Source organism: Shewanella sp. ECSMB14102, from assembly GCF_000813075.1.
Classification (GTDB): domain Bacteria; phylum Pseudomonadota; class Gammaproteobacteria; order Enterobacterales; family Shewanellaceae; genus Shewanella; species Shewanella indica.
Genome location: NZ_JWGX01000054.1, coordinates 1 through 45,897 on the forward strand (window position 1 = coordinate 1; position 45,897 = coordinate 45,897).

Genomic DNA, 45,897 nt, shown 5'->3' on the forward strand with positions numbered 1-45,897 from the left:
TTTTGGGTGTATATTACTCAAATGACACAGATTTATGAACACTACCGCCTTGGCAGCGTCAGTTACCGCTTTTTTACCTGCTTTTTCAGCTTCACTATTGGCAGTCTTAGTTTCACTTGCACTACCTGAAAGTTCAGCGGCCATAGAAGCCGTTTGGTTACGTACCACATCACCAAACATAGTGAACGCACCGATAGCCGCAATGGCAATTAGAGCAACAATTACGATGTATTCAGTCATACCCTGACCGCGAATTTTACGTTGGAAAATAGTTTCACTCCTTGAAGAAATTGATAGTAATTTCGCGGTTATTATTAGAGTAATCCATCTATGACTCAATTACTCCGGAGGATAAAAATTGCTCAGGCATTACACCTTAAAGGATTAATTAATTAGTATGATGACATTAATTGAATTCGCCCTTTAAGGTTGTTTTTTCTGTAAATATTTGGAGATGCATTTTCACAGTGTTTAGCGAAATATTCAGCGCATTTGCGATTTCCTGATTGCTTATTCCTTTAAAAATACAATCCACTATTTGCCGTTCTTTCAGGGTGACATCAAGAGCCGTTCTTTCAGAACTGACCACCTTGTTTTTAAATGATGTTTTAAGAACATATTGCGAAAGTGCTTTTCGTGAAAAGTACATCTCCTCTTTAACAAGGAAATCGATAACAGTTAGCTGCAACACTAAAGAACTATTTCTTATCAATTGGCCGTGAAACCCTGTCCGCAGTAATTCGACTTCGATTTGAGTATCGAGGTTATTGACTATCACTATATAGGCTGTAGAGGGCTTTCGCGTCGAAGATACGCAGGGCTCTGGCTTTTGTGTTCAATCTACAAAAACCACGCTATTGATATGCTGTTCATCCGTGTATGATAATGCTTTGCGTAAACACCGACCATTCGCAAGGTAAAACTGCTTTAACTCAGGCAGTAAGTCAAAAACCTCTCCCTCCAGGCGTATACTGGTGCGAGTTCGTATATCCATTTCGTATATTCATATAGTTCTCGGGTAATATTCAGCTGAAACAAATACGAAGGCTGACACTTTAATTGTTTTATCGTATCATCCTACTCTCTTAATTAATACGCTAAAGTAAGATTCGCCCGCTGAAAAGGATTTTTTTATGGGACAAAATACTTTATTGAGTGCAGTATTTTTGGTTGTTACTGCCTTCAGTGCCTCTGCCAGTACGCTTTTCGGCACTTTCCCTGATGCCAAATATCCCGCAGAAAAACGCATTCATTTTACGCCATTTGATCTCATTACTGCCGTTGATGGAGACAAGCTCTCCGTTTTGCCTGTGTCAGGAAAACTGACTCAACACAGCTTCGAGCTCCCAGACAGCTATACGCTGGAGCTTGTTATCAATAACTATTTGGCACAACTTAAAAAAATAAATGCTGAGATAGTGTTTCAATGCCAGCAGGAAGCCTGTGGTGATCCCTATGTCCTAAGGGACCAGTTGGCACCTAGGATAACCGTAGATACCAGTTATCTCGGCGCATACGTGGCGGCAAAACTAACAGGTTCCAGCGGGGATGTTTACAGCGTCATCTATGCTTTTCACCGTGAGGACCGTTACACCAAGGTACAGCTTGTGACCCTTGAGAGTATTCCCGAGCCACTGGATCTGATTGAGGCAAACCCGGCGTTTTTACAGCAGGCTCCACAAGAGGTGGAGATAAAAGATAGACGCAGTGAAGATAGTCAGGACTCGGCAGATCATCCGCTGCTTGGCCGCATGCCCGGCAGTTTCATTAGTCGCTACAAGCAAACCAATTTTACCCAAGTCCCTGTGATTGTCGGCATATCTGCAGCCGGTTATCAGACCCAGCCACTCAATGCCAAACTCACCGAGATACGTTATCGGATGCCAGAGGAATACTCGCTGTTTGAAATCAGCAGTAACTACGCCGCCGCAGCCAACAAGCTGGCCGCTGAGTCCGTATTCCATTGCGAGGGTAAAGCCTGTGGTGACGATGCCGAATTGATAAAGTCCATGGGGTTACATCAGGATGTTAACACCGATGAATGGCAGGACTATCAGCTATTTAAACTGAGCCGCCCTGGTGGTGATGTGTATTTCGATATCTATGCCCAGGGCCGCTACGATGGCACGCCGGCAGACACCACTGTGCGAGTGATGGAGCTTTCGGCACTGAAAGATGACAGGGTTGTCATTGACCTCGATGCTCTCACCAAGGCCATTACCCAATCCGGCAAGGCTACTCTGGAAGGCCTGCTGTTCGATTACGACAGTGACCAGATGCTGTCAGAGTCCAAGCCAGTGCTGGAAGTACTGGCAAGCTACCTTAAGCAGCACCCGAAGCTGGATTTTTACGTGGTCGGCCACACCGACGATAAGGGCGACAACCGCTATAACCAGAGCCTGTCACAGCGCCGAGCGGCGGCAGTGATAAAACAGCTCACCGAGCAATACCTGATCCCCGCCAGCCAATTAGCAGCCCATGGCAATGGCGAGTACAGCCCCGTTGCCAGCAATGCCAACGAAGCAGGCCAGCGGCTGAATCGCCGTGTGGAGCTGGTGCTCCGCTCTGACAAAAAGTAACCCACTGAACCTTCGCAGCCGGTTACATTGTACTGTCATCAACGGTGAGGTTAACCCGTTGGTTACGTAGGGAAATAGACCACATAATTGCAGATGACTTTACTCTGGCTGTTGCTCTGACAGGTCTTTGTACCATAGCTGGCAGACGAAGATATTTATAAGTGGGTGGGTGTTTTAGGTTTGTCGTGAACGTACAGGTTTAAGGTTTCTTAGCTGCGTTTACGTTTATTTTGGCGTTCACCTTGTATATTTGTGGTGTAGCCATAGTCATAAACTAGGCGTAGTGAGCGTGTGCCGTCAGTTCTAAGTGTTCGTTTTTCAATGGAAATTTTCATTTTAGACTCCACTTGGGCCCCAATCAGTGCGAGTAGCATGTCATGGGGCCCAACTGGGGGCTAGATTTGGCAACAAACGGCAAATGACGTACTAATAAAATTAGTGGGTTATCTGCTATCGTTTGCTGTTATTTTCCGTTATTTGCCCGCTTTACTTCCCGATACAGAAGCTGGAAAAAATTCTCCCCAGCAGATCGTCCGAGGTGAATTGGCCGGTGATTTCGGCTAGAGCCTGTTGAGTCATGCGCAGTTCTTCGGCCAGCAGCTCACCTGCCTGATAGACTTCCAGCTGTACTTTGCCTTGCTGTAGATGTTCACCGGCGACTTCCAAGGCTTCCAGGTGACGACGACGGGCAATAAAACCGCCTTCCAGGTTACTCTGATAGCCCATCAAGTTTTTGAGGTGCTGTTTCAGCGCATCGACCCCGAGCCCGGTTTTGGCTGAGATCCTAAAGACGTCATAGCCTTTCTCTTCGCTGGGGCTCAGCGATTCACCGGTCAGATCCGCCTTATTGCGTACCACAGTGACGCCGAGGTTTTCCGGCAGGCGATCAATAAAGTCAGGCCAGATTTCATGAGGATCAACGGCTTGGGTTTCTGTGCCATCTACCATAAACAACACTCTGTCGGCGGTGGCGATTTCGGCCCAAGCTCTTTCTATGCCTATTTGTTCCACTGTGTCAGTGGTGTCGCGCAGGCCGGCGGTGTCTATGACATGCAGCGGCATGCCATCCAAGTGGATATGCTCCCGCAATACATCCCTTGTGGTGCCGGCTATTTCGGTGACAATCGCCGACTCTTTTCCCGCCAGGGCGTTGAGCAGACTGGACTTACCGGCGTTGGGGCGGCCGGCTATCACTACTTTCATCCCTTCGCGGATGATGGCGCCCTGTTTGGCACTGGCTTGTACCAAGTCCAGTTTATCTATGATGCGATAAAGGGCATTGGCAATCTTGCCATCAGAGAGGAAGTCTACCTCTTCATCTGGGAAGTCGATGGCGGCCTCGACATAGAGGCGCAGGTTGGTAACCTGTTCCACCAGCTCATGCACTTCGCGGGAAAACTCGCCCTGAAGTGATTGCAGGGCGCTCTTGGCGGCCTGTTCGCTGGTGGCATCGATAAGATCGGCTATCGCTTCTGCTTGGGTCAGATCCAGCTTGTCATTCATAAAGGCCTGTTCGCTGAATTCCCCCGGGCGTGCCAAGCGGAGTCCTTCGACTTCCAGGACTCTTTTGATCAGCATGTCCATGACGATTTGACCACCATGGCCCTGAAGTTCCAGCACATCTTCACCGGTAAAAGAATTGGGGCCTTTGAAGAACAGGGCTATACCCTGATCCAGCACTTCTCCTTGACTTCCCTTGAAGTCACAGTAATCGGCATATCTTGGCTTGGGCTGATGGCCCAGCAATGCCTGTGCAACGGCTTGGGCCTTGGGCCCTGAAACTCTGACTATGCCTACACCACCGCGGCCTGGAGCGGTGGCCTGCGCCACGATAGTATCTGTTGTCACTGCATTAACCCTTGAAAACGTATTTATAAAAAACAAAAGGCGACCCTTAGGCCGCCCTTGATCATTTGACCCGAAATCGGCTTATTTTAAGCCTTTTTTCTCCAGGCCGGCATAGATAATCTTCTGCTGGATAATGGCAACTATGTTACCCACCAACCAGTAGAGTACCAGACCGGATGGGAACCAGAGGAAGAATACGGTAAAGATGACCGGCATCCATTGCATCATCTTCTGCTGCATAGGATCCATGGTCGGTGCCATTGGCTGCATTTTTTGCATCAGGAACATGGAGACACCCATCAGCAGCGGCAGGATGTAGTAAGGATCCTGTACCGACAGATCGTCAATCCACAGCATGAATGGCGCATGACGCAGTTCCACGCCTTCCATCAGTACCCAGTAAAGGGCAATAAAGATAGGCATTTGCAGCAAGATAGGCAGACAGCCACCCATAGGGTTCACTTTTTCCTTCTTGTACAGCTCCATCATGGCCTGGCCCATCTTCTGGCGATCATCACCGAATCTGTCCTTCAGCTCCTGCAGTTTTGGTTGCAGGTTACGCATCTTGGCCATAGAGGTGTATTGCGCCTTGGTCAGCGGGAATAGAATACCGCGTACCGTCAGGGTGATCAGTATGATGGCCACACCCCAGTTACCCACGATGGATTGGAAGAACATCAGCAGCTTGTAGATAGGCACTGCCAGCCACCAGAGGAAGCCATAATCCACAACCAGGTTAAGGGTGTCAGACAGCTCGGACAGGGCGGCCTGATCCTTTGGACCTACGTAGAAGTCGGCGCTCAGGGTCATTTCAGTGCCTGGGGCAACGGTCTTTTTCTCGCCCATGAAGCCAATGTTGGCGGTACCTGAACTATCTCTGGTAAATATGGTGTTGGTTTCATTCTTTGGTGGAACCCAGGCTGACACAAAGTAGTGTTGCAGCATGGCGGCCCAGCCACCTTCAGTCTTCTTCTCCAGGTTCTTTTCCTGGATATCTTCAAAGTTATACTTTTCGTAGCGGATATCGGCAGTTGAGAAGGCCGCACCACGATAAGTAGGCATCATCATGCTGCTGTCTGAAGGCTTGATGGTCTGTTTTATCTGACCGTACATCTGAACCTGCAGTGGCTCAGATGTGGTGTTGTCAATCTTGTAATCAACGTCTACGGCAAACTGGCCTTTGTGGAAGGTGTAGATCTTGGTGTACTTGGCGCCGTTTGCTGCTGTGTAACTCAATGGAACAGTCAGTGTGTCCTGACCATCGGCAAGAGTAAATTCTTTGGCGCTGGCTGAGTAGGTAGCACGGCCCTTGGTACTGTCTGTACCGCCGCTGCCCATCAGGCCACTCTGGGCTATGTATACAAACCCCGGCTTCTGTTCCAACAGGACGAAGGGCTCGTCTTTGTTCAGCTCCAGTTTATGAGAAACCAGAGCCGCATGAACAATGTCACCGCCGACAGGGTTGATCAGCACATCCAGTTGATCTGTGGTGACTCTGATAAGATCTTTGGACGCCACGGCTGTTTCTTCTGGCATGCCTGATTCGGCAACCGGAACGTCAGCGCTGTGAGTTGTCTCTTGAACGGAAGTGGCAACTGTATTTTCAGTTACAGCGGGTTTGGGTGCTTTATCGGTTTGCCATTGTTGCCACAGCAAGAAGCTGACAAACAGCAAGCCGATAAGCAGTAAATTGCGTTGAGATTCCATAGCCTATTTATTACACCTGTCATTTTTAGGGGGGACGGGATCACTGCCGCCCGGATGTAAAGGGTGACATTTTAATATGCGTTTGATTGCAAACCAACTCCCTTTAATCGTTCCGTGCACTCGCACCGCTTCTATGGCGTAGTGAGAGCAGGTTGGATTAAAGCGACAACGAGGCCCCAGCAGAGGGCTGATAAGGAGTTGGTAGGCTCTGATAGCCTTAATTATCAGCCATTGAAACGGCGACTGAGTTTGCGCCATAACTTTTCTACCAGCTTTCTGAGCTGTTCATTATCCATATCCAGCACACCGCCGCGCACCAGCACTACAATATCCAGTGGTGGCAAATCATGTTGATTGAGGCGGAAGCTATCCCGGATCACCCGCTTGATACGATTGCGTTGATTGGCTCTCTTTACATGGCGTTTGGCCACTGTGAGTCCCAGACGCGGATGTTGCATCTCATTGGGTACAGCAAGCAGGGTTATTTCAGCTGAGGAGGCTTTAATGGGGTTGGTAAATACGGTTTTGAATTGCGCGGGAGTTAGCAAGCGTAACTCCCGCGTAAAGGTGTAACGAGTCACCTAGTTGTCTACTCGCAATTAAGCAGACAGACGAGCGCGACCTTTGGCACGGCGACGAGCCAGTACCTTACGGCCGTTCGCTGTAGCCATACGAGCGCGGAAGCCGTGAGAACGCTTGCGCTTCAGGTTGCTAGGTTGAAAAGTACGTTTACTCATGATGGCAATCCGTCTTTGTTAGTGAATTTACCTTATCTCTGTTTGAGGTAAGGGCAAAAAAGAGGCCGAATTGTAATCACTTTAGTCAAGGCAGTCAACACGTGCAGCCCCTCTCAAGGTAATTTATCTCGGCATTTTCGCGATCTGTTGAGCAGAGGTCACCACAAGATGTGGATAACTCTGTGTACGGACACTACATCTTGTGGATCCATTAATATCTTGGCAGATCGGCGGGTGTTGATTATAGATCAGGGTGGATCGCTTTATAAAGCGGGATTTTAACCGTCTCGCCAAATAGCGGATCCTGGGGGATCGATCTGGATCCGACAGATCTGACTGTTGGGATCTGCCTGGGGATAATTACACTTAAAGGATAGCGATTATTCAGATCTCACTATAGAATACCCTCCTTTCGAGGCGATCTTTTGGGGATAAGTACGTGGCGGTTTCACTTTGGCAGCAATGTATCGGACGACTACAAGATGAGCTTTCTGCTCAACAATTCAGTATGTGGATCAGACCGTTACAAGCCGAAATGGATGGGGATACCCTGGTGCTCTATGCGCCCAACCGGTTCGTGCTTGACTGGGTTAGAGATAAATATCTCAACATTATCAATCAGTTTTTTACTGAGCATTTGGGCAATGATGCACCGAAACTCAGGTTTGATATTGGTAGCCGTCCGTCGGCCAAGCCCCAGGTACAGGCCCCAACTGCGACCAAGGCGTCTGTCAGCGCGCCCAAGAGTGCAGCCGGTAAAGGTGCAACCTTTAACACTGCTGCTGAACCGGCTGTAAACCACAGTTATCGCAGTAATATTAATCCCACTTACCAGTTTGACAACTTTGTTGAAGGTAAGTCTAACCAACTGGGTAAGGCGGCCGCATTGCAGGTGGCAGAAAACCCGGGTGGTGCCTATAACCCTCTGTTTTTGTATGGCGGTACCGGTCTGGGTAAGACTCACCTGTTGCACGCCGTAGGCAACGGCATTATCAAGAATAATCCCAACGCCAAAGTGGTTTATATGCATTCCGAGCGTTTTGTTCAAGACATGGTCAAAGCGCTGCAAAATAATGCCATTGAAGACTTCAAGCGTTACTACCGTAGCGTAGATGCCCTGTTTATTGATGACATTCAGTTCTTTGCCAATAAAGATAGATCCCAGGAAGAGTTTTTCCATACTTTTAATGCCTTGCTTGAGGGCAATCACCAGATCATTTTGACATCGGATCGTTATCCGAAAGAGATCGATGGTGTGGAAGATCGACTCAAGTCGCGCTTTGGCTGGGGTCTTACCGTGGCCATTGAGCCGCCGGAGCTGGAAACCCGGGTCGCCATTTTGATGCGCAAGGCGCAGGAGAGCGGGATCAACTTGCCGGATGAAGTGGCCTTCTTCATTGCCAAGCGTTTACGTTCCAACGTGCGTGAATTGGAAGGGGCATTGAACCGGGTTATCGCCAATGCCAACTTTACCGGTCGGCCAATAACCATTGATTTTGTGCGCGAAGCCTTGCGTGACCTCTTGGCTCTGCAGGAAAAATTAGTCACTATAGACAACATTCAGAAAACAGTGGCTGAATACTACAAGATCAAGATGGCCGATATGCTGTCCAAGCGCCGTTCCCGCAGTGTGGCGAGACCGAGGCAGATGGCCATGGCATTGTCTAAAGAATTAACCAATCAGAGCTTACCTGAGATAGGTGATGCCTTTGGTGGCCGTGACCATACAACTGTGCTGCATGCTTGCCGCAAGATTGCGCAGCTGCGGGAAGAGAGTCACGACATTAAAGAAGATTATGCCAACTTGATTAGAACCTTATCTTCTTAATCAGGGAACAGGACCATGAAATTTTCGATCGATAGGGATGCCCTATTAAAGCCGCTCCAGTTGGTCAGTGGCGCGGTGGAAAGACGCCATAACTTGCCCATTCTGGCAAACCTCCTGGTGGAAGTAAGCAATCACTCACTCAAGATGACGGGTACAGATCTTGAGGTGGAACTGGTCGGCAGTGCCGAGGTGAGTGGCGAAGTGCAGGAAGGTCGCACCACAGTGCCGGCCAAGAAACTGCTCGATATCGTCAAGTCTCTGCCTGAGCAGAGCGAAATCAAAATCGAACAGCAGGAAAACAAGTGGCTGCTTCGCAGCGGTCGCAGCCGTTTCTCATTGGCGACGCTACCGGCAGAAGAATACCCCAATGTCGAGAGTTTCCAGCCTGCCATCGAATTTAGCCTCAAGCAGGGCACACTCAAGTCACTGATAGATGCTACTCAGTTTTCCATGGCCAACCAGGATGTGCGTTACTACCTCAACGGCTTGCTGCTGGAAACCGAGGGTAATGTACTGCGCGCCATTGCAACAGACGGCCACCGCTTGGCTCTGAGCCACAGAGAGATAGCAGCCTCTTTGCCGGAAAATCAGGTGATCGTGCCTCGTAAAGGGGTGATGGAGCTGGCTCGCCTGCTGGACAGTGAAGATCAGGATATCCATATTGCCATTGGTGATAACGCCATTCGTGCTACCACCGCCAGCGCAGTGTTCACCAGTAAGCTGGTGGACGGCCGCTTCCCGGATTATCGTCGGGTATTGCCCAAGGGTGGTGACAAGATAGTGCTGGCCAGTCGCAATCAGCTTAAGCAAGCACTATTGCGGGCATCTATCCTGTCCAATGAGAAATTCCGCGGTGTCAGGGTACAGCTGGAAAATGCGCTACTCAAGATTACCGCCAATAACCCGGAGCAGGAAGAAGCCGAAGAGATCATCGATGTGGATTATGCCGGTCAGCCGCTTGAAATTGGCTTCAACGTCTCTTATCTGCTGGATGTGCTCAATGGCCTCAAGGCCGACGAAGTCAGGATTACCCTCAGTGACGGTAACTCCAGTGCCTTGATTGAAAACCACGTCGAGGAAGACTCCATGTACGTGGTGATGCCGATGCGCCTCTAGGGGCGACTTTGGGCCTTAAATGAGTCTAACTCGTCTCAATATCCAAGCTTTTCGTAATATCGATTCAGCCCAACTGCTTCCCGGCACTGGGCTGAATCTTATTTACGGCCAAAATGGCAGTGGCAAAACCAGTGTCCTGGAGGCGATTTACTTTCTGGGGATGGGACGTTCATTTCGCAGTCATCTGTCTCAGAGGGTGATCAATAACCAACAGGATCAGTTGACCCTGTTTGCCAATTTGAACCTGCCCTCCGGTGACAGTAAGTTGGGACTGCGACGGTTTCGCAGCGGCGAAACCGAGGTCAGAATGGATGGCGAGAAGATAAAGCGCCTGTCTGTGCTGGCCGACACTCTTCCGATCCAGGTGATAACTCCAGAGAGCTTTTCGCTGCTGTTTGAAGGCCCTAAGGCCAGGCGTCAGTTTATCGACTGGGGCGCCTTTCATTGTGATCCGCAGTTTTATCAGGCTTGGGTTAATGTAAGAAGAATCCTTAAACAGCGTAATCAGTTACTTAAGGATGGTGCTGCCTATCAGCAAATCGCATTCTGGGACCGGGATTTTGTCCGTTACTCCGAGTTGGTCACTGAGATACGAAAGGCATATGTAGACTCGTTAAATGAACTACTTAAGGGTATAATCGGGGAGTTTCTACCACAGGTTGATATCAAGGTTTCTTTTACCCGTGGTTGGGATAGTAAAACTGAGTTTGCGGCCCTGTTGCAGGCGTCTTATTCCCGGGATCTATCCATGGGGCACACTGTCAGTGGCCCCCATAAAGCTGATTTGAGACTCAGAGTGGGTAATTTGCCTGCTCAGGATGCTTTGTCTCGTGGTCAGCTGAAGTTGTTGGTGTGTGCATTACGAATAGCACAGGGAAAGTTACTTAAACAACAAATAGATAAGAATAGTATCTATCTGGTCGACGATCTGCCGTCAGAGCTGGATGCGAAACACAGGAAGTTATTGCTGCGGCAGTTGAGCGAAACCGGGGCGCAAGTGTTTGTCACTGCGATTGACCCGGCGGCAATATCAGATTCATTAAGCACGCCCCCCAGCCGAATTTTTCAGGTGGAACAGGGGCGGGTAACGGTCATTGAATAACCGATGAGAGAATAATATGTCAGAGAACAGTTACGATTCTTCGAGTATTAAGGTCCTTAAGGGCCTTGATGCGGTACGTAAAAGACCTGGGATGTATATTGGTGATACCGACGATGGCACGGGTCTGCATCACATGGTATTCGAAGTCGTCGATAACTCTATCGATGAAGCTTTGGCGGGCCACTGCAGTGACATAGTGATCACCATTCATGTTGATGGTTCTGTCTCTGTAAAAGATGATGGTCGTGGTATTCCGGTTGCCATTCACCCTGAAGAAGGAGTATCGGCAGCTCAGGTTATTATGACAGTGCTGCACGCCGGCGGTAAGTTCGATGACAACTCCTATAAAGTTTCCGGTGGTCTGCACGGTGTAGGTGTATCCGTGGTTAACGCACTGTCGGAAAAACTGCAACTGACTATTCGCCGCGATGGCAAGGTTTATGAGCAGTTTTACAAACATGGTGAGCCGCAAGAGCCTATCAAGGAAATCGGTGAAGCGACTAAGACAGGTACTGAAATTCGTTTCTGGCCCAGCCATGAAACCTTTACAGATACCGAGTTTCATTATGAGCTGCTGGCCAAGCGTATTCGCGAACTGTCATTCCTGAACTCCGGCGTGGGTATTCGTCTGGTTGACGAGCGCGACAACAAAGATGAGTTATTCCATTATGAGGGCGGTATCAAGGCCTTCGTAGAATACCTGAACCGCAACAAGACTCCGGTGAATAAGGATGTTTTCCATTTTTCTCAAGAGCGGGAAGATGGCATTACTGTCGAAGTGGCAATGCAGTGGAACGACGGTTTTCAGGAAAGCATTTTCTGTTTTACCAACAACATTCCCCAGCGTGATGGTGGTACTCACTTGGCAGGTTTCCGGGCGGCATTGACCCGTAACCTGAACAACTACATGGAGAAGGAAGGCTTCAACAAGAAGGGCAAGACCAACGCCACAGGTGACGATGCCCGTGAAGGTCTGACCGCGGTGGTATCTGTGAAGGTTCCGGATCCTAAGTTCAGCTCCCAGACCAAAGACAAGCTGGTTTCCAGTGAGGTCAAAGGCGCCGTGGAACAGACCATGGGTGAGAAGCTGAATGACTATCTGCTGGAAAACCCAGCCGATGCCAAGATGATTGTTGGCAAGATTATCGATGCTGCCCGCGCCCGTGAAGCGGCCCGAAAAGCGCGCGAGATGACCCGCCGTAAAGGTGCTTTGGATTTAGGTGGTTTGCCGGGTAAATTGGCAGACTGTCAGGAAAAAGACCCAGGTCTTTCTGAAATCTACATAGTGGAGGGTGATTCGGCCGGCGGTAGTGCCAAACAGGGCCGAAACAGAAAGAACCAGGCTATTTTGCCACTCAAGGGTAAAATTCTTAACGTAGAGAAGGCTCGCTTCGACAAGATGCTGTCTTCTCAGGAAGTGGCCACTCTTATCACCGCCCTTGGCTGTGGTATCGGCCGTGATGAATATGATCCGGACAAGACCCGTTACCACTACATCATCATCATGACGGATGCTGACGTCGACGGCTCGCACATTCGTACGCTGCTGTTGACCTTCTTTTTCCGTCAGATGCCAGAGCTGATCGAACGTGGCTTTGTTTATATTGCTCAACCTCCTTTGTTCAAAGTGAAAAAAGGCAAGCAGGAGCAATATCTGAAAGATGAACCGGCATTGACTGAATACTTGACCACTCAGGCTTTGGATGGCGGCAGCATCTATCCATCCAAGGATGCACCGGCTATGTCTGGTGAAGGCCTGGAGCGTCTGGTTTACCAATATCGTGAAGTGGAAGCCATCATTGAGCGCTTGGAAAAACGTTATCCAACCAATGTGACCAACCGCATGCTGTATCGTCCACGGGTGACAGCCGAAATGTTGGCCGACGAAGCCGCTATGACCAATTGGTGCAACGGGCTGCTGCAGGATCTTGAAGATGAAGAGAACGGCGGCGTGATCTACAAGATGGAAACTGTGCTGGATCCTGAGCGTAAGGTGTATCTGCCGCAGCTCATTGTGCGCAAACACGGCATAGATACCCATTATCTGTTTGGTTATGACTTCTTCCATTCCAGCGATTATGAGCGCATTGCCAAGCTGGGTGAGCAGATCTGTGATCTGATTGAAGACGGTGGCTATGTTAAACGCGGTGAGAGGGTTAAAGAGGTCAGCAGTTTTGTTGAAGCTCTTGACTGGCTGATAGCCGAGTCCAAGCGCGGTCTCTATATCCAGCGTTATAAAGGACTGGGTGAAATGAACCCTGAGCAGCTATGGGAAACCACCATGGATCCAGAGAGCCGTCGCATGTTGCAGGTTACCATTGAAGATGCGATTGCCGCTGATCAGCTGTTTACCACTCTGATGGGCGATCAGGTTGAGCCAAGACGCGACTTTATTGAGGCCAACGCCCTCAACGTGGCTAACCTCGACATTTAATCAAACTGCTTATTATCTTTAAAAGGAAGGCTTCAGGCCTTCCTTTTTTATTGGATGTTCGCCGCGTTTACTTTGTTAAATAGCGATTATACTGAACCATCTTGGGGGGAATAATTGCGCAGGAAATCAATTGATAAGACTCTTCAGGAAACTGTTTAATCTCAGGGAAAAGGTTGAAGTAGAGCGACCGAAAAGCTTCAACGAAGCACCGCCCAATATCAAGCATGAGCGGAAAACCTTGAGCCGCTCCCGGGAGACAGCCACCGAGAGCGATGAGTTGGTGACCTCCGTTGATGCTACGGCGCTATTTTACAGTTTACTGTTCTCCGTCAGCAGTCAAAATAGCGGTGGCGTAGCCAATAAACTCGAAAAGCGGGTCATGAGCGACATTGAGCTGGCTCTGGCCTCACCGCAGCAGATTGCCGATTCTGTATTGCAGATCCCTGGCCGAATGCTGGAGCTGGACAGTAAACTCAGCGATCCTGAATTTGATAATCAGGATATAGTCGCGCTTATTCAACAAGATCCCGTGTTGAGTGCCGAGGTGATCCGCATCTGTAACTCGGCGGCTTTTCGCCGCAGCGAGCGGCAGATAACCAGTCTTCAGCAGGCTTTGGTTCAACTGGGCAGCAACCGGTTGAGACGGATAGTGACCACCTGCATGATGAAAGAGATGATAGATATCAAACCCATCTACTTTCGCCGCTTTGGGGCCCATTTGTGGCGCCATTCACTGCAGGTGGCTTTCCTGGCCGGAGAATTGGAAACCGAAGAACCTGATACTGCTTTTATGGTGGGGCTGCTGCACGATGTTGGCAAGATAGCCATCTTCAAACTACTGCTCGATGCCTTTATTCAAGCCGAGCCTGGTGAGCAGCCCAAGTCCTGGCTGTTCCGTCAGGTGATGACGGCGCGCTCTTTGTCATTGAGTAGTCTGCTGGTGAGTTGTTGGCAGTTGCCCAAGGCTTTTGAGACTGTACTGCAACCTTTGGCCAATGTCGGTGTCAAGCCGGAAAATCGTTTAAGCCAGCTGATTTGGCAAGCCAATCTGCTCAGTGAATGTTCTATGCTGGTGGAAGAGGATAAGTTGCCTCCGGAATTGCTGGACGCCTTGTTGAAAGAAGCCAATATCAGCCGGGGAATGTTTGAACAATGGCACCAGCAACTGCTTGAAATAAAATGAAAAAAACGCGCTTTTCGGCGCGTTTTTTATCGGTTTGCCATTACAGCAACAGCCATCACTGCAACAGTGATATGTCGGCCACCCGCAGGAACTGATTTCGCAGTTGATTCAGCAGTGCCAGACGATTACGACGCAGCGCTTCATCGTCGGCCATTACCATCACATCTTCAAAGAAGGTATCTACCGGCTCTTTCAGCGTCGACAGCAGGGTCAATCCCTGTTGATACTCCCCTTTGGCAAATAAGGGGTCAAGTTGTGGCTGAAGTGAGCTCAGAACTTGATTCAGGGCTTTCTCGGCATCTTCCTGCAGCAGAGTCATATCGACTTCGCTTGGCAATTCACCTTCAACCTTGGCAAGAATGTTGGAAACCCGCTTGTTGGCAGCGGCCAGAGAGGCAGCCTGCTCCAGGCTGCGGAAATGGCTGACGGCCTGGATACGGCTGTCAAAGTCGGCCGGACGAGTTGGTCTACGGGCCAGAACCGCCAGAATCACATCGGTACTGATGCCTTTATCCTGATACCAGGCGCGGAAACGGCCCATCAGGAATTCCAGCACCTCTTCGGCGCAGTTCTGATTGCTGAGGTTGCTGCCGTGGGCCTTGATGGCGTAGGCAATCAGCTCGACCAGATCCAGTGGCAGTTTGTTCTCAACAATGATCCTCAGTACACCTATGGCCGCGCGGCGCAGGGCAAAGGGGTCGGCAGCGCCTTTAGGAGCCTGGCCGATACCGAATATCCCGCTCAGGGTATCCAGCTTCTCTGCCAGTGCAACAGCGCAGGATACCGGCGCTGTGGGCACAGTATCACCGGAGAACTTGGGCTTGTACTGTTCTTCCAATGCCTGGGCAACCGCTTCGGTTTCGCCTTCGAGGCGCGCGTAATGCATGCCCATGGTGCCTTGAGTGTCGGTAAATTCCATGACCATATTGGTCATCAAATCGGCCTTGGACAACAGACCGGCACGCTTGGCATCGGCTTGGTTGGCATCGATTTTGGCCGCAATGGCTTCGGCCACACAGGAGATACGCTCCACTCTGTCTTTAAGGGTGCCCAATTGCTTCTGGAATACCACGGTTTCCAGGCTGGCAATGCGGGACTCGAGTGATTGCTTTTTATCTGTGTTAAAGAAGAATTCGGCATCGGCCAGGCGAGGGCGGACAACTTTCTCATTTCCGGCAATGATTTGCGCCGGATCTTTGGACTCAATATTGGTCACAAAGATGAAGTTGGGCATCAGTTTATTGTTGCCATCAAATACCGGGAAGTATTTCTGATCGCCTTTCATTGTGTAGACCAGGGCTTCAGCGGGTACCTGCAAAAACTTCTCTTCGAAAGCCGCTGTCAGTACCACAGGCCATTCAACCAAGGAGGCGACTTCTTCAAGCAGTTCATCGGCGATATCGGCACGGCCACCCAACTTGGCAGCGGCTTTTTCTGCGTCTGTCTTGATGATATCTATTCTGGCCTGATAGTCGGCAATCACCTTACCGCGCTCTTTCAAGCTGCTGAGATAGTTGTCGGCATGATCCAGCTCGAAGCTGGCTTCACCCATAAAGCGGTGACCTCGAATGGTACGCGCTGAATTGATACCCAGCAGCTCACCGGCTACCAGCTTGTCGCCCAGTAGTATAGTAACTGTGTGCACGGGGCGGATAAATTGAGTCTTGTTGCTGCCCCAGCGCATAGGCTTGGGGATCGGCAGCTTGTCCAGAGCGTGTTGAGCCATGGACGGGATCAGGCTTTCAGTGGTCACACCTTCAACCTTGGCTCGGTGCAGCAGCCATTCACCCTTGTCTGTCACCAGACGCTCGGCTTCGGCAACGCTGATACCATTGCCGCGGGCCCAGCCTTCGGCGGCCTTGGTTGGCTTGCCTTCGGCATCAAAGGCCGAGCTGACCGCTGGGCCTCTTTTCTCAACCACTTTATCCTGTTGTGCCAGAGCCAGTTGCTCTATGTAGAGCGCCAAGCGGCGCGGAGCGGCATACCAGTGTGCCTTGCTATAGCTGAGTTCGGCCTTGTCCAGTTCTTCGCAGAAGTTGTTTACAAAAGATTCTGCCAGAGTGCGTAGGGCTTTTGGTGGCAGCTCTTCTGTACCTATCTCTATGAGTAAGTTGTCAAAATTCATTAGTTCTACCTCACTTGCACATTGGGAAGCCCAGGGCTTCACGCGCCTGGTAATAAGCTTCGGCTACCGCCTTGGCCATGGTGCGCACCCGCAGGATATAGCGCTGACGCTCGGTCACAGAGATGGCGTGACGGGCATCGAGTAGGTTGAAGGCGTGTGAAGCCTTCATAACTTGCTCATAAGCGGGCAGAGGCAGAGGTTTTTCCAGTGAAAGCAGGTGCTGGCAGGTTTTCTCGCACTGATCGAACAGACCGAACAGGAAGTCGACATCGGCATGTTCAAAGTTGTAGGTTGACTGCTCCACTTCGTTTTGGTGGAACACGTCACCATAGGTGATCCTTCCCATTGGGCCGTCGGTCCACACCAGATCATAGACGCTGTCTACGCCTTGAATATACATGGCAAGACGCTCTAGACCATAGGTGATTTCGCCGGTTACCGGGCTACACTCTAGGCCACCAACCTGTTGGAAATAGGTGAACTGGCTGACTTCCATACCGTTGAGCCAAACTTCCCAGCCCAGGCCCCAGGCCCCCAGGGTAGGTGATTCCCAGTTGTCTTCAACGAAACGGATATCATGGATACTTGGGTCTACACCCAGGGCTTGCAGTGAGCCGAGGTATAGCTCCTGAATATTATCCGGTGAAGGTTTCAATACGACCTGAAACTGATAGTAGTGCTGAAGACGGTTGGGGTTTTCACCATAGCGGCCGTCGGTAGGGCGGCGCGATGGTTGGACATACGCGCTGCTCATCGGCTCAGGGCCCAATGAACGCAAAAAGGTTTGTGGATGGAAGGTGCCGGCACCGACCTCCATGTCCAGGGGTTGAACTATGGCGCAACCTTGCTGCGCCCAGTATTCTTGCAGGGTCAAGATAAAACCCTGGAATGTCTTCACGTCGTGTTTCGTCGTCATATCTACTGCTGTCAGCTATTAATAGAAAATGGTTTCGATTATACCTTGTCGATATAGGCTTATGTAGGTTATTTTTTATCGGATTTAGCGATTTAAGGGATTTTGAGTAATGGATATAGTTCGTTGTGGCTGGGTGACTGATGATCCTCTCTATCAGGAATATCACGACAAGGTGTGGGGAAGGCCGGTGTACGATGCCAAAGAACTGTTTGCCAAGCTCTGTCTCGATGGTCAGCAGGCGGGACTGTCTTGGCTGACCATACTCAAAAAGCAGGCTAACTATGAACGTGCCTTTGCCGGGTTTGATCCCCAAGTCATTGCCGGGTTCGACCAAGCCAAAATAGATGAATTGCTGCAAGACCCAGGGATAGTGCGCAACAGAGCCAAGGTGAATTCCATAGTTCGAAACGCCAAGGCATATCTGGCATTTGTGGAACAAGGTAATGATTTTTCAGAATTTATTTGGGGTTTTGTCGGCGGGGTACCCAAAGTGAATCGCTTTGAAACCCTGACTCAGGTTCCGGCTCAAACACCCGAGTCGGAGGCGATGTCCAAGGCGCTGAAAAAACTGGGGTTTAACTTCTGTGGCCCGACGATTTGCTATGCCTTTATGCAGGCTGTTGGCATGGTCAACGATCATTTGTTGGATTGCTGTTGTTATCCCCATGATTAAGTTTTCCCGGCGTCGCCGTTTTTTGCTGGCGCTGTTCAGTTCGGGTCCAGGGCCCGGGCCCTTTGCGACGATAATCTATCTACCATTGTGCATGCTATTATGGATGTTTATCGCATTTGTTTTTGGTCGATTATTGGCGCTTAGTGATGGCGTAAGTGTGTTTATTGGAGCGCTATTTACATTGCCAACTCTGGCGTTGGTGAACTTGTGGGCCGTTCGGGTGGGTGATACTTTACTGAGACTTAGCTTTGGCAAACAAGCCATCATGCCTACACTCATCCGTTTCCTGTTGCCGGCCTTTGTTAGCTATCTACTGTTAGCTTTGGTACTGCTACTGCTTATAAAATAAAAGGATGTTCCACGTGGAACATCCTTCCGTATTTACGTCGGGTTTAATCTTTTTTAAATCTCTTCAAAGAAGAAGGGCTGGCGCTGCTTCTTATCACCATTGAGTTGATTCATGGTTTCGGCATCATAGAGTTTGCCATTGACCATGGTATGAGTGACTCTGTCTGTGACCCTAATGTCCTCTAGTGGGTTACCGTCGATAACAATAAGGTCGGCTAATTTGCCCGGCTTAATTGAACCAAGCTGATGGTCCATAGCGAAGGTCTTGGCGGGATAAAGCGTCGCTGTCTTCAGCACTTCCATATTGCTCATACCGCCCTGGGCAAACATCCACATCTCCCAATGAGCAGCCAAGCCTTCACGCTGACCATGGGCACCAATGTTGGGATGGATCCCCAATTGATTCACCTCATTGGCGACTCTGGCTACATTGAAGTGGTTGTAATGTTCATCCGGTGCGGTAGGCCTTCTCATGGAACGAGCCCGCAACAGATCGGCAGGAACATATTTTGACAATCGTGGATGAGCCCAGACATCTGTCTTATCGTACCAATAGTTTTCACCCGAAATGCCGCCATAGGCCACCACCAGAGTGGGGGTGTAACCTACTTGGGTTTGGCTCCAGAATTGCTTAATATCGTCGTAGATTGCTGCGGCCGGCAGGGAATGTTCCACTGTGGTGTGGCCATCGGCAATCATGGTGAGATTATGCTGCAGCAGGCTTCCTCCCTCTGGAACCACCATCATCTCCAATTCTCTGGCCGCGGCTATGACTTGTTGACGCTGATTGCGCCTGGGTTGGTTATAGCTCTTGACGCTGAAAGCGCCGACTTTTTTAAGTCGTTCGAGGTGGAATTTGGCATCATCCAATGAGTCTATGTGACTGGTGTAGCCTGGTAAGTTGGCTCCATAGAGTATGGTGCCGGTAGAGAATATCCTCGGACCAACAATCTTTCCGGCTTTTTGTTGCTCGCTGGCAGCAAAAATTTCGGTAGTGTCATTGAAGGGATCATGGATGCTGGTAACCCCCAAGGCCAAGCCGGCATATAACTGCCAGTTCTGCTGGGGGATGATTTCGCTTTCACCTTGAGCGCCATGGGCATGGGCATCAAACAGACCCGGCATCAGTGTCTTACCTGAGATATCCACTAGCATAGCATCATCCGGAATAGCCATGCCGGCTTCACCCACGGCTTGGATATGGTTATCTTTCACCAACACCACACCTTTATCTATGACCCTATCATTCTCCATTGTGATGATCTTTCCGCCGACGAAAGCGATTGTTCCACGTGGAACATCCATCTCTGTCTGAAAACCAATCTCAGTAACTTGGACCTTGTCCTTGGCATTCTTCTCTCGATAGTCGTTATCCAGGTTCACTTGATAGAGTTCTGGGCCAAGGGTCCAATAGAGCTGATCGCTGTTGGCGCCCCAACTGATACTCTCACCGGCACGGGTACTGAGCTGTGTTACCGGCAAATTAGTCGCCTTAGGCCCGATATCAACGGTTTCACCATGCTTGGCGAAGGGGGTGACCCAAACCCGGAAACGTTCGGCAAATGCGAGTTGCTTACCATCGGGAGATACCCTGAATTCTGTGGCGTGTTTGCTGGTGTAGTGTACCCGCTTATCGAAACCACTAAGCGCTATTGAGGCTAGTTGCGGCGTTTCACCACTCTCGATAAAGTAGACTCTGTCATTGTCGGCACCAAACTGTGGTTGGAAGCCCTGAGCTGAGAGTTTCTTTAGTCCTTTACCATTGCTGTCAACCAGGTAGAGCCCGGGATCCTGACTCCAGGTTTTTGGAGTAATATAGCCACCGGCAATTTTACGAAACACAACTTGCTTGCCATCGGGAGAGAAGGTGGGCTCAATATATTTCCCCGGCTCTTGGGTCAGTGTTGTGGTTTTTCCTCCTCGGGCACTGATGGTTCTAACGCTGCCTTGTTGCTGATCATTCCATGTGGTAAACACCACTCGCTTACCGTCACGGGACCATTGAGGGAATAACTCATCCACCCGGTCATCCAAACGGGTCAGGCGCTTCGGTTTGCCGTCCGGCAGCTGCTTTATCCAGATTTTTCCCAGAGCTTCATAGATGACTTTGGTTCCATCTGGCGATACCTGAGCCATGCGCAGCATTTTGACATCCAGTTGCTGCTGATCTATGTCCTGCTTAAAGCGCACCGCCGGTTGCACAGCAAGCTCTGTGGTGACATTGAATGGGATCTCTGCCGTTTGTTTGGATGCCAATTCGAGTCTGTGGATTTTGCCTTTTGCCCAGAAATAGATCTCTGCACTATCTGGACTCCAGGCCATAGTGGGATAAACACCATGTATCGCCCAGGTTTCCTGCATGTCTCTGTCAAGGTCGCCATAGAGCTTTTGCTCTTTACCGGAAGCCAGATCCAACAGGTATAAGGTTGACTGAAAACCGTCGCGTTTGATGTAGGCCAACTGTTTGCCATCCGGGCTCGGAGTAGGTCTGATGGCGCCACCAGTGCCCTCGACAAGCACTTCGATATCCCCGGTTTGAGTATCGTAGCGTTTTATCTTGTATATGCCTTTGACCGAGTCTTTGGAGTAGTGAAAGGTCTTGCCTGGGGTGGCATCTTGGCTGAAGTAGATATATCGGCCGTCCGGGGAATAGGCGGGTTCACCCAAGTCTTTCTGATCATTTGGCCGCTCGGTGAGTTTAACTCCTTCGCCACCGGCAATATGATAAAGCCAGACTTCCCCGGCTCCTAGACTGCGACTGGCTGTGAAGTGCTTTCGCGCCACCAGATATTGGGAATCAGGGCTCCAGGCCGGGCTGTTGAGCAGGCGGAATGTTTCATTGGTTACCGGACGCGGATTACTGCCGTCAGCATTCATTACCCAGATGTTGTCGCCGCCATCTTGATCCGATGTAAAGGCAATGTATTTGCCATCTGGGCTGTAGACGGGCTGCATCTGCCAGGCTATGCCTTGTGCTAAAGGTTCGGCTTCGCCGCCCTGTGCGGGAATTCTGTAGATGTCACCCAGCAGATCAAACACCAGGTATTTGCCATCCGGGCTCAGGCTTAGGTTCATCCAGGTACCTTCAGAGACCTGAATTTTGGCTTGTTCTAGGGGAGCATTCTGTGGGGCATTGACGTCCCACTTGGTTGCGTGATCGTCACTGAATGCCGAAGCTGAAAAGAGCAATGAAACAGCTGTGTACAGAGGGGTTAGTTTAGGTCTCAACATGACAGCGGCCTTATTTTAGTTATCGGTTACCGACTGTCTGTTATCTCACAAATTTGTTAACAGTAAAACCTCAATACTGTATCAATTAGTTTTCCATTTTTTATAAGTCTAAGTTGCGATTTGGCCAGCTATCGAGTAACTGAACCGGGTCCAGAGGCTTGATGTTTCCAGGATTTATCACTTTGGCAGTACAGCCACCACGCCAACCAGGCGTTAATGCTGCTTCCAACCCTGGGTATGCTCGCTCCATTTTGCCGCAGGGGTCAGTTTCTCCGGTAAGTTCAAGCACCAGTTGTTCACCAATCCTCAGGTATTTACCCACCAACTCAGGTGCAAACTCCAGACCATCCAGCAGCAAGTTGGCTCTGCGGCACGTCCAGGGTAGCTCTGTCTGTAATTGAGTACAGGCTTGTTGCCACTGTTGTTGAGATAACAGCGTTACCTGACGCTTTCCTGGTTTACCAAAAACATCGCCCTCTACACCTTGAGCCAAACTGACTTCGGCCTGGGGCAACAAATCCATCGGCGCGTTTCTTTGCTTTTTATGGGCGATAGCGAGCAGGGTAATCATAGGTTCCTTCCTGGTGAGAGGGTTAGGTTAGAGACCTTTTTTAATTAAATATTGATAAGGCAAGTCATCCGTTTGACTGGCTACCAAGGTGTGGTCCATAAACTGGCAAAAGCTGGGAATATCTCTTGTGGTAGCTGGATCATCGGCGATAATGAGCAGAGTTTCGCCCTCGGCCATATGACGGACTTTTTTACGAACCATCATGACAGGTTCCGGACACCTCAAACCTAAAGCATCCAGTTGATGTTGGGCACTGGCAAAGACCTGACTCATATAACCTCTTACAACGAGAACAACAGAAGTGGCTAATATTACTCCAAGGCAGCGGTCAAACCAAGTTGATAGCTATTTTTTGTGCTCTATCGCATTGTTCCACGTGGAACATGGTTCAACTTGTTATTCAGTACTTGGTTCTAGCTTCACATTTAATCAAAGCGCTTTATTGTCAGCGAGCTGACCTTGTCTTTGTGGACATCAGGTTAATTAAAGGATTATCTCTGTGATGGGGACAAACAGCTTTACATAAAAAAACCGCTTAAGGAATAAGCGGTTTTTCATTGAGAAGGGCAGCTTCTCTATGATGCTCTCTGTGTTGGTGATATTTACTCAGACACGCTCAAATACAGTGGCAATACCTTGGCCGAGACCAATACACATGGTTGCCAGACCCAAAGTCGCGTCTTTACTCTCCATCAGATTGATCAATGTGGTGGAGATACGGGCACCCGAGCAACCCAGAGGGTGACCCAAAGCGATGGCACCACCGTTGAGGTTAACCTTTTCATCGACCAGCTCCATAAGACCTAGATCTTTCACGCAAGGCAGAGACTGCGCGGCAAAGGCTTCGTTCAGCTCAACCAGATCGATATCCGCTATGCTAAGGCCTGCGCGAGTCAGTGCTTTTTGTGTAGCTGGAACCGGGCCATAGCCCATGATTGATGGGTCACAACCGGCAACCGCCATCGACTTGATGCGAGCTCGGATAGGCAGTCCCAGCGCCTTGGCTTTTTCTTCTTCCATCACTAGCATGGCCGATGCGCCATCTGACAGGGCCGAAGAGGTACCAGCGGTAACAGTGCCGTTGGCCGGGTCAAACACGGGACGCAGGCCTGCCAGTGATTCCATACTGGTTTCAGGGCGGATCACTTCGTCATAATCGATTTTGATCAAGGCACCACTGGCATCATGGCCTTCGATAGCCTGGATCTCTCTGGCAAAACGGCCTTCAACTGTGGCTGCATGCGCACGTTTGTGCGAGCGCACGGCAAACTCATCCTGCATTTCACGGCTAATACCGTGCATGCGACCGAGCATTTCCGCCGTCAGTCCCATCATGCCGGCAGCCTTGGCAACCCGGGTTGCCAAGCCAGGGTGGAAGTCGACCCCATGACTCATGGGAACATGACCCATATGTTCAACACCACCAATGATGAAGGTGTCTCCCATGCCTGTCATGATGGCCCTGGCTGCCTGGTGAATGGCTTCCATGGAGGAGCCACATAGACGGTTTACAGTAACCGCACCAACTTGCTTGGGGATACCCGCGAGCAGAGAGGCATTACGGGCGATATTAAAACCTTGCTCCAGAGTCTGCTGCACACAGCCCCAGATAACGTCTTCTATGGTGCCGGGATCCAACTGGGGATTACGTACCAGCAGGGCTTTCATCAACTCGGCAGAGAGTGTCTCTGCACGAACATTTCTAAATACACCAGCCTTGGAACGGCCCATGGGTGTACGAATGCAATCTACGATAACTGCTTGTTTCATGGTTAAAATCCTTTCCGCAAATTAGGCCTGATAGTAAGAAGCGTTGTTGGCTGCCAGTTCACGCATGCCATCGGTCACTTGGTAGAGTCCCCCCAGGTGGGCGTATTTGTCAGCCAGGGCGACAAAGTTGGCAACGCCCATGGTATCCAGATAGCGGAACACACCGCCTCTGAATGGTGGGAAGCCAAGACCATATACCAGACCCATGTCGGCTTCAGCCGGGGTGGCTACTATGCCTTCTTCCAGGCAGCGTACGGTTTCAATAATCATGGGGATCATGGTGCGGGCGATGATTTCATCGCTGCTGAACTCCTTGAGTTCACCGAATTCGGCCTGCAGTAATTCGTAGCTGACAGGATCCTTGTCTTTCTTCGGCTTACCACGCTTATCCACAGAATACTGATAGAAACCTTTACCGTTTTTCTGCCCCAGGCGCTCATGGTTAAACATGATATCTATGGCATCTTTGCCTGTTTTGCCCATACGGTCCGGGAAGCCTTCGGCCATGACAGCCTGGGCGTGATGGCCGGTATCCAAACCGACTACATCCAGCAGATAAGCCGGGCCCATAGGCCAACCAAACTGTTTCTCCATCACCTTGTCGACGGCGATAAAGTCTGCACCATCAGCCAGTAGGCCATTAAAGCCGGCGAAATAGGGGAAGAGTACCCGGTTAACAAAGAAGCCGGGGCAGTCGTTGACCACAATCGGCGTCTTGCCCATCTTGCTGGCATAGGCCACTACAGAGGAGATGGTTTCTTCCGAGCTGTGTTCGCCACGGATCACTTCCACCAGTGGCATCTTGTGCACAGGGTTGAAGAAATGCATGCCGCAGAAGCGGGAAGGATCTTTCAGACTCTTGGCAAGCAGGTTAATAGAGATGGTTGAGGTGTTGGACGCTATGATGGCATCGGCAGCTAGCTGCTGCTCGACTTCGGCCAGCACAGTCGCCTTAACCTTGGGATGTTCTACTACCGCTTCGACCACTATGTTGGCGTCTTTGACGGCGCTGTAGTCGAGTGATGGGGTGATGTTGTTGAGTACTTTGGCCATCTTGGCCGGGGTGGAGCGACCACGCTCTACCTGTGCCGTCAGTAGCTTGGCCGCTTCGTTAAGGCCGAGATCCAGCGCCTTCTGCGCTATGTCTTTCATAACAATCGGCGTACCCTTGCTGGCGCTTTGGTAGGCGATACCGCCGCCCATAATGCCTGCGCCCAATACCGCGGCTTGTTCTATATTTTTGGCTTGTTTGGCGGCCTTCTTGGCTTTGCCTTTGACCAGTTGGTCATTGAGGAAGATGCCGATCAGCGCCTTGGCCACATCTGTTTTGGCCAGTTGAATAAAGGCTTGATGTTCTACCAATAAAGCCTCTTCACGCCCCAGACCGGCTGCCTTTTCCACTACGTTAACCGCCGCCATTGGCGCCGGATAATGCTTGCCGGCAACAGAGAACACCATACCCTTGGCTGTGGTGAACGACATCATGGCTTCCAGCTTGGGCAGTGTCAGTGGCGATTGTTTACGTTGACGGCGACTCTGCCAGTCGAGTTTGCCCGCCAGCGCGTCCTGTAGCATCTGTAGTGCTGCGGCCTGGAGTTGCTCTGGAGCCACGACGGCATCTACTGCGCCGACTTTGAGAGCGGCTTCCGGGCGTTGGTCTTTGCCTGTGGTGATCCACTCCAATGCATTATCTGCACCTATCACTCTGGGCAGGCGCACTGTGCCACCGAATCCAGGGATGATCCCCAGCTTGGTTTCCGGCAGGCCGATTCGGGCATTGATGTCGGCAATGCGGAAGTCTGTGGCCAATATGGTTTCGCAACCACCGCCCAAGGCAAAACCATTGATGGCAGAAGCGGTTGGGAAAGGCATGTCTTCCAGCTTGTTGAATACCGCATTGGCTTGCTGCAACCATGACAAGAGTACTTCATCTTCCTGAGCGAACAACCCAAGGAACTCAGTAATGTCGGCGCCGACAATAAAGGCAGCTTTGGCCGATGTCAGCAGCAGTGCCTTAACGCTGGATTCTGCTTTGATGGCGTCCAGCGCCTCATCCAGAGAGGTCAGGGTGGCGCGGTCGAATTTGTTTACCGATCCTTCGGCATTGAAGCAAAGGCGGGCGATATTATTCTCGAGTAACTCAACTTGAATCATCGAATTTTGGTAGATCATTGCTTGCATCCTTATTGCTTAGGAGTAGGGCAGCTCAGGCCATCATTTGACCAGTTGTTGCTCAGTGTGCTTCGAAAAAAGGAAAAATACAACACCCAATTTAAACGATCGTTTAATTGCTTGTCGGTTAGCTGCAAATTTCAGCTTTGTGATACACTGCACATTGGCTTTTGTTGTAACTGTGAACAGCGTCCAATGGCAAGGGGAACCTTGATTTCAGATAACAGGAACGGCTTATTATGCAACTGGCTCAGCATTATCAATCACATATAAACACTCTTAATCAAAGGGTTGCCGAGATTTGTGCTCGTGAGGGACTGTCTGGTTTGGCAATTCATTCGGGTCAACCCCACAGGCAGTTTCTGGACGATATCGATTACCCCTTCAAGGTGAACCCCCATTTCAAGGCCTGGGTGCCTTTACTGGAAACGCCTCATTGTTGGCTGCTGGTCAATGGTCGCGACAAGCCTGTGCTGATCTTTTACCGTCCCGAAGACTTCTGGCACAAGGTGACAGATCTGCCGCAAAGCTTCTGGTGTGACAGCTTTGATATCCGTATTTTGACCAAGGCCGATAAGGTGGCAGAGCTCCTGCCTGTGGCCGAAGGTCACTGGGCCTATATAGGTGAACACCTGGAAGTGGCTTCTGTGCTCGGGTTTAATAACTGTAACCCTGAAGCTGTAATGAGCTACCTGCACTTTTATCGTGCCTGTAAGACAGATTACGAGTTGGAATGTATGCGTCAGGCCAATCGTATTGCGGTCAAGGGCCATCGCGCGGCCAAGAACGCCTTCTACAGTGGTGCCAGTGAGTTTGAAATCCAGCAGCAATACTTGAGTGCCATAGCACAAGGGGAGAATCAGATTCCCTATGGCAATATTATAGCCCTCAACCAAAACGCCGCTATTTTGCATTACACTGCGTTGGAGCATGAAAGCCCACAGCAGAGGTTGTCTTTTCTGATCGATGCCGGAGCCTCTTTCCACGGCTATGCTGCCGATATCAGCCGTACCTATGCTTTTGAAAAAAATCGATTCCACGATCTTATCCAGGCGATGAATCAACTGCAGCTTCAACTGATTGAACACTTGCGACCCGGCAAACGTTATACTGAGCTGCATCTGCTGGCTCATCAACAGCTGGCGACTCTGTTACTTGAAGTCGGCCTGGCCAGAGGCTCGAAAGAGATGCTGCTGGAGCAGGGTATTACCCGGGCTTTTTTCCCTCACGGGCTGGGGCATATGTTGGGATTGCAGGTGCATGATGTCGGTGGTTTCTTCAATGACGAACGCGGCACCCATGTGGCCCCTCCTGAGGAGCATCCGTTTCTGCGCTGCACCAGGACTATGGCGCCCGGGCATGTAGTAACCATAGAACCAGGACTTTACTTCATCGATAGCCTGTTGGCGCCACTCAGGCAAGATGGCCGCAAGGCGTTGGTGGATTGGGATCTGGTAGCCAGTTTACACCCGTTTGGTGGGATCCGTATTGAAGACAATGTCATAATCCACGCCCATAGTAACGAAAATATGACTCGAGAGTCAGGTCTCATTGATTGAAAGTTATCCCATTGCGGCAGAAGAGCTGGAATATGAAGAGGAGATAAAGCATAGCCGCTTTATCTCTTTGGTATTTCCCTGCCATTCGCCGGAAGAGTTTAAACAGCAACTACAACAGATAAAGCAGCGTTATCCCGGTGCCAGTCATTATTGCCAGGCATTTATTTGTGGTGCACCCAAGGGGCTGTCGGCCATGGGGTCGAGTGATGACGGCGAGCCGGGTGGTAGTGCCGGTCGCCCTATGTTGGCGGTCTTGCAGGGTGCTGGCATAGGTGAGATTGGCGCCGTTGTAGTGCGTTACTATGGCGGCACCAAGTTGGGTGTGGGTGGGCTGGTTCGTGCCTACAGTAGTGGGCTCAAGCAGATGATGCCTCGGCTGGCGACCAAGACCAAAATGCTCAGGGAAAAAGGCAGTTTGGTTTGCCGTTACGACCAACTGCCCGATGTCGAACATCTGTTGCAGAGGCTCGATGTGTTGATAGAAGAGCGGGAGTTTACTGACAATATTCGCCTGACACTGGCCGTGCCCCTATCTGTTACCGAGAGTATCAATAAAGAGTTGGCTCCCATGAGCCAAGGACAACTAAAGATAGATTTTTCACAGTGAACACTCTGATAACTTGTGCGACAATGCTGAGTTTTTATTGGCTAATGGACTGATTGAAAAGCGGCATGCATTACCGAACGATTACCCGTATTACCGGGTTACTGATAGGGCTTTTCTCCATCACTATGCTGCCCCCGGCATTGGTGGCCCTTATCTATGAAGACGGCGGTGGTACAGCCTTTATCAAAGCCTTCTTTATCAGTCTATTTATCGGTTTCTGGCTCTGGTATCCCAATCGCCACCATAAGGCAGAACTCAAGACCCGAGAGGGTTTTTTGATCGTGGTGCTGTTCTGGACCGTACTTGGTGCCATAGGTACCTTGCCCTTTTTACTATCGAAACAGCCGGATTTGTCGTTAGCCGACAGTATTTTTGAGTCTTTTTCAGCGCTGACTACCACAGGAGCCACTGTGATAGTCGGCCTGGATAACCTGCCAAAGGCGATACTCTTTTATCGTCACCTCCTGCAATGGCTCGGTGGCATGGGGATCATTGTGTTGGCGGTAGCTATTCTGCCGGTGTTGGGGATTGGGGGGATGCAGCTTTACCGGGCTGAGATCCCCGGGCCCGTCAAAGACTCCAAGATGACCCCCAGGATTGCCGAAACCGCCAAGACGCTCTGGTATATCTATCTGATGTTGACCTTGGCCTGTGCCGGCGCCTATTGGCTCGCCGGTATGAGTGCCTTCGATGCCATCAGTCACTCATTTTCTACTATCGCTATTGGTGGGTTCTCCACCCATGATGCCAGCATGGGCTATTTTCAAAGCCCGACCATCAATTTGATTTGCGTGGTATTTTTACTGATTGCGGCAGTGAACTTCAGCCTGCACTTCGCAGCGTTTTCCCGCCGGGGGATCAACTTCAAGGTTTATTTTCGTGATGCTGAATTCAAGGCGCTTATCGCTATTCAGTTACTGCTGACTGCCATCTGTTTCGCCACTTTGTATCACTCGGGTATCTATGATTCACCGGAACAAACTCTGGATCATGCGCTGTTTCAGGCGGTATCCATTTCCACCACAGCCGGTTTTGGCACCGAGAGCTTCCATGTTTGGCCGCTGTTTCTGCCTATTCTGTTGATGTTTTCCAGCTTTATCGGCGGCAGCGGTGGTTCTACAGCCGGCGGTATCAAGGTTATCCGCGTGGTGTTACTGCTGTTGCAGGGCTCGCGCGAGCTTAAGCGTCTAATTCATCCCAGGGCCATGTTCTCCATTCGTATCGGTTCCAAGGCGTTGCCGGATAGGGTAATAGATGCTGTTTGGGGGTTCTTCTCCGCCTATGCGCTGGTATTTGTCATCTGTATGCTGATCCTGATGGCCATGGGAATGGATGCGATAACGGCCTTCAGCGCCACCGCAGCTTGCCTTAACAACCTGGGGCCTGGCCTAGGTGAAGTTGCCAGCAATTACGCCAGCATAGGTGATGGCGCCAAGTATGTGCTTGTGGTTGCCATGTTGTTTGGGCGCTTGGAAATTTTTACCTTATTGGTGTTGTTTACCCCGACTTTCTGGAAGAACTGATGAGCAAAACTCTGATTATTTATTCGACCGTTGATGGCCAGACCAAGGCGATATGCCAGATGATGGCCGATGAATTGAGCAAAGTGGGTGAGACAGTTTCTATGGTATCGTTGGCTGAGGCGGAAGCTGAGCCTTTGCAGACTTTCGATAAAATCCTTGTGGGTGCCAGCATACGTTATGGTAAGCATAGGCCGGAGCTGTACCGTTTCGTCAACCACCACCATGCGCTGCTGAATGCCAAGAAGAATGCCTTCTTTACCGTCAATGTAGTCGCTCGTAAGCCGGAAAAGAATACCCCGGAAACCAACCCTTATATGCAGAAGTTTTTGCAGTTATCCCTGTGGCAGCCACAGTTGCAAGGCGTGTTTGCCGGCAAGATAGCCTATCCTAACTACGGCTTATTTGACCGTAGCATGATTCGGCTGATCATGTGGATAACCAAGGGGCCAACTGATATCAGCGGTACTTATGAATTTACCGATTGGCAGCGGGTGAAAGCGTTTGCTGCCGAGTTTGCCGAGCTTTGAGACCTAAGGGCGTGGCTTACAGGCCTGCCTGCTGTGTTGTGCTTCTTGCAAAGGACTAGGGCCATTTGCTGCGAACCATGCCTTGCATCCAGGCCCGTAAGCCGACGCAGAGCACACATGGGACTTGTTCGCACCTTCCCTAAGCGCAGTACTTACGGTGCAGAATAGAAATGACCTCGGTGACCTGTTGATTCTTGAGCGAGTAGTAAACAACCTGCGAACTCTTGCGGGTTGCCACCAGATCTTCGGCGCGCAGTACTGCCAGATGTTGTGACAGCGCAGATTGGCTCAGCGGAACCGTTTCATTCAATTGAGTAACGCTCAGCTCCTGATCCAACAGTAGGCAGAGGATCATCAGGCGATAAGGGTTGGCGATGGCCTTGAGCCATTTGGCAGCATTTTCCGCATTGGAAAGCATGGCTGCGATATCAATATCTTTTTGCATCAGCTTGGAACCTCTTCGCCTTTTGATTAGGTTATTCTAATTGAATAGGGGGATGAGTACAATCATCAGTCTTTTATCTGGATCGCAATTCTAGCCTGAAAACTACCGATTCAGCGCGATTTGCGGCAATATTCTTAAGAGTTGAAGCCGATTATGTGATCTCTCAACTTGTTCTATCTGGGCGACAAGCCACACAATTTAAGTTACAGACACTCAATAGGCGAACTTATGAAATCCATTCTTGTGCTCTACTTTTCCCGTGGTGGCCACACTGCCAAGATCAGTCGCTGTATAGCTGAAAGACTACAGCAGTTGGGTCATGAGTGTGACAGCATGGATTTGGCTGCGGCCGAGGCGGAAAACATCGACTGGCAAAAATATGATGCCGTGGTACTCGGTGCTTGTGTGCTTTATGGCACCTACGACAAGAGTGTGTTCGCTTTTTGCAGCAAACACCAACAGGTGTTGACAGAAAAAGGGCTCAGCTTTTTCTCTGTTAATGTGGTGGCCCGCAAACCGGAGAAACGAATACCGGAAAACAACAAGTATCTGCAGAAGTTTATTGCTCTGTCGGATTGGAAACCCAAGGATGTGAAGATTATCGCTGGTAAGGTGGACTACCCCTCTTGGGGCTGGCTGGATAGCTTTATGATCCGGTTGATCATGAAGATGACCGGCGGCCCAACCGATCCCAAGACGGTTATCGACTACACGGACTGGGAAGATGTAAAGCGCTATGCCGAGTATTTGAGTGATTTGGCATCCTGATAGAGCCGATGTTTTCCAAGCGCAGTCATGGTACTGCGCTTTTTTGTATGTGTGGAAAAGACTGCAAGGCAAGCTTTGTTTGCCTGTTGCCCGTTTAATATGGGTGGCTTTATTGTATGACTTTTAGGAGGTGTCATGAATGACGGTGAGATTCGCCTGCGGGCGCTGGAAAGAACAGACCTGAGATTTATTCATCAGTTAAATAACAATCGCATTATTATGGCTTATTGGTTTGAAGAGCCCTATGAGTCGTTTGATGAGCTTGAAGAGCTCTACAACAAGCATATCCATGACAAGACGGAGCGACGCTTTATCGCAGAAAATGCTCAGCAGCAGACTATAGGCCTGGTTGAGTTGGTGGAGATCAATGACATTCATCGTAACGCCGAGTTTCAGATCATTATAGCGCCGGAGTTTCAGGGGCGAGGTTATGCCAGACCTATGGTCAACAAGGCGCTCAATTACGCCTTTACCATACTTAACCTATACAAGGTTTATCTGCATGTGGCACTGGAGAATGACAAGGCGTTGCAGCTCTATCAAAAGTGCGGTTTTAAAGAGGAAGGCCATTTGGTACAGGAGATCTTTATCAACGGCCAATACTCGGATGTCAAACGTATGTATGTCTTACAAGCCGATTATCTACAGTTGAATAATATTCACCTATAGAGGGGTTTTCAGTACTTCCAGAAACTGGGGTGGAACAATACGGCAACGGTAAGGATCTCCAAGCGGCCCAGTAACATGCCTATCGACAGCGCCCATTTGGCCAAGTCCGGCAAGCTGGAAAAGTTGCCTGCAGGGCCAATAACCGGGCCGAGTCCTGGGCCGACATTGGTCACTGCCGTGACTGCGCCGGAAAGGCTGGTGATAGGATCCAGACCACAAAGCACCAACACCAGTGTCAGCATCACGATAACCAGCATAAACAGCAGCGCAAAGGTCACCAGGGAGCGCACAATTTCTTCGTTGATAGGTCGGTTGTTGTAGCGCTCGCGGAAAATACCGTTGGGATGAAACTGCTGCTTCAATTGTTCACGCATGATGGCGCCGGCTATCTGGAAGCGGAATATCTTGATACCGCCGGAGGTTGAACCTGAGCAGCTGCCGACAAACATCAGGAATAGAAAGGCGATATTTGCCAGTGCCCCCCAACTGCCGTAGTCAGTCAGACCATAGCCTGTGGTTGTGACCACGGAAACTACGTTAAAACTCGAGAGCCGCAGGGCATCAATAAAAGCTATTTCCCGCGAGCTGTAGAGCCAATAGGCCAGAGAGAAAGACACCAGCAGCAGAAAAAGAATAAAGCCTTTTACTTGGGCATCATTCCACACCTTGATACTACGTTGCTGCAGGCTTTGGACAAACATCAGCAGCGGCAGGCCGCCGGCAGCCATGAATACCACCCCGACCCAGTGCGCTGCTTCGGGAAAGGCCGCCATGGAACTGTCCGAAGTCGAGTAGCCTCCAGTGGAGAGTGTGGTCATGGCATGATTCAGCGCCTGAAACCAGTTCATCCCTGCCAGGTGATAAGCCAAACCGCAGCATACTGTCAGTCCCAGATAAACCAGAAACAGGTATTTGGCCAAGCTCTGGGTGCGAGGGATGGCCTTCTCGGACCAATCTGAGGATTCAGTTCTAAATAGCCGCATTCCCCCCACGTTGAGAAACGGCAGAATGGCCACCGCCATCACGATAAAGCCTATGCCACCGAGCCACTGCAACAGCGAACGCCAGACGAGAATGCTGTGATCCATGCTATCCAGGCCGGATAATACTGTGGATCCTGTCGTGGTGATCCCCGACATGGTTTCAAAGAAGGCATCGGTATAGCCAATACCGTGATACAGGGTAAAAGGCATGGCGGCGAATAGGCTGACGATAAACCAGGTGAGACTGGTCAGCAGGAACATGTCGCGGATATTCAGATTGAGTTTTTGTCCCTGGCCCCTATGCATACAAAGGCTGGAGATTGTGCCTGTGACCAGTGCCGATGCCATGAAGGCTGCCACTGTTTCTTCACCGTAAAACAGAGCGAAGAAGAGTGGAATAAACATAAAGGCCGTCAGCATGGATAAAAACAGGCCTAGGATGAATAGCAGTGGGCGAAAATTCAGCATGGCCAGAGCCTTAGAAGAAAAACGCGCTCGGCTGGAACAGTTTTTCCACTTCACCGATAAACTTCTTGTTCACCAGAAAGAGAATGACATGGTCTCCCTGTTCGATAACTGTTTTATCGTGGGCCATTAAGACTTCATCATCGCGGACTATGGCACCTATGGTAGTGCCAGGCGGCAGCTTGATTTCGCCTATCTGTTTACCTACGACTTTACTGGTGCTGGAGTCACCGTGGGCTATGGCTTCAATCGCTTCGGCGGCACCCCGACGCAGTGAGTATACGTTACAGATATCCCCTTGACGGATATGGGTTAGCAAGGCCGAGATAGTGGCTTGCTGCGGCGAAATGGCGATATCGATATTGGCTTCCTGAACGATATCGACATAAGCTTCACGCTGAATAAGCACCATCACTTTCTTGGCGCCCATGCGCTTGGCCAATAGCGCTGACATGATATTGGCCTCGTCGTCGTTGGTGACGGCGATAAACACATCGGTTTGATCTATATGCTCTTCCATCAAGAGTTCCTGATCGGAAGCATCGCCGCAGAATACCGTGGTATTTTCCAGCTTTTCTGACAGTGCTTCGGCTCTGTCCTGACGGTGTTCTATCAGCTTGACCGAGTGATTACGCTGCAGTTTCTTGGCCAGTCCCAAACCTATGTTACCGCCACCGGCGATCATGATATTGCGGTAGCTGTTATCCAGCTTCTGCATCTCACTCATCACTGCCCGTACATGGCGACTGTCAGCGACAAAGAACACTTCATCATCGGCTTCTATGATGGTGGTTCCCCTGGGCATAATCGGCCGTCCCTGACGGAAAATAGCCGCCACCCGGGTATCAATATTCGGCATGTGTTCGCGCAGCGTTGCCAGCGCGTTGCCCACCAAGGGGCCACCATAATAGGCGCGAACAGCCACCAGGCTCAGTTTGCCTTCGGCGAACTCCAGAACCTGTAAAGCCCCAGGATAATCTACCAGGCGTTGTATGTAAGCGGTTACTAACTGCTCGGGAGCTATCAGCTCATCTATGATGAACCCCCCCCGGGTACGAGGCTCATTACTCTTGGTTTCACTGTCGATAAACAGTTTATCCTGCATCCCCAAATACTGCTCTGAGCGAATACGGGCTATCTTGGTTGGTGTGCCAAACAGGGTATAGGCAATTTGACAGGCGGCCATGTTGCATTCGTCGCTGTTTGTTACAGCGATCAGCATATCGGCATCTTCGGCGCCGGCTTCTTTCAAGACGCCGGGATGGGCTCCGTGACCGACAACCACCCGCAAGTCATATTTGTCTTGCAGTGCCCTAAGGCGGTTTCTGTCACTGTCGACTATGGTGATATCGTTGTTTTCACCCACCAGGTTTTCCGCAAGGGTGCCACCGACCTGACCTGCGCCCAAGATGATTATTTTCATGGCCTCGTCTTATCCCTGAAGTTTCGACTTAACGATTCGCGCGTAATAAAACCCGTCCATATTGTCCTGTCCGGGCAAGATTTGCCAGCCTATCGCATCTGGCTGGTCTGCCTGAGTGATAGCTTCCAGCCGGGCATCCGGCGTACGCTCCAGGAAGGCGACAACTTGATCGCGGTTTTCCTGTGGCAGGATAGAGCAGGTGGCGTATAACAGTACACCTCCTGGCTTTAACCACTGCCAGCAATGATCCAATATCTGTTGCTGCACCTTGGCCAACTCCTCAATATCCTGCGGCTTACGCAGCCACATGATATCCGGATGGCGCCGAATAACGCCGGTAGCCGAGCAGGGAGCATCCAGTAATATGCGATCAAACTTGCCACCCTGCCACCATGAAGCAATATTTGCGGCATCGCCGTGCACCAACTTGGCATTCAGTTGCAACCTTTGCAGGTTCTCGGCAACTCTCTGCAGCCGTTTGTTGTCGTTGTCGACCGCCACCAGTTCTATGTCCGGACACAGCTCCAGCAGATGGCAACTCTTGCCTCCCGGAGCGGCGCAGGCATCGAGAATGGTTTCGCCCGCTTGAGGTGCCAGCAGGGCGGCGGCCCATTGAGCAGCACCATCCTGCACAGACACTGAGCCTTCGCTAAAGCCGGGCAGAGTGGTGACATCGCAGGCTTGCTCGAGCAATATACTGTCTTCCCCCTGACCTGGAGTGGCGGCAATTTCGGCTTCAGCCAAGTGTTGCAGATATTGCTCACGGCTTTGGGATAAACGGTTGTTGCGCAGCCACAGTGGTGGCCGTTGGTGACTCTGCTGCACCACTTGTTGCCAGTTTTCCGGATAGGCAGCAGCGAGCGCCTTGAGGATCCAGTTGGGCGTATTGTGTTCCAGCACAGGGTTATCTGTGGCCAGTGGACTATTGTCTCGCTGGATATTGCGTAAAACGCCGTTGACTACCTTGACCAGGTTTTCAAACTTCAGCTGACGACAGGCTTCAGCAGTTTCCGAAATAGCTGCATGGGCCGGTATCCGGGTGAAATACAATTGGTAACAACCCACAAGAAGCAGCTGGTGGACGATACGCTGTTTCCCTTTGAACTGTTTACTGAGGCAGTCGCTGACTCTCTTGTCCAGTTGTGGCAGGGTGCGCATTACGCCATAGCAAAGTTCGGCTAAAAGCGCCTTGTCTTTGCCGCTGTGAAGCTGCTGCTGTTGTTCGGGCAGGGCAACCGAGAGGGACATGCCCCGTTCCAGTACCTGAAAGATGGCCTTGGCGGCAAGGGCTCTGAGATTCTGCCTCATGATGCTTGAGCCAAATTCTTGCCGGGCTGGAACCATTCGCCCCTGGCGTTGAGAATATCGGCAATATCCAGCGGTTTTTTCCCTGGCAGTTGCGCCTTTTTCAACACTAATAAGCCATCGGCAGTGGCAATGGCTAATCCTCGCTTGTCGGCGCGCACCACAGTGCCCGGCGCAAACTGCTCGTCTGATTCTTCCACTTCGGCCTGCCAGACCTTGATATTTTGTCCCTGGCATTCAAAGTAGCTCACCGGCCAAGGATTAAAGGCGCGGATCTCCTGCCACAGGTTGCGGGCAGCTTTATGCCAGTCGAGGCGGGCTTCCTCTTTACTGAGTTTTTCGGCGTAGTTGGCCAGTGATTCATCCTGCGGCTCGGCGGTTAGCTTGCCTTCGGCCAGACCTTGCAGAGCTTGGATCAGTGCTTCCGGTCCCTGTTGGGCCAGTTTTTCATAAAGGGTTGCTGAAGTGTCGTCATCGGCTATCGGCAGCGAGGTCTTGAGCAGCATATCGCCGGTATCCAAACCGACATCCATCTGCATTATGGTGACCCCGGTTTCTTTGTCCCCGGCCCACAATGCCCTTTGGATAGGCGCCGCACCGCGCCAGCGCGGCAGAATGGAGCCGTGAACATTGATGCATCCCAGGCGGGGAGCCTGCAACACTGCCAATGGCAGGATCAGGCCATAGGCGACCACCACCATGATATCGGCTCCCAGAGCGGCCAACTCCTGCTGGGCTTCTTCATTGCGCAGTGATTTGGGCTGATAGACAGGAATATCGTGTTCCAGCGCCAGCGCCTTGACCGGGCTGGGGGTGAGTTTATGGCCTCTTCCGGCGGGTTTGTCCACTCGGGTATAGACGGCGATGACTTGATGCTCTGAGTCCAGCAGCGCCTGCAGGTGGCGCGCTGCAAAGTCCGGAGTACCGGCAAAAATGATCTTCAGTGGTTTCAAAATAGATCCTAATTATTCGGGATTGATTCAGGCTTTCGCTTCCTGACGTGCCGCTTTTTCCAGCTTTTGTCTGATCCGCTGACGTTTCAGTGGTGACAGATAATCAACGAAAAGCTTGCCCTTTAGATGATCCATCTCATGCTGAATACAGATGGCAAATAAACCGTCTGCTTCAATAGTAAATTCATTGCCATCTCGGTCGAGTGCCGTCACGGTAATAAATTCGGCTCTGTCCACCTTGGCATAAATGCCGGGTACAGACAGACAACCTTCTTCATTACAGAAGTCGCCGCTGGCACTGATAATTTGGGGGTTGATAAAGACTTTTGGACGTTCAACGTCATCCTGTAAGTCCATCACTATCAGTTGCTTATGAAAATCGACTTGAGTTGCGGCCAGACCAATACCCTTTTCTTCGTACATGGTCTCGAACATATTATCGATTTGCGTCTGCAGCGCAGAATCAAATTCTGTCACTGGCTGGGCAATCGTGCGTAATCTCTCGTCGGGGAATCGTAATACTTTTAACAGGGTCATAGATAAACTCTTAACAAGTCTGTCAAATCCGTGCCAGTTGGTTATACTGACTTGTGCTATTGCGTTAATTTTAATCCTTAGCGGCTATCAATAACAGCAAAAGCTCTCACTAATGAGCCAGACAACATGGAAGCCCCCATGAAACGGTTAATTTTACTCGCGTTACTGACATTTAATTGCACCTTCGCTGCAGCAGATACCCTGACATTAAAACCCGGTCACCCTGATACTTATGTGGTCAAGAAAGGCGATACCCTTTGGGACATATCGGCACTGTTTCTCAAAGACCCCTGGCGCTGGCCCAAACTTTGGGGCGCCAATCCCCAGATAGCCAATCCACACCTTATTTATCCCGGCGATCGATTGACGCTGGTGTTTATTGATGGTGAACCCAGATTGGTCAATAAACCTCATGTTCGCAAGAGTCCCGCCGGAAGAGCTCAGCCCAAAGGTGGCGCCATTCCCGCGGTGGATTTGGCTTTGATCCAGCCCTATCTGGTGCAGAACCGGGTGGTCGACCCAGAGTGGTTCAAGGAACAACCTATGGTGCTGGGGGGGGAAAGAGATTCCCGTCACCATGTGATGGACGACATTATTTATATCCAGGCCAATCTGCCACAGGGCGATAAAGTCGGGATGTATCAGCCCGGGCGCGAATTTACCAATAAGGAAAGCGGCGAGTTGCTGGGTCAGGAAGTGATCCTCAGTGCCAGCGGCCGAGTGGTGGAATCGGGTGAAATTTCCAAGGTGAAGTTGCTCAATAATTTCCGCGAAACCAAAGCCGGTTTCAGAGTGTTGGCGATAGAGGATGACTCCTTATTGTCAGCCTACTTTATTCCCAAGGCCAGTGATTTAGAGGGCGCCAAGGTGTTGGCATCTGAACGTAAAATTCGCGCCATGGGTAAACTGGATGTGTTTTATCTGGACCGGGGCAACCGTGAAGGTGTTGAGCCCGGCGATGTGTTCTCTATCTATAAGGACGGTGCCGAGGTGGTGATCAACGGCGAGGGTATCCCGGTACCGCCGACCGAACGCTCCGCTTACGATAACTTGATGGCCAAGATGGGCTCAGACAATGCCGTTAAGCTGCCGGATCTCTATCGCGGTCAGGTAATGGTGTTCAAGGTATTCGACAAGACAGCTCTCGGGCTCATCATGGTGAATGAAAGCCCTGTCAGGGTAGATGACCTTTTGGTCAGGCCTGACACATTATTGAAAGGTGAATGACGCATAATAGTCTGGTTGATTGGCTGGTTGTCGCTGCGGTATCTGGACTGGGACCCCTCCGGATAAGGCAATTACTCTTGCACATGGATGTGGCTGAGTTGAGACAGAGGCTGGAACATGAACCCCAGTCTTTGCCAATAAACCAGACACAGCTCCAACGCTTGGAGTTGGCTCCTGAAAAAGTTGACCAAGCCTTGCAATGGCAGCAGGGTGCCGAGGGTAGATATCTAATCTGTCCTGACGATCCTTTTTATCCGCCTCTCTTGAAACATATTCCTGACTTTCCTCCGATTTTGTTCGTCAAAGGACAGGTTGAAACCCTGCTGCAACCCGCGCTGGCCATGGTCGGCAGCCGAGATGCCAGCCGCGCCGGTTTGTCGCTTGCCTGGCAGTGGGGCGCCGAACTGGATGCCTTGAACATCAGCGTATGCAGTGGTATGGCTGCCGGCATAGATGGCGCAGCTCACCGGGGAGCCTTATCGGCAACCGGCAAAACCATTGCGGTACTAGGTACCGGAATTGACGAAATTTACCCTCGAAGGCATAGGGTTCTTTATGATGATATTCAAGTACATGGTGCAGTTATCAGTGAACTTTGGCCCTCCGTCGGTGTATTTCCCGGGAATTTTCCCAAACGAAACCGTATAATCAGCGGCCTTGCAATGGGAACCTTGGTGGTAGAAGCTCGTCGGCGCAGTGGTTCACTGATCAGTGCTCGCCTGGCATCAGAGCAAGGTCGAGAGGTTTTTGCAGTTCCAGGTTCAGTTATGGGCGATGAACACCAGGGATGCCACGATTTAATTCGTAATGGGGCAAAACTTGTGGAGTCGGTGGCCGATATAGTGGAAGAGTTGGCGCCTTTATGTAGCTGCCACCTTGAAGACTTGCGCAAGAGTCACCATATAAAACCAAGTGAGAACTCTGAGTTGCCATTTAAAACGCTGTTAGCTAGTGTAGATTATGAGACCACACCTTTGGATGTGGTGGTTGAGCATAGTGGAATAACGTTGGATCTGGTGTTGGAACAATTGCTTGAACTTGAGTTGCAAGGTTGGGTTGCCGCAGTACCCGGTGGTTACGTTAGACTTAAGAGGAAATAGCCATGTTTGATATCCTCATGTATCTGTTTGAAAACTATGTTCATAGTGAAGTTGAAATGTTGGTCGACGAAGATGAGTTGACCAAAGAACTCACCCGTGCCGGTTTCCATCAGTCCGAAATCATCAAGGCGCTTTCCTGGCTTGAGCGGTTGGCCGAACTGCAGGAGAGCGATACTCCCTACCTTAGAGGGCATACTCAACATTCCTTCCGCATCTACACCAAAGATGAAATGGAGAAACTGGACGTCGAGTGTCGTGGTTTCCTATTGTTCCTGGAGCAGATTCGGGTATTGAATGTGCAAACCCGGGAAATGGTTATCGATAGGGTGATGGAATTGGACGAGCCAGCTATGGTGTTGGAAGACCTCAAGTGGGTGATTCTGATGGTATTGTTTAATGCGCCCGGTAATGAGTCTGCCTATGAGCAGATGGAAGATCTTATCTTCGAGCAACCAGAAGAAGGTCGATTACACTCCTGAACGGCAGTTTACATTCGACAATCTCAGCACGAATAGTATGGCTAATGTGAAGTGGTTTTATATCGCTCTGGCACCAAACGAGATGTGCTGAGATTCTTGAGCAAAAAGAGCAGCTGCAAGATATATGTGCTGTTATTGCCTGTCTTGGCCGGTATCAATTCAATTCGCTTTCAGGATATTCTCAGAAAGTTGGGCAATCTTTTTGGCTGCAGTTATCTTCATTTCCCCATTGTCTGAATACTTCAATTTTTATCATTCCGCAAAAGAGAGCGATAAGCCTTTCTGAAAAAGACCACGACAGTTTCCAACCTATGTAACTTTTTCCTGAAGTGAAGGCTATTTCACTATCTGTTCTTGCCGGCTGAGTCTTTCAGTGAGTGTGGTCATCAACTCGACTCCCTTTATCCGTGTGGCGCTGGTAAAATGTTCGCCTAACTCTTTTAACAGCGAGATGTGTCATGGCCAAGATAGACCAGCAGTTGTTTAATGCTCGGGCGCACGCGCTCGAAAAAGAATATGAACTTTGTCCCAAGTGCGGCAGTGAGCTCTCCGTGCGCCACAGTAAGCATGGTGGTTTCATTGGCTGTAATAATTATCCAGCGTGCGATTACACCCGGCCTTTGGTGCAGCACGAATCCATCGACTCCCAGCCTATTCCCGGCTCCGAGTGTCCCCAGTGTGGTCACGAGTTGGCGGTCAAGTCGGGGCGCTTTGGTATTTTTATTGGTTGTACCCAGTATCCGCAATGCACCCATATCGAGCGACACGATCAGCAGGAAGAGGCTGAAAAAGTGCCTTGTCCTCAGTGTAATAGCGGAGTGCTTGAGCATAGAACCAGTAAGTTCGGCAAGAGCTTCTATGCCTGCAGCAACTACCCCAAGTGCAAGTTTCTGGTGAATTTTCCTCCTCGGGCAGAGGCTTGTCCTGAATGCGGTTTCGGTATTCTGGTAGAACGTAAGGGCGCTGCCGGCGATAGACTGGAATGTCCCCGTAAGGAATGTAAGTACAAGCGAACTCTGTGATCCGGCTCAATATGTGACTATAATCACCTCCGCTGTCGCCGAGGGCGCTCAGCCGTCTTTGTCTCTATAAAAGGTACTCTCAATGCTGCACTTGCTCGCCGCCAGGAGTAAGCAACTGCTTCTGGATGGAGGGGTCATAGCGTATCCCACCGAAGCTGTTTATGGTTTGGGATGCGATCCCGATAATGAAGCCGCCGTTTCCCGAATTCTCGACATTAAACAGCGTCCCTGGCACAAGGGGCTTATCATGGTTGCCAGTGACTATCGGCAGTTGCAACCCTATCTGGACGAGTCTCAACTGAGTGATGAACAACTGCAGCAGGCGTTTGCCAAATGGCCCGGACCTTTTACCTTTGTTATGCCGGTGCGTCAGGGAATGAGCCAACTGCTTTGTGGTCATTTTGATTCTATTGCCGTCAGGGTGTCGGCCCATCCGGTTGTTCGGGAGTTGTGTGATACCTTGGGCAAGCCGCTGGTATCCACCAGTGCCAACTTGGCGGGTGAGTCGCCGGCTCTGACAGTGAATGATATTGAAACAACGTTTGCCGGGCAGATAGATGCCCTTATCGAAGGAGAGTTGGGGCAGCAGCGCCAACCTTCCACCATCATAGATATTCGCAGCGGCCAGATCCTGCGTAATGGCTAATAATTCCAAGCAAGAAGGAGCGAGCATGACGGCACCTGATTCTCACCAGGTAAAAGCATTCTTGATGCAACTGCAACAACAGATTTGTGAAGGACTGGAACGACTGGACGGCAAAGCTGAGTTTACTACCGATGCCTGGAAACGGGCCGAGGGCGGTGGCGGTATCAGTAAGGTACTTAACGGCGGTGACGTGTTTGAACAGGCCGGGGTGAACTTCTCCCATGTAGAAGGCGCGGCCATGCCTGCCTCGGCAACGGCACACAGGCCTGAGTTGGCCGGACGAAGTTTTGAAGCTATGGGGGTTTCACTGGTTATCCATCCGCGTAATCCCTATATTCCTACTACCCATGCCAATGTGCGCTTCTTTATTGCCCGCAAAGAAGGTGCCGATCCCGTCTGGTGGTTTGGTGGTGGCTTCGACCTGACCCCCTATTACCCCTTCCTTGAGGACGTACGCGAATGGCATCAGCAAGCCAAAGCGATTTGCGAGCCTTTCGGCGAAGCGGTATACCCCAAGTACAAAAAATGGTGCGATGAGTATTTCTTCCTGCCACACAGAAACGAAACTCGCGGTGTCGGTGGCCTCTTCTTCGATGACCTCAATGAAGGTGGCTTTGAGCAGTGCTTTGCTTTCATGCAAGCTGTCGGAAACGGTTTCTTACCTGCCTATGCCCCCATTGTTGAGCGGCGTAAGGATACCGAATATGGCGAGCGTGAACGTGAGTTCCAACTGTATCGCCGTGGTCGCTATGTAGAGTTCAATCTGGTCTATGACAGAGGAACTCTATTTGGGCTGCAAACCGGCGGCCGAACCGAGTCAATACTCATGTCGATGCCGCCCTTGGTTCGCTGGCAATACGCCTATGAACCCGAAGCCGGCTCTGCCGAAGCCAGGCTCTACAGTGATTTTTTACATCCCAGGGATTGGCTCACCGAATAGTTAGTGAGGGTAACCAATAAGCCTTAATCTGGCTTATTGGTTACGCATATGGTCTGCTAACTGAGCGATAGCATTGAAAATCACCTTCCTGTGTTCGGGATCCTTCAAGTTGGCCTCCAGTGAGGCCCTCATACATAACAGCCACTGATCACGCATTCTTTCATCAACGGCAAACGGCATATGTCTGGCTCTAAGCGCCGGGTGGCCATATTTGGCTTGATACAGCTGAGGCCCTCCCAACCAACCACTGAGAAATTCATATAACTTCTGCTCAGATTGTGCCAGCGGAGCCTGATGTATGGACAAAAGTTCCTGAGTATCCGGCCGCGTCTGCATCTGCTGATAAAAGCTCTTGGCTATGGCGCGTATCGTTTCGTCGCCGCCGATCAGATCATAGGCGTTGGACTGAGTGGGGTCCCGCTCAGCCTCGGGTTTACGATTGAGAATTTTCTTTAGCCAGTTCATTTGCGTGTTGAATCTTGTTGTCGATTTTGGCGCCAGTATACACTGAAAGCCCCATAGGTCGGCAGCCTTGCCTGGCCTTGGGCCGCTGAGTAGACTGATACATCTTCCATTGCTCTGGAGCACAGATGACCGACCGCTATGCCGTCTTTGGCAATCCCATTCAACACAGTAAATCACCCGCTATCCATGCAGCTTTTGCCGCTCAGACAGGGCAAAACCTAAGCTATCAAGCGATTCTGGCGCCAATCGATGACTTCAGTGGCAGTGTCACGGCTTTTTTTGCTGCCGGGGGGATGGGCGCCAATGTCACTGTGCCTTTCAAGGAACAAGCCTTTCAACTCTGTGATGAGTTGAGTCAGGAAGCTGAAACCGCCGCCGCAGTGAATACCCTGATTAAACTGGATGATGGCAGAATTCGGGGTGACAATACCGATGGCTACGGCTTGGTGGCCGATCTCAGTCGTTACCTGATACTGAAGGATAAAAAGGTCTTGCTGCTCGGCGCTGGTGGGGCTGCCAGGGGTTGTCTGCTTTCTCTGTTGGCGGCCGGTGTCGGCCATATTGATATCTATAATAGAACATACAGTAAGGCCGAGGTGCTGGCGGCTATTGCGCCACAGCAATTACAGGCGTTGAGGCGAAATGAACTCTATGAGGGTTATGATCTCATTATCAATTCCACCTCAGCCAGTTTACATGGTGAGTTGCCGGATATTCCCGTAACCGTGGTTGCCAATCATAGCTATTGCTACGACATGATGTATTCGGCACAAACAACCGCGTTCAATTGCTGGGCTGCCGAGCAAGGGGCGGCAAAAACACTGGATGGGTTAGGAATGTTGGTGGGACAGGCGGCTAGAAGTTTCTATTTATGGCGAGGTGTCATGCCCAAAGTTGAGCCTGTACTCGAGAGTCTGCGGCAAGAATTAAAAGGAGAGGCCTCATGAATCAGGGGATCATCTTCAGCGACTTGTGTCAGTGGCAAGCCGAATCAAACAGGCTCAAGTTTATGGCCCAGCAGCAAGGGGTCAATATTCCTTGTTATGTTGGCTTACAACGTATGCAGCAAATAAGTGGCAAGGTTGTTCTCGAAGAGCAAGAGATCCTGAGCCTGTTTGAACAGTGGCGCTTCGACTTCGAGGATGAAGCCGAGGCGCTGATTGAGCAGGAATGCTTCAATGACTCAGGTGAGATAGAGTTACCTGAGTCAGTATAACTTTCTTAGTCAGTGCTACTTTGCTCGGCCAGGTACTCATCTTTAAGGCGGACATAGTTGTCTGCCGATTGTGGCAGAAATTGGCGTTCGGCCTCGGTCAAGGGGCGGGCTTGTTTGGCCGGGCTGCCTATATAGAGAAAGCCACTCTTTAGTACCTTACCGGGAGGCACCAAGGAACCTGCACCTAAAATCACATCGTCTTCGATGATGACGCCATCTAAAATAATGGCTCCCATGCCAACTAATACTCGATTACCTACCTTGCAACCGTGAAGCATGGCTTTGTGCCCTATGGTGACATCATCGCCGATGAGCAGCGGGTGTCCTTCGGGGTTGGCCGGAGACTTACGGCTAACATGCAGGACTGTGCCATCCTGAACACTGCTGCGTTTGCCGATGCGAATATGATTGACGTCACCCCGGGCAGCCACCATGGGCCAAACGCTGGCGTGCTGATCCAAAAAGATGTCACCTACCAGAACCGCAGCTCCATCAACATAGACGCCTTCGGCCAACTTTGGCTTGGTACCTTGGTAAGATCTGAGAGAATTGGCCATAAAAAGTCCTTAAATGAATGGTTTTCGCCATTATAAAGATTAAAAAGTGGCAGGTCAGGACAAATTCTCAGCAAGTAAGCCAAAAACAGCAGTTTTCTTTTAAAAAGCCCTTGCACAAAAGTTCAGGCTCCCTATAATGCG

Annotated in this window: 44 protein-coding genes; 22 read left to right on the forward strand and 22 right to left on the reverse strand. The window is 50.6% G+C overall.

The genetic code is table 11. The features are described from left to right. Nucleotides 1-240 (reverse strand): hypothetical protein (locus tag RC73_RS21005; RefSeq protein WP_052248253.1); only part of this gene is annotated, 240 nt, incomplete at its 3' end. Between the two features lie 166 nt (nt 241-406). Further along, the gene (locus tag RC73_RS20575; RefSeq protein WP_200888002.1) at nt 407-778 is read right to left on the reverse strand and encodes a LuxR C-terminal-related transcriptional regulator; all 372 of its coding nucleotides are present in this window, start codon (nt 776-778) and stop codon (nt 407-409) included. Between the two features lie 355 nt (nt 779-1,133). On the opposite strand from RC73_RS20575, the gene RC73_RS16445 reads away from it, so the two are divergent. Further along, on the forward strand, nt 1,134-2,579 hold the full coding sequence (locus RC73_RS16445; protein ID WP_039035675.1) for an OmpA family protein: 1,446 nt from the start codon (nt 1,134-1,136) through the stop codon (nt 2,577-2,579). A gap of 486 nt (nt 2,580-3,065) precedes the next feature. Here the strand turns inward: RC73_RS16445 and mnmE are convergent, their stop codons facing one another. From mnmE to rpmH, 5 genes are all read right to left on the reverse strand, one after another. Continuing rightward, complete coding sequence (mnmE, locus tag RC73_RS16450; RefSeq protein WP_039035676.1) at nt 3,066-4,427, reverse strand: tRNA uridine-5-carboxymethylaminomethyl(34) synthesis GTPase MnmE; 1,362 nt, start codon at nt 4,425-4,427, stop codon at nt 3,066-3,068. 81 nt (nt 4,428-4,508) lie between these two features. Beyond that, on the reverse strand, nt 4,509-6,134 hold the full coding sequence (yidC, locus tag RC73_RS16455; RefSeq protein WP_039035677.1) for a membrane protein insertase YidC: 1,626 nt from the start codon (nt 6,132-6,134) through the stop codon (nt 4,509-4,511). 3 nt (nt 6,135-6,137) lie between these two features. After that, nucleotides 6,138-6,392, reverse strand: a complete 255-nt coding sequence (gene yidD, locus RC73_RS20210; RefSeq protein WP_081737191.1) for a membrane protein insertion efficiency factor YidD — start codon at nt 6,390-6,392, stop codon at nt 6,138-6,140. Beyond that, nucleotides 6,359-6,715 (reverse strand): ribonuclease P protein component, encoded by a 357-nt coding sequence (gene rnpA, locus RC73_RS16460; RefSeq protein ID WP_025889662.1) that lies wholly within the window; start codon nt 6,713-6,715, stop codon nt 6,359-6,361. The genes yidD and rnpA overlap by 34 nt, the downstream gene beginning before the upstream one ends. Before the next feature lie 18 nt (nt 6,716-6,733). Further along, a complete protein-coding gene (rpmH, locus tag RC73_RS20215; RefSeq protein WP_011758135.1) occupies nt 6,734-6,871 on the reverse strand; it encodes a 50S ribosomal protein L34 in 138 nt (45 codons plus the stop codon). 439 nt (nt 6,872-7,310) lie between these two features. On the opposite strand from rpmH, the gene dnaA reads away from it, so the two are divergent. From dnaA to RC73_RS16485, 5 genes are all read left to right on the forward strand, one after another. Next, the gene (dnaA, locus tag RC73_RS16465; protein WP_039035678.1) at nt 7,311-8,699 is read left to right on the forward strand and encodes a chromosomal replication initiator protein DnaA; all 1,389 of its coding nucleotides are present in this window, start codon (nt 7,311-7,313) and stop codon (nt 8,697-8,699) included. A 15-nt stretch (nt 8,700-8,714) separates the two neighbouring features. Continuing rightward, nucleotides 8,715-9,815 (forward strand): DNA polymerase III subunit beta, encoded by a 1,101-nt coding sequence (gene dnaN, locus RC73_RS16470; protein ID WP_028780941.1) that lies wholly within the window; start codon nt 8,715-8,717, stop codon nt 9,813-9,815. A gap of 19 nt (nt 9,816-9,834) precedes the next feature. After that, nucleotides 9,835-10,917, forward strand: a complete 1,083-nt coding sequence (recF, locus tag RC73_RS16475) for a DNA replication/repair protein RecF (RefSeq protein ID WP_039035679.1) — start codon at nt 9,835-9,837, stop codon at nt 10,915-10,917. 16 nt (nt 10,918-10,933) lie between these two features. After that, complete coding sequence (gyrB, locus tag RC73_RS16480; RefSeq protein WP_039035680.1) at nt 10,934-13,351, forward strand: DNA topoisomerase (ATP-hydrolyzing) subunit B; 2,418 nt, start codon at nt 10,934-10,936, stop codon at nt 13,349-13,351. 130 nt (nt 13,352-13,481) lie between these two features. Continuing rightward, on the forward strand, nt 13,482-14,534 hold the full coding sequence (locus RC73_RS16485; RefSeq protein ID WP_039035681.1) for an HDOD domain-containing protein: 1,053 nt from the start codon (nt 13,482-13,484) through the stop codon (nt 14,532-14,534). A gap of 55 nt (nt 14,535-14,589) precedes the next feature. Here RC73_RS16485 and glyS read toward each other — a convergent pair whose 3' ends face one another. Both glyS and glyQ read right to left on the reverse strand, forming a co-directional pair. Then, nucleotides 14,590-16,659, reverse strand: coding sequence for a glycine--tRNA ligase subunit beta (gene glyS, locus RC73_RS16490; RefSeq protein WP_039035682.1), 2,070 nt, complete (start codon nt 16,657-16,659; stop codon nt 14,590-14,592). Nucleotides 16,660-16,669: 10 nt separating this feature from the next. Continuing rightward, a complete protein-coding gene (gene glyQ, locus RC73_RS16495) occupies nt 16,670-17,575 on the reverse strand; it encodes a glycine--tRNA ligase subunit alpha (protein WP_028780936.1) in 906 nt (301 codons plus the stop codon). A 109-nt stretch (nt 17,576-17,684) separates the two neighbouring features. Between glyQ and RC73_RS16500 the strand changes: the two genes are divergently transcribed. Then, nucleotides 17,685-18,248 carry a DNA-3-methyladenine glycosylase I gene (locus RC73_RS16500; RefSeq protein ID WP_039035683.1) on the forward strand — a complete coding sequence of 188 codons (564 nt, stop codon included), beginning with the start codon at nt 17,685-17,687 and terminating at the stop codon, nt 18,246-18,248. A 103-nt stretch (nt 18,249-18,351) separates the two neighbouring features. After that, complete coding sequence (locus RC73_RS20815) at nt 18,352-18,597, forward strand: hypothetical protein (protein WP_160289586.1); 246 nt, start codon at nt 18,352-18,354, stop codon at nt 18,595-18,597. 53 nt (nt 18,598-18,650) lie between these two features. Here RC73_RS20815 and RC73_RS16510 read toward each other — a convergent pair whose 3' ends face one another. From RC73_RS16510 to fadB, 5 genes are all read right to left on the reverse strand, one after another. Next, the gene (locus RC73_RS16510) at nt 18,651-21,827 is read right to left on the reverse strand and encodes an amidohydrolase family protein (protein WP_039035685.1); all 3,177 of its coding nucleotides are present in this window, start codon (nt 21,825-21,827) and stop codon (nt 18,651-18,653) included. 100 nt (nt 21,828-21,927) lie between these two features. Beyond that, nucleotides 21,928-22,398 carry an MOSC domain-containing protein gene (locus RC73_RS16515; RefSeq protein ID WP_039035686.1) on the reverse strand — a complete coding sequence of 157 codons (471 nt, stop codon included), beginning with the start codon at nt 22,396-22,398 and terminating at the stop codon, nt 21,928-21,930. A 27-nt stretch (nt 22,399-22,425) separates the two neighbouring features. Further along, nucleotides 22,426-22,671, reverse strand: a complete 246-nt coding sequence (gene tusA / locus RC73_RS16520) for a sulfurtransferase TusA (protein WP_039035687.1) — start codon at nt 22,669-22,671, stop codon at nt 22,426-22,428. 333 nt (nt 22,672-23,004) lie between these two features. Further along, nucleotides 23,005-24,168 carry an acetyl-CoA C-acyltransferase FadA gene (gene fadA / locus RC73_RS16525; protein WP_039035688.1) on the reverse strand — a complete coding sequence of 388 codons (1,164 nt, stop codon included), beginning with the start codon at nt 24,166-24,168 and terminating at the stop codon, nt 23,005-23,007. 21 nt (nt 24,169-24,189) lie between these two features. Then, a complete protein-coding gene (fadB, locus tag RC73_RS16530; RefSeq protein WP_039035689.1) occupies nt 24,190-26,340 on the reverse strand; it encodes a fatty acid oxidation complex subunit alpha FadB in 2,151 nt (716 codons plus the stop codon). A gap of 236 nt (nt 26,341-26,576) precedes the next feature. Between fadB and pepQ the strand changes: the two genes are divergently transcribed. The 4 genes from pepQ to hemG (RC73_RS16550) all read left to right on the forward strand — a co-directional run bounded on the left by pepQ (nt 26,577) and on the right by hemG (RC73_RS16550) (nt 30,556). After that, nucleotides 26,577-27,899 (forward strand): Xaa-Pro dipeptidase, encoded by a 1,323-nt coding sequence (gene pepQ / locus RC73_RS16535; RefSeq protein ID WP_039035690.1) that lies wholly within the window; start codon nt 26,577-26,579, stop codon nt 27,897-27,899. Continuing rightward, complete coding sequence (locus RC73_RS16540) at nt 27,892-28,506, forward strand: YigZ family protein (protein ID WP_039035691.1); 615 nt, start codon at nt 27,892-27,894, stop codon at nt 28,504-28,506. Before pepQ ends, RC73_RS16540 begins: the two co-directional genes overlap by 8 nt. A gap of 65 nt (nt 28,507-28,571) precedes the next feature. Then, nucleotides 28,572-30,029: a TrkH family potassium uptake protein gene (locus RC73_RS16545; RefSeq protein ID WP_039035692.1), complete on the forward strand. Its 1,458-nt coding sequence runs from the start codon at nt 28,572-28,574 to the stop codon at nt 30,027-30,029. Further along, nucleotides 30,029-30,556, forward strand: coding sequence for a menaquinone-dependent protoporphyrinogen IX dehydrogenase (hemG, locus tag RC73_RS16550; RefSeq protein WP_039035693.1), 528 nt, complete (start codon nt 30,029-30,031; stop codon nt 30,554-30,556). Before RC73_RS16545 ends, hemG (RC73_RS16550) begins: the two co-directional genes overlap by 1 nt. A gap of 139 nt (nt 30,557-30,695) precedes the next feature. On the opposite strand, the gene RC73_RS16555 is transcribed toward hemG (RC73_RS16550), so the two are convergent. Then, on the reverse strand, nt 30,696-31,001 hold the full coding sequence (locus tag RC73_RS16555; protein WP_039035694.1) for an ArsR/SmtB family transcription factor: 306 nt from the start codon (nt 30,999-31,001) through the stop codon (nt 30,696-30,698). A gap of 228 nt (nt 31,002-31,229) precedes the next feature. Between RC73_RS16555 and hemG (RC73_RS16560) the strand changes: the two genes are divergently transcribed. Both hemG (RC73_RS16560) and speG read left to right on the forward strand, forming a co-directional pair. Continuing rightward, a complete protein-coding gene (gene hemG, locus RC73_RS16560) occupies nt 31,230-31,769 on the forward strand; it encodes a menaquinone-dependent protoporphyrinogen IX dehydrogenase (protein WP_039035695.1) in 540 nt (179 codons plus the stop codon). Between the two features lie 135 nt (nt 31,770-31,904). After that, a complete protein-coding gene (gene speG, locus RC73_RS16565; protein WP_039035696.1) occupies nt 31,905-32,438 on the forward strand; it encodes a spermidine N1-acetyltransferase in 534 nt (177 codons plus the stop codon). An 8-nt stretch (nt 32,439-32,446) separates the two neighbouring features. On the opposite strand, the gene RC73_RS16570 is transcribed toward speG, so the two are convergent. From RC73_RS16570 to def, 5 genes are read right to left on the reverse strand one after another with little or no spacing between them, the layout of a single operon-like run. Continuing rightward, complete coding sequence (locus RC73_RS16570; RefSeq protein WP_039035697.1) at nt 32,447-33,889, reverse strand: TrkH family potassium uptake protein; 1,443 nt, start codon at nt 33,887-33,889, stop codon at nt 32,447-32,449. 10 nt (nt 33,890-33,899) lie between these two features. Beyond that, complete coding sequence (gene trkA / locus RC73_RS21010; protein ID WP_039035698.1) at nt 33,900-35,309, reverse strand: Trk system potassium transporter TrkA; 1,410 nt, start codon at nt 35,307-35,309, stop codon at nt 33,900-33,902. 9 nt (nt 35,310-35,318) lie between these two features. Beyond that, a complete protein-coding gene (rsmB, locus tag RC73_RS21015) occupies nt 35,319-36,617 on the reverse strand; it encodes a 16S rRNA (cytosine(967)-C(5))-methyltransferase RsmB (RefSeq protein WP_039035699.1) in 1,299 nt (432 codons plus the stop codon). Continuing rightward, nucleotides 36,614-37,567 carry a methionyl-tRNA formyltransferase gene (gene fmt, locus RC73_RS16585; RefSeq protein ID WP_039035700.1) on the reverse strand — a complete coding sequence of 318 codons (954 nt, stop codon included), beginning with the start codon at nt 37,565-37,567 and terminating at the stop codon, nt 36,614-36,616. The genes rsmB and fmt overlap by 4 nt, the downstream gene beginning before the upstream one ends. Nucleotides 37,568-37,594: 27 nt before the next feature. Next, nucleotides 37,595-38,104: a peptide deformylase gene (def, locus tag RC73_RS16590; RefSeq protein ID WP_039035701.1), complete on the reverse strand. Its 510-nt coding sequence runs from the start codon at nt 38,102-38,104 to the stop codon at nt 37,595-37,597. A 126-nt stretch (nt 38,105-38,230) separates the two neighbouring features. Here def and RC73_RS16595 point away from each other — a divergent pair, with 126 nt between their 5' ends. The 6 genes from RC73_RS16595 to hemF all read left to right on the forward strand — a co-directional run bounded on the left by RC73_RS16595 (nt 38,231) and on the right by hemF (nt 43,518). Next, nucleotides 38,231-39,331, forward strand: a complete 1,101-nt coding sequence (locus RC73_RS16595) for a LysM peptidoglycan-binding domain-containing protein (RefSeq protein ID WP_039035702.1) — start codon at nt 38,231-38,233, stop codon at nt 39,329-39,331. A gap of 83 nt (nt 39,332-39,414) precedes the next feature. Next, nucleotides 39,415-40,431, forward strand: a complete 1,017-nt coding sequence (gene dprA / locus RC73_RS16600; protein WP_039035703.1) for a DNA-processing protein DprA — start codon at nt 39,415-39,417, stop codon at nt 40,429-40,431. 2 nt (nt 40,432-40,433) lie between these two features. Continuing rightward, nucleotides 40,434-40,910, forward strand: a complete 477-nt coding sequence (locus RC73_RS16605) for a DUF494 family protein (protein WP_025889803.1) — start codon at nt 40,434-40,436, stop codon at nt 40,908-40,910. Between the two features lie 458 nt (nt 40,911-41,368). Next, nucleotides 41,369-41,932, forward strand: coding sequence for a DNA topoisomerase family protein (locus RC73_RS16615; RefSeq protein ID WP_025889805.1), 564 nt, complete (start codon nt 41,369-41,371; stop codon nt 41,930-41,932). A gap of 82 nt (nt 41,933-42,014) precedes the next feature. Beyond that, nucleotides 42,015-42,578, forward strand: coding sequence for an L-threonylcarbamoyladenylate synthase (locus tag RC73_RS16620; RefSeq protein WP_039035705.1), 564 nt, complete (start codon nt 42,015-42,017; stop codon nt 42,576-42,578). A gap of 25 nt (nt 42,579-42,603) precedes the next feature. Continuing rightward, nucleotides 42,604-43,518, forward strand: a complete 915-nt coding sequence (hemF, locus tag RC73_RS16625; protein WP_039035706.1) for an oxygen-dependent coproporphyrinogen oxidase — start codon at nt 42,604-42,606, stop codon at nt 43,516-43,518. Nucleotides 43,519-43,551: 33 nt separating this feature from the next. Here the strand turns inward: hemF and RC73_RS16630 are convergent, their stop codons facing one another. Further along, nucleotides 43,552-43,983: a group II truncated hemoglobin gene (locus RC73_RS16630; RefSeq protein ID WP_039035707.1), complete on the reverse strand. Its 432-nt coding sequence runs from the start codon at nt 43,981-43,983 to the stop codon at nt 43,552-43,554. A 125-nt stretch (nt 43,984-44,108) separates the two neighbouring features. On the opposite strand from RC73_RS16630, the gene aroE reads away from it, so the two are divergent. Together aroE and RC73_RS16640 are read left to right on the forward strand one after the other, a co-directional pair. Beyond that, nucleotides 44,109-44,930 carry a shikimate dehydrogenase gene (aroE, locus tag RC73_RS16635; RefSeq protein ID WP_039035708.1) on the forward strand — a complete coding sequence of 274 codons (822 nt, stop codon included), beginning with the start codon at nt 44,109-44,111 and terminating at the stop codon, nt 44,928-44,930. Next, nucleotides 44,927-45,199 (forward strand): DUF1488 domain-containing protein, encoded by a 273-nt coding sequence (locus RC73_RS16640; protein ID WP_039035709.1) that lies wholly within the window; start codon nt 44,927-44,929, stop codon nt 45,197-45,199. Before aroE ends, RC73_RS16640 begins: the two co-directional genes overlap by 4 nt. A 5-nt stretch (nt 45,200-45,204) precedes the next feature. On the opposite strand, the gene RC73_RS16645 is transcribed toward RC73_RS16640, so the two are convergent. Next, nucleotides 45,205-45,756: a gamma carbonic anhydrase family protein gene (locus tag RC73_RS16645; protein ID WP_039035710.1), complete on the reverse strand. Its 552-nt coding sequence runs from the start codon at nt 45,754-45,756 to the stop codon at nt 45,205-45,207. Nucleotides 45,757-45,897: the final 141 nt, after the last annotated feature.

Excerpts from the sequence above, each read along its gene's own strand:
- fadB (WP_039035689.1), bottom strand. The coding sequence starts at position 26,340 with ATGATCTACCAAAATTCGATGATTCAAGTTGAGTTACTCGAGAATAAT.
- fadA (WP_039035688.1), bottom strand. The coding sequence starts at position 24,168 with ATGAAACAAGCAGTTATCGTAGATTGCATTCGTACACCCATGGGCCGT.
- RC73_RS16605 (WP_025889803.1), top strand. The coding sequence starts at position 40,434 with ATGTTTGATATCCTCATGTATCTGTTTGAAAACTATGTTCATAGTGAA.
- def (WP_039035701.1), bottom strand. The coding sequence starts at position 38,104 with ATGACCCTGTTAAAAGTATTACGATTCCCCGACGAGAGATTACGCACG.
- trkA (WP_039035698.1), bottom strand. The coding sequence starts at position 35,309 with ATGAAAATAATCATCTTGGGCGCAGGTCAGGTCGGTGGCACCCTTGCG.
- aroE (WP_039035708.1), top strand. The coding sequence starts at position 44,109 with ATGACCGACCGCTATGCCGTCTTTGGCAATCCCATTCAACACAGTAAA.
- RC73_RS16445 (WP_039035675.1), top strand. The coding sequence starts at position 1,134 with ATGGGACAAAATACTTTATTGAGTGCAGTATTTTTGGTTGTTACTGCC.
- recF (WP_039035679.1), top strand. The coding sequence starts at position 9,835 with ATGAGTCTAACTCGTCTCAATATCCAAGCTTTTCGTAATATCGATTCA.
- RC73_RS16545 (WP_039035692.1), top strand. The coding sequence starts at position 28,572 with ATGCATTACCGAACGATTACCCGTATTACCGGGTTACTGATAGGGCTT.
- RC73_RS16620 (WP_039035705.1), top strand. The coding sequence starts at position 42,015 with ATGCTGCACTTGCTCGCCGCCAGGAGTAAGCAACTGCTTCTGGATGGA.
- hemF (WP_039035706.1), top strand. The coding sequence starts at position 42,604 with ATGACGGCACCTGATTCTCACCAGGTAAAAGCATTCTTGATGCAACTG.
- rpmH (WP_011758135.1), bottom strand. The coding sequence starts at position 6,871 with ATGAGTAAACGTACTTTTCAACCTAGCAACCTGAAGCGCAAGCGTTCT.
- RC73_RS16510 (WP_039035685.1), bottom strand. The coding sequence starts at position 21,827 with ATGTTGAGACCTAAACTAACCCCTCTGTACACAGCTGTTTCATTGCTC.
- glyQ (WP_028780936.1), bottom strand. The coding sequence starts at position 17,575 with ATGACGACGAAACACGACGTGAAGACATTCCAGGGTTTTATCTTGACC.
- speG (WP_039035696.1), top strand. The coding sequence starts at position 31,905 with ATGAATGACGGTGAGATTCGCCTGCGGGCGCTGGAAAGAACAGACCTG.
- RC73_RS16570 (WP_039035697.1), bottom strand. The coding sequence starts at position 33,889 with ATGCTGAATTTTCGCCCACTGCTATTCATCCTAGGCCTGTTTTTATCC.
- dprA (WP_039035703.1), top strand. The coding sequence starts at position 39,415 with ATGGATGTGGCTGAGTTGAGACAGAGGCTGGAACATGAACCCCAGTCT.
- RC73_RS16595 (WP_039035702.1), top strand. The coding sequence starts at position 38,231 with ATGGAAGCCCCCATGAAACGGTTAATTTTACTCGCGTTACTGACATTT.
- gyrB (WP_039035680.1), top strand. The coding sequence starts at position 10,934 with ATGTCAGAGAACAGTTACGATTCTTCGAGTATTAAGGTCCTTAAGGGC.
- glyS (WP_039035682.1), bottom strand. The coding sequence starts at position 16,659 with ATGAATTTTGACAACTTACTCATAGAGATAGGTACAGAAGAGCTGCCA.
- RC73_RS20815 (WP_160289586.1), top strand. The coding sequence starts at position 18,352 with ATGTTTATCGCATTTGTTTTTGGTCGATTATTGGCGCTTAGTGATGGC.
- dnaN (WP_028780941.1), top strand. The coding sequence starts at position 8,715 with ATGAAATTTTCGATCGATAGGGATGCCCTATTAAAGCCGCTCCAGTTG.
- hemG (WP_039035695.1), top strand. The coding sequence starts at position 31,230 with ATGAAATCCATTCTTGTGCTCTACTTTTCCCGTGGTGGCCACACTGCC.
- RC73_RS16640 (WP_039035709.1), top strand. The coding sequence starts at position 44,927 with ATGAATCAGGGGATCATCTTCAGCGACTTGTGTCAGTGGCAAGCCGAA.
- RC73_RS16555 (WP_039035694.1), bottom strand. The coding sequence starts at position 31,001 with ATGCAAAAAGATATTGATATCGCAGCCATGCTTTCCAATGCGGAAAAT.
- RC73_RS16515 (WP_039035686.1), bottom strand. The coding sequence starts at position 22,398 with ATGATTACCCTGCTCGCTATCGCCCATAAAAAGCAAAGAAACGCGCCG.
- RC73_RS16645 (WP_039035710.1), bottom strand. The coding sequence starts at position 45,756 with ATGGCCAATTCTCTCAGATCTTACCAAGGTACCAAGCCAAAGTTGGCC.
- hemG (WP_039035693.1), top strand. The coding sequence starts at position 30,029 with ATGAGCAAAACTCTGATTATTTATTCGACCGTTGATGGCCAGACCAAG.
- tusA (WP_039035687.1), bottom strand. The coding sequence starts at position 22,671 with ATGAGTCAGGTCTTTGCCAGTGCCCAACATCAACTGGATGCTTTAGGT.
- RC73_RS16615 (WP_025889805.1), top strand. The coding sequence starts at position 41,369 with ATGGCCAAGATAGACCAGCAGTTGTTTAATGCTCGGGCGCACGCGCTC.
- yidD (WP_081737191.1), bottom strand. The coding sequence starts at position 6,392 with ATGGCGCAAACTCAGTCGCCGTTTCAATGGCTGATAATTAAGGCTATC.
- yidC (WP_039035677.1), bottom strand. The coding sequence starts at position 6,134 with ATGGAATCTCAACGCAATTTACTGCTTATCGGCTTGCTGTTTGTCAGC.
- rsmB (WP_039035699.1), bottom strand. The coding sequence starts at position 36,617 with ATGAGGCAGAATCTCAGAGCCCTTGCCGCCAAGGCCATCTTTCAGGTA.
- RC73_RS16630 (WP_039035707.1), bottom strand. The coding sequence starts at position 43,983 with ATGAACTGGCTAAAGAAAATTCTCAATCGTAAACCCGAGGCTGAGCGG.
- RC73_RS16500 (WP_039035683.1), top strand. The coding sequence starts at position 17,685 with ATGGATATAGTTCGTTGTGGCTGGGTGACTGATGATCCTCTCTATCAG.